This is a genomic window from Microbispora corallina, from assembly GCF_016863035.1.
Classification (GTDB): Bacteria; Actinomycetota; Actinomycetes; order Streptosporangiales; family Streptosporangiaceae; genus Microbispora; species Microbispora corallina.
Genome location: NZ_BOOC01000005.1, coordinates 391758 through 448205, shown reverse-complemented (window position 1 = coordinate 448205; position 56448 = coordinate 391758). Strand labels below are relative to the sequence as shown.

The 56448-nt window shown below is 72.5% G+C and carries 52 protein-coding genes and 1 pseudogene (2 of these 53 running past the window's edge); 31 read left to right on the top strand and 22 right to left on the bottom strand.

Annotated elements, in window-relative coordinates; genetic code table 11:
- A protein-coding gene (locus Mco01_RS10050; protein WP_036325247.1) for a Crp/Fnr family transcriptional regulator crosses the window boundary here: on the bottom strand, positions 1-479 show its 5' portion. It extends 202 nt beyond the left edge of the window; 479 of the gene's 681 nt are visible here — the first part of the coding sequence; it begins with the start codon at positions 477-479; its stop codon lies beyond the left edge, outside the window.
- 332 nt (positions 480-811) lie between these two features.
- Between Mco01_RS10050 and nth the strand changes: the two genes are divergently transcribed.
- Positions 812-1552, top strand: a complete 741-nt coding sequence (gene nth, locus Mco01_RS10045; RefSeq protein WP_204056583.1) for an endonuclease III — start codon at positions 812-814, stop codon at positions 1550-1552.
- Positions 1553-1623: 71 nt separating this feature from the next.
- Positions 1624-2271, top strand: coding sequence for an NUDIX hydrolase (locus Mco01_RS10040; RefSeq protein WP_204056582.1), 648 nt, complete (start codon positions 1624-1626; stop codon positions 2269-2271).
- Here the strand turns inward: Mco01_RS10040 and Mco01_RS10035 are convergent.
- Positions 2218-2991, bottom strand: coding sequence for a HEAT repeat domain-containing protein (locus tag Mco01_RS10035; RefSeq protein WP_204056581.1), 774 nt, complete (start codon positions 2989-2991; stop codon positions 2218-2220). The two genes, Mco01_RS10040 and Mco01_RS10035, sit on opposite strands and share 54 nt — an antisense overlap.
- A 70-nt stretch (positions 2992-3061) precedes the next feature.
- Between Mco01_RS10035 and Mco01_RS10030 the strand changes: the two genes are divergently transcribed.
- Positions 3062-4246 (top strand): MarP family serine protease, encoded by a 1185-nt coding sequence (locus Mco01_RS10030; protein ID WP_204056580.1) that lies wholly within the window; start codon positions 3062-3064, stop codon positions 4244-4246.
- An 18-nt stretch (positions 4247-4264) separates the two neighbouring features.
- On the opposite strand, the gene Mco01_RS10025 is transcribed toward Mco01_RS10030, so the two are convergent.
- The 4 genes from Mco01_RS10025 to acs form a co-directional block, all read right to left on the bottom strand.
- Positions 4265-4744, bottom strand: coding sequence for a DUF309 domain-containing protein (locus Mco01_RS10025; protein WP_204056579.1), 480 nt, complete (start codon positions 4742-4744; stop codon positions 4265-4267).
- A 293-nt stretch (positions 4745-5037) separates the two neighbouring features.
- Positions 5038-5958, bottom strand: a complete 921-nt coding sequence (locus Mco01_RS10020) for an alpha/beta fold hydrolase (protein ID WP_036325251.1) — start codon at positions 5956-5958, stop codon at positions 5038-5040.
- Positions 5948-6442 (bottom strand): phage holin family protein, encoded by a 495-nt coding sequence (locus Mco01_RS10015; protein ID WP_204056578.1) that lies wholly within the window; start codon positions 6440-6442, stop codon positions 5948-5950. The genes Mco01_RS10020 and Mco01_RS10015 overlap by 11 nt, the downstream gene beginning before the upstream one ends.
- A 217-nt stretch (positions 6443-6659) precedes the next feature.
- The gene (gene acs / locus Mco01_RS10010) at positions 6660-8636 is read right to left on the bottom strand and encodes an acetate--CoA ligase (protein ID WP_204056577.1); all 1977 of its coding nucleotides are present in this window, start codon (positions 8634-8636) and stop codon (positions 6660-6662) included.
- 261 nt (positions 8637-8897) lie between these two features.
- Between acs and Mco01_RS10005 the strand changes: the two genes are divergently transcribed.
- The 8 genes and pseudogenes from Mco01_RS10005 to Mco01_RS09970 all read left to right on the top strand — a co-directional run bounded on the left by Mco01_RS10005 (position 8898) and on the right by Mco01_RS09970 (position 18340).
- Complete coding sequence (locus tag Mco01_RS10005) at positions 8898-9671, top strand: Fic family protein (RefSeq protein ID WP_204056576.1); 774 nt, start codon at positions 8898-8900, stop codon at positions 9669-9671.
- Positions 9672-10410: 739 nt separating this feature from the next.
- On the top strand, positions 10411-11451 hold the full coding sequence (gene ssd, locus Mco01_RS10000) for a septum site-determining protein Ssd (RefSeq protein WP_204056575.1): 1041 nt from the start codon (positions 10411-10413) through the stop codon (positions 11449-11451).
- Between the two features lie 70 nt (positions 11452-11521).
- Positions 11522-12749, top strand: a pseudogene (locus Mco01_RS09995) (TadA family conjugal transfer-associated ATPase).
- Entirely contained in the window at positions 12749-13480 is a 732-nt protein-coding gene (locus Mco01_RS09990) for a type II secretion system F family protein (protein ID WP_204056574.1), read from the top strand. Before Mco01_RS09995 ends, Mco01_RS09990 begins: the two are co-directional and overlap by 1 nt.
- An 82-nt stretch (positions 13481-13562) precedes the next feature.
- Positions 13563-14306: a type II secretion system F family protein gene (locus Mco01_RS09985; RefSeq protein ID WP_239103471.1), complete on the top strand. Its 744-nt coding sequence runs from the start codon at positions 13563-13565 to the stop codon at positions 14304-14306.
- Positions 14307-14541: 235 nt separating this feature from the next.
- Complete coding sequence (locus Mco01_RS40070; protein ID WP_307825567.1) at positions 14542-15069, top strand: DUF4244 domain-containing protein; 528 nt, start codon at positions 14542-14544, stop codon at positions 15067-15069.
- A gap of 185 nt (positions 15070-15254) precedes the next feature.
- Positions 15255-16199 carry an Rv3654c family TadE-like protein gene (locus Mco01_RS09975; protein ID WP_204056573.1) on the top strand — a complete coding sequence of 315 codons (945 nt, stop codon included), beginning with the start codon at positions 15255-15257 and terminating at the stop codon, positions 16197-16199.
- A gap of 311 nt (positions 16200-16510) precedes the next feature.
- Positions 16511-18340 carry a fibronectin type III domain-containing protein gene (locus Mco01_RS09970; protein WP_204056572.1) on the top strand — a complete coding sequence of 610 codons (1830 nt, stop codon included), beginning with the start codon at positions 16511-16513 and terminating at the stop codon, positions 18338-18340.
- Positions 18341-18694: 354 nt separating this feature from the next.
- Here the strand turns inward: Mco01_RS09970 and Mco01_RS09965 are convergent, their stop codons facing one another.
- Complete coding sequence (locus Mco01_RS09965; RefSeq protein WP_239103470.1) at positions 18695-21391, bottom strand: DEAD/DEAH box helicase; 2697 nt, start codon at positions 21389-21391, stop codon at positions 18695-18697.
- A 147-nt stretch (positions 21392-21538) separates the two neighbouring features.
- On the opposite strand from Mco01_RS09965, the gene Mco01_RS09960 reads away from it, so the two are divergent.
- The 5 genes from Mco01_RS09960 to Mco01_RS09940 all read left to right on the top strand — a co-directional run bounded on the left by Mco01_RS09960 (position 21539) and on the right by Mco01_RS09940 (position 28149).
- A complete protein-coding gene (locus Mco01_RS09960; protein ID WP_030506779.1) occupies positions 21539-21889 on the top strand; it encodes an STAS domain-containing protein in 351 nt (116 codons plus the stop codon).
- Between the two features lie 19 nt (positions 21890-21908).
- On the top strand, positions 21909-22337 hold the full coding sequence (locus tag Mco01_RS09955; RefSeq protein ID WP_204056570.1) for an ATP-binding protein: 429 nt from the start codon (positions 21909-21911) through the stop codon (positions 22335-22337).
- A gap of 666 nt (positions 22338-23003) precedes the next feature.
- Entirely contained in the window at positions 23004-25331 is a 2328-nt protein-coding gene (locus tag Mco01_RS09950; RefSeq protein WP_204056569.1) for a sodium-translocating pyrophosphatase, read from the top strand.
- 210 nt (positions 25332-25541) lie between these two features.
- Positions 25542-26009, top strand: a complete 468-nt coding sequence (locus tag Mco01_RS09945) for a SixA phosphatase family protein (RefSeq protein ID WP_204056568.1) — start codon at positions 25542-25544, stop codon at positions 26007-26009.
- A 52-nt stretch (positions 26010-26061) separates the two neighbouring features.
- Positions 26062-28149 (top strand): FUSC family protein, encoded by a 2088-nt coding sequence (locus Mco01_RS09940; protein WP_204056567.1) that lies wholly within the window; start codon positions 26062-26064, stop codon positions 28147-28149.
- Between the two features lie 26 nt (positions 28150-28175).
- On the opposite strand, the gene serB is transcribed toward Mco01_RS09940, so the two are convergent.
- Positions 28176-29399, bottom strand: coding sequence for a phosphoserine phosphatase SerB (serB, locus tag Mco01_RS09935; RefSeq protein WP_204056566.1), 1224 nt, complete (start codon positions 29397-29399; stop codon positions 28176-28178).
- Between the two features lie 176 nt (positions 29400-29575).
- On the opposite strand from serB, the gene Mco01_RS09930 reads away from it, so the two are divergent.
- The 3 genes from Mco01_RS09930 (at position 29576) to Mco01_RS09920 (ending at position 32334) form a co-directional block, all read left to right on the top strand.
- Positions 29576-30292, top strand: coding sequence for a GNAT family N-acetyltransferase (locus Mco01_RS09930; protein ID WP_204056565.1), 717 nt, complete (start codon positions 29576-29578; stop codon positions 30290-30292).
- Positions 30289-31191, top strand: a complete 903-nt coding sequence (locus tag Mco01_RS09925) for a lysophospholipid acyltransferase family protein (RefSeq protein WP_204056564.1) — start codon at positions 30289-30291, stop codon at positions 31189-31191. The genes Mco01_RS09930 and Mco01_RS09925 overlap by 4 nt, the downstream gene beginning before the upstream one ends.
- Positions 31192-31296: 105 nt before the next feature.
- Entirely contained in the window at positions 31297-32334 is a 1038-nt protein-coding gene (locus Mco01_RS09920; RefSeq protein ID WP_239103469.1) for a LacI family DNA-binding transcriptional regulator, read from the top strand.
- 137 nt (positions 32335-32471) lie between these two features.
- Here the strand turns inward: Mco01_RS09920 and Mco01_RS09915 are convergent, their stop codons facing one another.
- The 4 genes from Mco01_RS09915 to Mco01_RS09900 all read right to left on the bottom strand — a co-directional run bounded on the left by Mco01_RS09915 (position 32472) and on the right by Mco01_RS09900 (position 35563).
- Complete coding sequence (locus Mco01_RS09915) at positions 32472-33026, bottom strand: DUF11 domain-containing protein (RefSeq protein WP_204056563.1); 555 nt, start codon at positions 33024-33026, stop codon at positions 32472-32474.
- 126 nt (positions 33027-33152) lie between these two features.
- Positions 33153-33698 (bottom strand): hypothetical protein, encoded by a 546-nt coding sequence (locus Mco01_RS09910; protein ID WP_204056562.1) that lies wholly within the window; start codon positions 33696-33698, stop codon positions 33153-33155.
- A gap of 48 nt (positions 33699-33746) precedes the next feature.
- Positions 33747-34904 (bottom strand): S-adenosylmethionine:tRNA ribosyltransferase-isomerase, encoded by a 1158-nt coding sequence (locus Mco01_RS09905; protein WP_204056561.1) that lies wholly within the window; start codon positions 34902-34904, stop codon positions 33747-33749.
- On the bottom strand, positions 34901-35563 hold the full coding sequence (locus tag Mco01_RS09900) for an SDR family NAD(P)-dependent oxidoreductase (protein WP_239103468.1): 663 nt from the start codon (positions 35561-35563) through the stop codon (positions 34901-34903). Before Mco01_RS09900 ends, Mco01_RS09905 begins: the two co-directional genes overlap by 4 nt.
- 148 nt (positions 35564-35711) lie before the next feature.
- On the opposite strand from Mco01_RS09900, the gene Mco01_RS09895 reads away from it, so the two are divergent.
- The 4 genes from Mco01_RS09895 to Mco01_RS09880 are packed head-to-tail and all read left to right on the top strand — an operon-like array spanning position 35712 to position 38967.
- On the top strand, positions 35712-36857 hold the full coding sequence (locus Mco01_RS09895) for a GAF domain-containing sensor histidine kinase (protein ID WP_239103467.1): 1146 nt from the start codon (positions 35712-35714) through the stop codon (positions 36855-36857).
- Positions 36854-37477, top strand: coding sequence for a response regulator (locus tag Mco01_RS09890; RefSeq protein WP_036325266.1), 624 nt, complete (start codon positions 36854-36856; stop codon positions 37475-37477). Before Mco01_RS09895 ends, Mco01_RS09890 begins: the two co-directional genes overlap by 4 nt.
- A gap of 41 nt (positions 37478-37518) precedes the next feature.
- Positions 37519-37974: a MarR family winged helix-turn-helix transcriptional regulator gene (locus Mco01_RS09885; protein ID WP_239103466.1), complete on the top strand. Its 456-nt coding sequence runs from the start codon at positions 37519-37521 to the stop codon at positions 37972-37974.
- A 45-nt stretch (positions 37975-38019) separates the two neighbouring features.
- Positions 38020-38967 carry an LLM class flavin-dependent oxidoreductase gene (locus tag Mco01_RS09880; protein WP_307825566.1) on the top strand — a complete coding sequence of 316 codons (948 nt, stop codon included), beginning with the start codon at positions 38020-38022 and terminating at the stop codon, positions 38965-38967.
- A gap of 18 nt (positions 38968-38985) precedes the next feature.
- Here Mco01_RS09880 and Mco01_RS09875 read toward each other — a convergent pair whose 3' ends face one another.
- Positions 38986-39708, bottom strand: a complete 723-nt coding sequence (locus Mco01_RS09875) for an Rv1486c family protein (protein ID WP_239103464.1) — start codon at positions 39706-39708, stop codon at positions 38986-38988.
- A 66-nt stretch (positions 39709-39774) separates the two neighbouring features.
- On the opposite strand from Mco01_RS09875, the gene Mco01_RS09870 reads away from it, so the two are divergent.
- From Mco01_RS09870 to Mco01_RS09860, 3 genes are all read left to right on the top strand, one after another.
- A complete protein-coding gene (locus tag Mco01_RS09870; protein WP_036325269.1) occupies positions 39775-40563 on the top strand; it encodes an ABC transporter ATP-binding protein in 789 nt (262 codons plus the stop codon).
- Positions 40564-40633: 70 nt separating this feature from the next.
- Positions 40634-41383, top strand: coding sequence for a sulfite exporter TauE/SafE family protein (locus Mco01_RS09865; protein ID WP_204056557.1), 750 nt, complete (start codon positions 40634-40636; stop codon positions 41381-41383).
- Between the two features lie 18 nt (positions 41384-41401).
- Positions 41402-41635 (top strand): DUF8836 family protein, encoded by a 234-nt coding sequence (locus Mco01_RS09860; RefSeq protein ID WP_036325271.1) that lies wholly within the window; start codon positions 41402-41404, stop codon positions 41633-41635.
- 45 nt (positions 41636-41680) lie between these two features.
- Here Mco01_RS09860 and Mco01_RS09855 read toward each other — a convergent pair whose 3' ends face one another.
- The 4 genes from Mco01_RS09855 to Mco01_RS09840 form a co-directional block, all read right to left on the bottom strand.
- Complete coding sequence (locus Mco01_RS09855; RefSeq protein WP_232326524.1) at positions 41681-42547, bottom strand: Rieske (2Fe-2S) protein; 867 nt, start codon at positions 42545-42547, stop codon at positions 41681-41683.
- A gap of 122 nt (positions 42548-42669) precedes the next feature.
- On the bottom strand, positions 42670-43221 hold the full coding sequence (locus Mco01_RS09850) for an HD domain-containing protein (protein ID WP_204056622.1): 552 nt from the start codon (positions 43219-43221) through the stop codon (positions 42670-42672).
- A gap of 130 nt (positions 43222-43351) precedes the next feature.
- Entirely contained in the window at positions 43352-45517 is a 2166-nt protein-coding gene (locus tag Mco01_RS09845) for a molybdopterin-dependent oxidoreductase (protein ID WP_204056556.1), read from the bottom strand.
- A gap of 79 nt (positions 45518-45596) precedes the next feature.
- On the bottom strand, positions 45597-45803 hold the full coding sequence (locus tag Mco01_RS09840) for a hypothetical protein (protein ID WP_036325275.1): 207 nt from the start codon (positions 45801-45803) through the stop codon (positions 45597-45599).
- 279 nt (positions 45804-46082) lie between these two features.
- Here Mco01_RS09840 and Mco01_RS09835 point away from each other — a divergent pair, with 279 nt between their 5' ends.
- The gene (locus Mco01_RS09835) at positions 46083-46940 is read left to right on the top strand and encodes a helix-turn-helix domain-containing protein (protein WP_036325276.1); all 858 of its coding nucleotides are present in this window, start codon (positions 46083-46085) and stop codon (positions 46938-46940) included.
- Positions 46941-47001: 61 nt separating this feature from the next.
- Positions 47002-47208 (top strand): DUF397 domain-containing protein, encoded by a 207-nt coding sequence (locus Mco01_RS09830; RefSeq protein WP_036325277.1) that lies wholly within the window; start codon positions 47002-47004, stop codon positions 47206-47208.
- A gap of 68 nt (positions 47209-47276) precedes the next feature.
- On the opposite strand, the gene Mco01_RS09825 is transcribed toward Mco01_RS09830, so the two are convergent.
- Together Mco01_RS09825 and Mco01_RS09820 are read right to left on the bottom strand one after the other, a co-directional pair.
- The gene (locus Mco01_RS09825; RefSeq protein WP_204056555.1) at positions 47277-48725 is read right to left on the bottom strand and encodes a catalase; all 1449 of its coding nucleotides are present in this window, start codon (positions 48723-48725) and stop codon (positions 47277-47279) included.
- Positions 48722-49222 (bottom strand): Fur family transcriptional regulator, encoded by a 501-nt coding sequence (locus Mco01_RS09820; protein WP_204056554.1) that lies wholly within the window; start codon positions 49220-49222, stop codon positions 48722-48724. Before Mco01_RS09820 ends, Mco01_RS09825 begins: the two co-directional genes overlap by 4 nt.
- 143 nt (positions 49223-49365) lie before the next feature.
- Here Mco01_RS09820 and Mco01_RS09815 point away from each other — a divergent pair, with 143 nt between their 5' ends.
- Complete coding sequence (locus tag Mco01_RS09815; protein ID WP_239103463.1) at positions 49366-50448, top strand: CapA family protein; 1083 nt, start codon at positions 49366-49368, stop codon at positions 50446-50448.
- Positions 50449-50562: 114 nt separating this feature from the next.
- Positions 50563-51285, top strand: a complete 723-nt coding sequence (locus Mco01_RS09810; protein WP_239103462.1) for a TetR/AcrR family transcriptional regulator — start codon at positions 50563-50565, stop codon at positions 51283-51285.
- Here Mco01_RS09810 and Mco01_RS09805 read toward each other — a convergent pair.
- Positions 51278-51664, bottom strand: coding sequence for a hypothetical protein (locus Mco01_RS09805; RefSeq protein WP_204056552.1), 387 nt, complete (start codon positions 51662-51664; stop codon positions 51278-51280). The two genes, Mco01_RS09810 and Mco01_RS09805, sit on opposite strands and share 8 nt — an antisense overlap.
- A gap of 173 nt (positions 51665-51837) precedes the next feature.
- On the opposite strand from Mco01_RS09805, the gene Mco01_RS09800 reads away from it, so the two are divergent.
- A complete protein-coding gene (locus tag Mco01_RS09800; RefSeq protein ID WP_204056551.1) occupies positions 51838-52374 on the top strand; it encodes a YfgM family protein in 537 nt (178 codons plus the stop codon).
- A 474-nt stretch (positions 52375-52848) separates the two neighbouring features.
- On the opposite strand, the gene Mco01_RS09795 is transcribed toward Mco01_RS09800, so the two are convergent.
- Complete coding sequence (locus Mco01_RS09795; RefSeq protein ID WP_204056550.1) at positions 52849-54024, bottom strand: hypothetical protein; 1176 nt, start codon at positions 54022-54024, stop codon at positions 52849-52851.
- 97 nt (positions 54025-54121) lie between these two features.
- Positions 54122-56448, bottom strand: the 3' portion of a protein-coding gene (clpB, locus tag Mco01_RS09790; RefSeq protein WP_204056549.1) for an ATP-dependent chaperone ClpB. 265 nt of this gene lie beyond the right edge of the window; the window shows 2327 of its 2592 coding nt (coding positions 266-2592); its start codon lies beyond the right edge, outside the window; its stop codon occupies positions 54122-54124.

Here is a 56448-nt window from a genome sequence, read left to right as displayed (position 1 = left end):
GCCAGGTCGAGCAGCTGCTTGGCCACGCGGCCCGGCACGTCGGTGAAGACCAGGTCCGCCAGCACGTCGTTAGTGCGGCGCAGCCGCTGGGCCAGCGCGCGCAACAGGTGGAGGGCGACCTCCGGGCGTCCGGTCAGCCACGGCCGCAGGTCGTCGTGGCCGAGCCCGGCCAGCCGCACGTCGGTCAGCGCGATCGCGGACGCCGTACGGGGGCGCGGGTCGAACAACGAGAGCTCGCCGAACATCTCGCCGGGGCCGAGCACGCTGAGCAGGTTCTCCCGGCCGTCGGGCGCGGTCCGGGCCAGCTTGATCTTGCCTTCGAGCACCACGTAGAGCCGGTCGCCCGTCTCGTTCTCACTGAAGAGGGTGCGGCCCTTGGGGAGCTCGACCTCGGTGATGCTGGTTCGCAGGGCCGCGGCGCTCTCGCGGTCGAGCGCGGAGAACAGGGGCGCCTTACTCAGTACGTCTTCGGTGCTCACGGTGCCTCCCTCATGGTCGCGCTCGGTCGCCGGCTCCGTGCAGCCATTGTGACCCACGCCATCCTCGGAGCCTCACGCGGTCTCGTCGGATGCGGGTCCCGGCTGGCGCCCGTCGGCCGTGCCCGGCGGATCTCCACAATTCTGGCGAAAACCTATCCGAGCCCTTTCACGGACCCGACCCGGAGTCGCCGGTCATGGGATCCCCCGGCCGAATTGTACGGACAAAAAGGTCGATCCGTGGACGTCATCGCATTTCACGGAGTATCGGGCAGGAGACCATATCCCCACCGGTTCGGCGGGATGCAGCCCATGCGAGGCCCTACGCTTGCGGCATGGCGACGAACACGGCTGCACCCGGGCCGGCCCGTCGGCGCGCGCCGGAGACCCGCCTGGGTCTGGTCCGGCGGGCGCGGCGGATCAACCGGATCCTCGCCGAGACCTACCCCGACGCCCACTGCGAGCTCGACTTCGGCAACCCGCTGGAGTTGCTCGTCGCCACGATCCTGTCGGCGCAGTGCACCGACAAGCGCGTGAACATGGTCACGCCGGTGCTGTTCGCGAAGTACCGCACGGCCGCCGACTACGCCGCCGCCGACCGCGCCGAGCTGGAAGAGATCATCAAGTCCACCGGGTTCTTCCGGGCGAAGGCCAACAGCATCATGGGAATGGCGCAGGCCCTATGCGAGCGGCACAAGGGTGAGGTGCCGGGCAGGCTGGGCGACCTCGTCAAGCTGCCCGGCGTCGGGCGCAAGACGGCCAACGTCGTGCTCGGCAACGCCTTCGACGTCCCCGGCATCACGGTCGACACCCACTTCCAGCGGCTGACGAAGCGGTTCGGATGGACCACCGAGACCGACCCGGTGAAGATCGAGCACGAGGTCGGCGAGCTCATCCCGAAGTCCGAGTGGACGATGCTCTCCCACCGCCTGATCTGGCACGGCCGCCGCATCTGCCACGCCCGCAGGCCCGCCTGCGGCGTGTGCCCGCTCGCCGCCCTCTGCCCGTCGTACGGCACCGGGCCCACCGACCCGGACGAGGCCGCCAAGCTGGTCAGGCCGGGCCCGTTCTCCTGATCGGGAAGCCCCCGCGTGTTCCCGTGGTTGTACGGCACGCGTGACCGCCGTTTTACGCATGGAGGTGGACGTTGGCTCCCGCCTGGTTGACGGAGCTGGCGGCGAAGGCCGCCCACAGCCCGGTGCCGACGGCCCTGCGCCCTCCCGCGGACGGCACCGGCCGTCAGGCGGCGGTGCTCCTGCTGTTCGGCGAAGGGCCGGAGGGCCCCGACATCCTGCTGATCCAGCGCAGCTCGAAGGGCCGGGTGCACGCCGGCCAGCCCGCGTTCCCCGGCGGAGGGGTCGACCCCGACGACGCCGGCCCGGTGGCGGCGGCGCTGCGCGAGGCCAAGGAGGAGACCGGGCTCGACCCGAGCGGCGTCGAGGTTGTCGGCACGATGCCGGAGCTGTACGTCTGGCGCAGCGACAACCGGGTGACCCCCGTGCTCGCCTGGTGGCACACGCCGTGCGCGGTCCACGCCGCCTCGCCGGACGAGGTCGAGACGGTCGAGCGGATCCCGGTCGCCGAGCTGGTGGACCCGGCCAACCGGTTGCGGCTCCGGCACCCCCGGGGGATCGCCCCGTCCGTCGCGTTCCGCGTGCGCGGGCTGCTGGTGTGGGGGTTCACGGCCGGGGTGCTCGACGGCGTGCTGACGGCCGCCGGGTTCGAGCGGCCCTGGGACCGCTCACGAATCGAGGACCTGCCCCCCGAGGTCATCGATCTCGCCGCTCGCGGCTGAGCCGGTCGCCTCGACGCGCGACGGCCGATCGGAGGTCAGGCCGCTCAGAGACAGGCCGAGGGACGCCCAGTCGGCGACGTCCTCGTCCTCGTCGGCCGCGAGGCGGCGCAGGGCGGCCAGCCCGGACGGGTCGGGCGGGCGCCCGAGGACGTGGGGGAGCGCGTAGGCCACGCCGTACCGGACGGTGGGATGCTCGTGCGCGGCCAGCTCGATGACCGACGGCAGGGCCCGCCGGTCGCGCAGGTGGCCGAAGGCGATCAGCACCGAGTAGAGCACCCGGGGATCGTCCTCGCTGGCCGCCAGGTAGCGGAGCACGGGCAGCGTACGGTCGGCGAAGGGGCGGTCGCGGCCCAGCTCGCCGAGGATGTCGGCGCCCAGGATGCGCTCCGCGGCCGCGTCGCTCGCGCACAGCCGCCGGGCCACCATGAACGTCTCCAGGTCGCCGCGCCCCTGCAGCGTGGTGATCGCCTGCCACCGGCGCGGCCCGTCGGGGTCCGTGTCGGCCAGGGCGGCGGCGATCAGCTCGCCGGCCGGCCGGCCGTCCGGCCCGCGCTCGTCATCACCCGCCGAGTGACCGGCGGTCGTGTGCCCGGCCGCGACCTGCTCGGCCGGTGCGTTCTCGGCCGCCGCGTGCTCGGCCGCCGTGCGGCCGCTCGCGGGTGCGTCCCCGTCCGCGCCGGCGCCGTCCGCGGCTCCGGACGGCCCTTCCGATACCCCCATGACGTCACGATATCGACGAGACCTGGGAGACGCGCGCACGACAGATGGCGTGGCTGGATACGGTTGAATCGTGCGCGGCGATCTCTTGGATCTCATTCTGATCGGTCTGGTCGTGGCGTTCGCCGTGTCCGGATACCGGCAGGGCTTCATCATCGGGGCCTTCAGCTTCATCGGATTCGTCGGCGGAGCCGTCCTGGGCATGTTCGTGGCCCCGCCGATCGCGGGCGCGATCGTCAGCGGCGACACGGAGAGGGCGCTGTTAGCCATCGTGATCGTCTTCCTGGCGGCCACGGTCGGGCAGTTCGCGTCCTCCACGATCGGGGCCGTGGTGCGCAGCCACGTGACCTGGGAGCCCGCGCGGATGGTCGACGCCCTGGGCGGCTCGGTCGCCAGCGGCCTGTCCGTCCTGCTCATCGCGTGGCTGCTCGGCTCGCTGATCGTCTCCATGAGCTTCGCCGTGCTCAAGGAGCAGGTCGACGGCTCCGTCGTGTGGCAGACGGTCGACGAGGCCATCCCCAACGGCGTCCGGTCGTTGCAGAAGCCGTTCAGGGACTTCGTCGACTCCTCCGAATGGCCCCAGGTCATCACGTCCATCGGCGGCCAGAACGTCGCGCCGCCCGACGAGGGCGTGCTGACCGGCAGCCCCGGGCTCACCCGGGCCCGCAAGGCCATCGTCAAGGTGCAGGGAACCGCACCGAGCTGCCGCAAGCGCATCGAGGGGACGGGCTTCGTCTACGCCGAGCACCGGGTGATGACGAACGCCCACGTCGTCGCCGGCGTCACCGAGGGCCTGCGGGTGACCGACTCCGACGGCGCGCAGCACGACGCCCGCGTCGTGCTCTACAACCCCGACCGCGACATCGCCGTCCTGTTCGTGCCCGACCTGCCGGCCGGCGCGCTGCGCTTCGACTTCACGGCCAAGAAGGGCGACAGCGCGATCATCGCCGGCTACCCCAAGGGGCACGGCTTCACCCCGCTCGCCGCGCGGATCCGGGTCAAGCAGCCGGCCGAGTCGTACGACATCTACAACCAGCGCAAGGTCAACCGCGAGGTCTACGCGGTCCGCGGGAAGGTGCAGCCCGGCAACTCAGGCGGCCCGCTGCTCAGCCCCGACGGCAGGGTCTACGGGGTGATCTTCGCCGCGGCGACCGACCAGCCGGAGACGGGCTACGCCCTGACCGCGGAGGAGGTCCTGCCGGACGCCGACGACGGCAGCGGCGCCGTGGCCCGGGTGAACACCCAGGAGTGCGACTGACGGGCTCCCCCGGGGCGCTCAGCCCTCGTGCAGGTGCTCCAGGACGGTCGTGATGGCGTCCGACGCGTCCACCTCGCCCGCGTCGATGTCCGCCGTGAGCCGGTCGGTCGCCAGGGCCAGGGCCCGCAGGTCCAGCCCGTACGGCTGTCGCGAGCCGTACGCGCCGAGGCGGGCGGAGCCGCGGGTCAGCAGGGCGGCCGCGCCGGGGAGGTTGCCGCGCTGCACGTGGGTGAGGCCGACGCAGATCTGGGCGAGGCCCTGCCACAGCTCGCGCTCGTCCGACGGGCCGGTCTTCCACCGTGCCTCGAGCACCTCGTGCGCGTGGAACGGCCGTTCGGCGGCGAGCAGCCCCCTGGCCTCGTCGAGCGCCTGCCGCGCCCCCGGCGCGTAGTCGTCCGGGACCCGCGGGACGCCGGCGGCGCCGCGCGGCAGCGGCCTGCCGTACTCGTCCCGGGGACGCGCGTTGCGGGGACGGCCCGCTTCGTCACGGTCACGCATGATCTCTCCGTTGTGGGAGTCCTCTCCCGCCAGGGGAGGTGCGACCGGTGCCGGTCCGGCACGGGCGGCCGCGGATGCTCACGATCGAGTGGAGGATCTCCGGGGAAGACCCTCCGGCGTCGCCGGCGGAGTCGGGGCACTCCAGGGCACATTCTTACAAGGTTTCACGAGATCACGCCGACGGTTCGCCCAGGTGGGCGGTTCCGCCGCGCGACCCGGACGGCGACGGTCAGGTGGCCGGCGGCCGGGTGAGGCCTGCGAGCGGGCCGGCGGACCGACCGCCGTGCCGCGCGTCAGCGGTCCGGCTCGGGGTCGGCCAGCCACGCGATCAGCTCGGCGTCGAACTGCTCGGGCCGCTCCTCGTGCGGGAAGTGCCCGGCGCCCTCGATCAGCCGCCAGCGGTACGGCGCCGCCACGAACCGGCTCGACCCCTGCGCCGTACGGGGGAGCACGCACGGGTCGAGCGCGCCGTGGAGCTGCAGGGTGGGGGCCTCGATCTCGGCCCGCATCTGCCGGGCGTAGCGGAGGCCGTCCGGCCGGAGCTGCGAGCGGGCGAACCACCGGTAGTACTCCAGGGCGGAGTGCGCCACCGCCGGGATGCGCAGCGCGTCCTGGTAGGTGCGGGTCAGGCCCTCGGACGGCCACGCCGGCCCGGCCCAGCGCTCGATCAGCCGTCCGGCGAGGGCGCCGCCCCGCGCGGTCAGCCGCCGTTCCGGCAGCAGCGGGACCTGGAACCCCAGGGCGTACCGGCTCGCTTTGAGCTGGCCGAAGGGGTCGGTGTACAGCGCGGCTCGCAGACGGAGCGGGTGCGGCGCGGACACCGCCACCAGCCGGCGGACCACCTTGGGATCGACCACGCTCATGGTCCAGGCGAGCAGGCCGCCCCAGTCGTGCCCGACCACGACGGCGCCTGTCTCGCCCAGCGCGCGGACGAGCCCGGCGGCGTCGGCCGCCAGTGTGGGCAGGTCGTAGCCCCGTGGCGGCTTGTCGCTCGCGCCGTACCCTCGGAGGTCGGCGGCGACGGCCCGGTAGCCCGCCTCGGCGAGCGACACGAGCTGGTGACGCCAGGTCCACCAGAACTGCGGGAACCCGTGGAGCAGCAGCACGAGCGGGCCCTCGCCGGCCTCCACCACGTGGAACCGGGTGCCCCCGGCGTGGACGGCCCGGTGGGTCCACGGCCCTTCGACCTGGACCAGGCTCTCGTCAGGTGGCATCGATCACGGACTCCCGATGGGACCCCACCTGACCGGCCGTCGGACCGGTGTACGGCGGGGGCGCGGGCGGGCCGGGGCGGCGCGCGGGCGCGGGCGCCTCCTCGGCGAGCTCCTCCTCCTCGGGACCCTTGAGGCTCTTGAGGCTGCGCACGGTGCGCTTCATGCCGGTCAGGCCCTTGAGGCGCCGGTAGCCGACGAAGACCAGCACCGCGGCCATCAGGAGGTAGAACACGGTCACGATGGCGAACGCCAGCCAGGCGGACAGCCCGAGGGCCACGAGGCCGTACGCGATGGCGAACGAGGCCAGGATCAGGCACAGGTGCCCGATGAAGGCGGCCGCGCCGAACAGCCCGGCGGCCGTGCCGACCCTCTTCGCGTCGAACTTCAGCTCGGCCTTGGCCAGCTCGATCTCCGAGCGGACGAGGGTCGAGATGTGATGGCTCGCCTGGGCGACCAGCGCGCCGAGCGATTCGTCCTCGGGCATCAGGGATCTCCTATCTGCGACTATCAAACATCATCTCGTGCCGGCGCGCGCACGCGCACGTGATGCCTCTCGCACCTCGCGGAGCGCTCTGTTCCCCGGCGTCGTCGCCGCCTGGGGAATCTGCCCGCCGCGGCCCGGATTATGACGGCCTGCCCCATAAGCACAGGGCGTGGACGCCGGGTTCGGCGTCCACGCCCTGATGCCGGGGCGGCGACCGTCAGTCGTCGCTCTTTGCGCTGGGGAGCTTCTCGGCGATCAGGTTCATGACGGAGCTGTCGGTGAGCGTGGTGACGTCGCCGAGCGACCGGTTCTCCGCCACGTCGCGCAGGAGGCGGCGCATGATCTTGCCGGAGCGGGTCTTGGGCAGCTCGGGGACCACCATGATCTGACGCGGCTTGGCGATCGGGCCGAGCGTCTTGGCGACGTGGGCCCGCAGCTCGGCCCCGATGTCGTCGCTCTCCTCGGCCCCGCCGCGCAGGATCACGAACGACACGATCGCCTGGCCGGTGACCGGGTCGGTCGCGCCGACGACGGCGGCCTCGGCCACCTTCGGGTGGCTGACCAGCGCGCTCTCGACCTCGGTCGTGGAGATGTTGTGCCCGGAGACCAGCATGACGTCGTCGACCCGGCCCAGCAGCCACAGGTCGCCGTCCTCGTCGCGCTTGGCGCCGTCGCCGGGGAAGTACATCCCCTCGAAGCGCGACCAGTAGGTGTCGATGTACCGCTGGTCGTCGCCCCAGATCGTGCGGAGCATGGACGGCCAGGGCTCCCGGATCACGAGGAAGCCGCCCCCGCCGTTCGGCACCGACTTCGCCTGGTCGTCGACCACGTCGGCGACGATGCCCGGCAGCGGCTGCATGGCGGCGCCGGGCTTGGCGGCCGTGACGCCGGGGAGCGGGCTGATCATGATGCCGCCGGTCTCGGTCTGCCACCACGTGTCCACCACCGGGCAGCGGTTGGCGCCGATGTGCTCGCGGTACCAGACGTACGCCTCGGGGTTGATGGGCTCGCCGACCGAGCCGAGCACGCGCAGGGACGACATGTCGAACTTGGCCGGGATGTCGTCGCCCCACTTCATGAACGTCCGGATGGCCGTCGGGGCGGTGTAGAGGATCGTGACCTTGTACTTCTGCACGATCTCCCAGAAGCGGCCCCGGTGCGGGGTGTCGGGGGTGCCCTCGTAGATGACGCTGGTCGCGCCGTTGGCCAGCGGGCCGTACACGATGTAGGAGTGCCCGGTCACCCAGCCGATGTCGGCGGTGCACCAGTAGATGTCGGTCTCCGGCTTGAGGTCGAAGACCGCGTGGTGGGTCCAGGCGACCTGGGTCAGGTAACCGCCGGTGGTGTGCAGGATGCCCTTGGGCCTGCCGGTCGTGCCACTGGTGTAGAGGATGTACAGGGGGTCCTCGGCGTCGTGGGGCACCGGCTCGTGCTCGGCCGGCTGGCGGTCGACCAGGTCGTGCCACCAGACGTCCTTGTCGCCGAACGCCACGTCCTGCCCGGTCCGGCGGACCACCAGCACGTGCTCGACGCCCGGGCACTCGGCCACGGCCTCGTCGACCGTCGGCTTGAGCGCGCTCGGCGCGCCCCGGCGGTAGCCGCCGTCCGCGGTGATCACGACCTTCGCGTCGGCGTCGTCGATGCGGCTCTTCAGGGCCGTCGCGGAGAACCCGCCGAACACCACCGAGTGGATGGCCCCGATCCGGGCGCAGGCCAGCAGCGCGATCGGCAGCTCTGGGATCATGGGCATGTAGACGGCGACCCGGTCGCCCTTGCGCACGCCCAGCTCCTCGAGCGCGTTGGCCGCCTTCGCGACCTCCTTCGCCAGGTCGGCGTAGGTGATCGTACGGCTGTCGCCCTCGGGCTCGCCCTCCCAGTAGTAGGCGACCTTGTCGCCCCGGCCCTCCTCGACGTGGCGGTCGACGCAGTTGTACGCGACGTTCAACCGGCCGCCGACGAACCACTTCGCGAACGGCGCCTTCCACTCCAGCGTGGTGTCCCAGCGCCGCGCCCAGGTGAGCCGCTCCGCCGCGCGCTCCCAGAACGCGAGCCTGTCCTGCGCGGCCTCCTCGTAGGCGTCGGCCGTGACGTTGGCGTTCGCCGCGAGGTCGGCCGGCGGGTCGAACCGCCGCGTCTCGCTCAGCAGGTTCGACAGCGTCTCCTGCGATTCCTGACCGGGGGTATCGGTGGCCACTGCGTGCTCCTTACAGCGTCTTCTGCTTCTCTTACGTTCGGCCGCCTCGGCCAAGCTGGGGTATGTCGTTCCCACTTCACCAGGCCAGGGCCGTCAAGTACAAGTAATCGAGGGCCCTCCCTCACGTCGCGCCACAGGACCTCGTTATCAGAGATGCCTGGGGAATTTGTGGTGATATGAGGGGATGTGGGTGCTGAGGTGCGCCCAACGGCCGCACCTTCTCGCCGAACGACGTGCTACCCGCCGGTAAGGTCGGTGCCTGTGAACGACCCGCTCGCCGCCGTCGCGGAGCTGCCAGGAGTCCCGGAGGCGGTTCAGGAGGCCAGGGAGGCCGTCGACCGCCTCTATCGCCACCGGGTGCTGCGGCGGCGCAGCCCCGAGGTGTCGGCGGAGTCCGCCCTGCGCGGGGCCCGCGCGTCTGCCGCGCTCGAGGGCGTCCAGGTGGCCCTGGAGCCGCTGCGGCGCGGCGAGGCGACCGATCCCGTCGTGCAGGGCGCGCTGCGGGCGTCCGCCGAGCTGGGACGCCTCGGGCCGACGTGGCGATCGGCGCCCCGGCAGGTCCTCGCCCGGCTCCACGCGCTCGCCGCGGCCGGGCTCACGGCCGACCCCGGCCGTCCCAGGACCGGGGACACCTCCGTGGACCCGCTCGGACTCGGGCCCGCCCCCGGCGCGGCGGAGACGGCCGCCCGGATGGCGGCCCTGGCCGACATCGTGTCGGCGACGAACGCGCCGGCCCTCGTGCTGGGCGCGATCGTCCACGCGGAGCTCGCCGTGCTGCGGCCGTTCGGCGTCGCGGACGGCCTGGTGGCCAGGGCGTCGGAACGGCTCACGCTGGTGGAGCTGGGCCTGGACCCCAAGTCGCTCACCGTGGTCGAGGTGGGGCACGCCGACCTCGGCGAGGCGTACGCCGAGGGGCTCAGGTCGTACCTGAAGGGGACGGCGGAGGGCGTCGGCGCCTGGGTGCGGCACTGCGCCGAAGCGGTCGTGCTGGGCGCCCGCGAGAGCACCGCCGTCTGCGAGGCCCTGTCGCGCTGACCGGTGTCGGCGGTCACCGGTCTCATAACAAAGCGGACGGCGTCCCTGGTATGGAACGCCGTCGCCTGGTACGTCTCACCGGGTTACCAAGCGTGCACCTCGAATTTGTCGGAGCGGGTCAAGCCCGTCTCGACACGCCTCCCGCGGCTGGTCGCGCGTGGGTGCCCGGTGGCCGTACGCGGACTCAAAGAGTCCGTAACCCCTTTCTACGTCCGATTCCCGGGGTTGGAAACCCCTTGGAGCAAGACCTTTACCAGGGACGATGGAGTACCCGATACGCCCTGTTTTGTTCCCATCGCCGCTAATTACGGCCGGTCTGTCGGGCGGCGTCGATCGAGCCGGTTGTCACGGGGAGTGAGAGGCCGCGGTACCCGTTGCGACGGCGCATGTCCACATGTAAAACTGACTCAGAGAAAAAAACTTACTCAGATTGGGGATGGCGCTCGACGAACCTCTCGTCGATCAGGCAGCATACGGTGTGTCTCCCCAGGAGGGACGACCGTGGAGAGGGCGGAAGTTTACAGAGCCCTTGCCACGCCCCTACTCGGTGAATAAAGCTTTCCTCCAAACGGGACCGGCTCTACCCCCCCAGAGCCGGACCACTCGGCGACCCCCGCTCTCCCCCCCGGCGGGGGTCGCCCTTTTTCTTGGTGCGCCCTGTCCACAGAACCTGGTTCGGCAGGACGGGCCCGGCCCGCGATCTCGCACGGTGGTCTCCCACGACGACAGGGAGACACCGATGCACCGCCCCTTGGCCATCACCGACGATCAGGACCTGCTCGACGACCTGCTCCGCATCGCCGCCGCGGCGGGCGTCGAGATCGACGTCGCCCACGTGGCGGCCCACGCCCGGCCGTACTGGGGACGCGCCCCGCTGGTCGTGGTCGGCGGCGATCTCGCGGACGACCTGGCGGCGACCGGCCCACCGCCCCGGCAGAACGTCGTCATCGTCACCCGGACGGCCGGCGACCCGGACATGTGGCGCCGGTGCGTGGCGATCGGAGCCCAGGCCGTCCTCGAACTGCCGGACGCCGAGCGCGTCCTCGTGGAGGAACTCGGGGAGGCCGCCGAGCCCGCGACCCGTGCGGGCACGGTCGTGTGCGTCGTCGGCGGCAGGGGAGGCGCCGGCGCCACGGTGCTGTCGGCGTCCCTGGCCCTGACCGCGTCCCGCCGGGGGCTGCGGACGCTGCTGGTCGACGCCGACCCGCTGGGCGGCGGCATCGACGTCGTCCTGGGCCAGGAGCAGGCGCTCGGGGCGCGCTGGCCCGACATCGTCGGCCGGGAGGGCAGGGTGAGCTTCTCGGCCCTGCACGAGGCGCTGCCGACGTTCGGCGAGCTCACCGTGCTGTCGTGGCATCGGGGGCGTCCGGCGGCGATCCCGCGCGAGGCGATGCGGGCCGTCCTCGACGCCGCCCGCCGCGGATGCGACCTGGTGGTCGTCGACCTGCCGCGGCACGTGGACGAGGGGGAGTCCGAGGCCCTGGCGCGGGCGAGCGCCACCCTGGTCGTCGTGCCGGCGGATCTGCGGGGAGCCCTGGCCGCCGCCCAGACGGTCGCCGTCCTGCGCCGGCACACGGGAGACCTGCGGGCGGTGCTCCGCACGGGCACCGTCGACCCTGACGTGGTCTCCACCTCTCTCGACGTCCCGTGCGCGGGAGTCGTGCCCGACGTGCGCAACCTCGTGGAGACGCTCGACCGGGGCGATCCGCCGCCTCTAGGCCGCACGCCCTTCGGCCGGTTCTGCTCCGGCCTCCTCGCGACCCTGGTCGACACCCCATGACCCGCCCCAGCCCCCCTCACCCCGATCGCCACCGTCCTGGACGTTCGAGAGAGGCGTCGTGACCAGGGCCGTGTCTGCCGCGGAGATCCCGGGGGTCCCGCCGGAGCTGGTCGAGGCCGTACGGGTGCGGCTGTCGCGGGCCGGCGCCCCGCCGACCGCCGCGCAGGTCGCGGCCGCCCTGCGCGCCGAGCGCGCCGTGCTGGGCGACGCCGAGGTGCTGGCCGTCGCGCGGACCCTGCGCGCCCACCTGATCGGGGCCGGGCCGCTCGAATCGCTGCTGGCCGAGCCGGGCGTCACGGACGTCCTCGTGAACGGGCCGCGAGACGTGTGGGTCGACGACGGCCGCGGCCTGCGCCGCACCGGCGTGACCTTCGCGGGCGACGACGACGTGCGGCGCCTGGCCCAGCGCCTCGCGGCGGCCGCCGGTCGCCGCCTCGACGACGCCAGTCCCTACGTGGACGCCCGGTTGGCGGGCGGGGTGCGGCTGCACGCCGTGCTGCCCCCGGTCGCGCCTGAGGGCACGTGCCTGTCCCTGCGCCTGCCGCCGCGCCGTACGTTCACGATCGAGGAGCTCGTCCCGGCGGCCGGCGCGACGGTGCTGCACGCGATCATGGCGGCGCGTCTGGCGTTCCTCGTCACGGGAGGCACGGGCACGGGCAAGACGACCCTCCTGTCCGCGATGCTCTCCCGGGCCGATCCGGGCGAGCGCCTGCTGCTCGTGGAGGACTCGGCGGAGCTGCATCCCACCCCACGTCGTACGCCTGGAGGCCCGTCCGCCCAACCTCGAAGGCGCGGGCGGGGTCACCCTGCGTGATCTCGTACGTCAGGCGCTTCGCATGCGCCCGGACCGCGTCGTCGTGGGCGAGGTGCGCGGCTCCGAGGTCGTCGACCTCCTGGCCGCGCTCAACACGGGGCACGAGGGCGGCTGCGGCACCCTGCACGCCAACAACGCGGCCGACGTGCCGGCGCGGCTCGAGGCCCTCGCGTGCGCGGCCGGGCTCTCCCGGGAGGCCGTCCACAGTCAGATCGCCGCCGCCCTCGACGTGGTCGTCCATCTCGTACGGGAGCCCGGCGGCGGTCCCCGGCGCGTGTCGGAGATCTGCCTGCTCGACCGTCTATCCTCCGGGCTCGTCACAGCCGTGCCGGCGCTGGCCTTCGACGCCCGCGGCACGGTCGCTCGCGGACCCGCCGCCGACGCGCTGGCCTCCCGATGCCCGGGGACCGCCATGGCCTTCGCACCCGCGCCGTCCGCCGATGTGGCGTCCGACGCCTCGGGATTTTGCCGGGGAGGGGTGTGATGGTCCTGATCGCCGTACTGGCCGCGGCGACGGCCGGCTGGGTCGCCGTGGGTCCGGACGCCGTCACTGCCCGGCTCATCCTCCTCACGCGCACGTCCCGCACGGGACCCCTCCGCGGCCTGTGGACGGCGGCGCTGCGCAGGCGGAGGCCGGCGGCGGACGCCGCCGCCTGGCGGCAGATCTCGATCGAGCTGTGCCAGAGCCTCGCTGCCGAACTCGCCGCGGGCCGGACGCCCGGTGACGCCCTCGCACGAGCCGTGGCCTCGGCCGACCCGCACGACCCGGCCGTGCTGCCACCGGTGGCCGCGGCCGCGCGCGACGGCGGCGACGTCGCGGCCGCGCTGCGGAGGGCCGCCCCGGCCCGGGGTGGTGAGGGGCTGCTGCGGCTGGCGGCCTGCTGGCGGGTGGGCGTCACCGCCGGCGCCGGACTGACCGCCCTGGTCGAACGCCTGAGCGCGTCCCTGCGCGAGGCCGAGGCCCACCGCCAGGAGGTGGCGGCGCAGCTCGCCGGGCCTCGTGCGACGGCGCGGATGCTCGCCGTCCTGCCCGTGCTCGGGCTGCTCATGGGCGCCGGCCTCGGGATGAGCCCCCTGGCCTTCCTGCTGGGCGGGCCCGCCGGGCTGGCCTGCCTGGCTGTGGGGCTTGGACTCGACGCCGCCGGGGTCTGGTGGACCGGACGCCTGGTCGCCCGCGCGGAGCAGACGCCGGAGTCGAGAGGGCGGGTCTCGTGATGGCTTTGGCGTTCGGCGTCCGGTGGGTGGGATGCGTGGTCGCCTGCGCGGAGGAGACGCCGGGGTCGGGAGGGCGGTTCTCGTGATCGCTCTCGCGGCCGGGATCATGTTCGCGGTCAGCCTGTGGATCTGGCCGGCCAGGCGCTCACCGGTGGATCGCCTCCGCGCCCTGGCGTCCGAGCAGGGCGGCGGCACGGGTACCACGACCGGGGAGCCTCGCCGGCCCGATCGGAGAGTCGGCGCGTTGGTCGCTGCGCCGGTGGCTTTCGTGGGGTTCCTCCTGGTGGGCGGAGCCCCCGGCCTCCTCACGGGAGCCCTGCTGGCGGCGGGTGCGCTCGTGGTCGTCCACAGGCGTGAACCGCCCGAGGCCCGACGTCGTCGAGAGCGGATGGCGGCAGATCTTCCGTTCGCCGCCGATCTGATGGTCGCGTGTCTTCGGGCGGGCCGCCCGCTCGGCGGGGCTGTGGAGACCGCCGCGCAGGCCATCGGGGGTCCGCTGGGCGATCGCCTGGAGTGGGTGGGCGCCCAGATCCGGCTCGGCGCCGATCCGGAGGCGGCCTGGGCCGCGCTCACCGGCGATGTGTCGCTGGCCCCGCTCTCCCGCACGATGATCAGAGCCGCTCAGAGCGGCGCACCGGTCGCCGACGTCCTCACCCGGCTCGCCGACGACGCCCGGCAGACGGCCAGGGCGTCGGCGTCCGCGGCCGCCCGTCGCGTCGGCGTCCAGGCCGTGGCGCCTCTCGGGCTCTGCTTCCTTCCGGCCTTCGTGCTCCTGGGCATCGTCCCGGTGGTCGCCGGTCTGGCCACGCAGATCCTGCTGCCGTGATCCACCTGTGGACACCCGTTATTCACAGCTGGGGACGACGCTGTCCACAGCTGTGGAAATCCGTGAGGTGCAGAAGCGGACGTAGCCGCCTTTCCCGGCTCAGCCGTTCGTGCCTCTGGCGCTCCTTCCCCTCGCTTGTCCACAGAACTGGATTCGCCTCCCTGAAGGTTCGGCCCGAACACGCAGTCTGTGGTCGGCACGGGCGGACGGTCCGCCCCGACCTGCAGGAGGACCTATGAGCCACACGACGGCCGAGCAGCTGTCGCAGCCCATCCTGGCGCTGACGGAGGGCGTGGGGCGCGCCCGGCACCGCAAGCCCGGCCTCCTGGCCCGGCTCCGGCGATCCCTGGGCCTCACCCGAGCCGCACGCGGCGTCCGCAGGACGAGCCGCCATCGATCGGCGGCTGCCTCGGCGGTCGCCGGCCTGTGGATGACCGTCGGGCGCCCCCTTCCTCTCGGCGCCTGTGTCGTGTCCATGTCGGCCGGGGTGCGGGCCCGGGCGGCGCGGATGGGAATCCGAGAGCTGGTCGCCGCTTGCCGGGAGTTGGTCACCACGACACGCGCGCAGGCTCGATCCGCGGGAGTGCAGTGGACTCTGCTCCTGCGAGGCAGGGCCGAGGCGGGGATGTCGACAGCGGAGTACGCCGTGGGCACGATCGCCGCCTGCGGCTTCGCGGCTTTGTTGTGGAAGGTCGTGACGAGCGCCGAGGTGCGTTCGATGCTCGCCGCGCTCATCCAGAAGGCCCTCAAGCTGGCGGGCTGAGGACGATGACCCGGAGCGACGACCTGGAGAGGACGGACGGCCGACGTCGGTCGGAACGGCGGCACGGGCCAGATCGCGAAACGTACGGGGCGCTGCGCCCGGCCGGGCGCCATGCCCGCGCCGCGATCGCCGCCGGAGACCCTCCCGCGAGGGCGCTGCCAGAAGGACGGCCGGAGCGAGGGTCGGTGACGGCGGAGACGGCGGTGGCGCTACCGGCTCTCGTGGTCGTCCTGGCGGCCGCGCTATGGGCGGTGACTGTTGTCGGTGCGCATCTGCAGTGCGTGGACGCGGCTCGGGCAGGAGCCCGGGCCGCGGCCCGCGGAGAGGCGGTGGACGCGGTGCGGGCCGCGGTGTCCCGGGCGGCCCCGCCGGGTGCACGAGTCGAGGTCGTGCTCGGAGCGGTCACGACCAGGGTGGAGGTCGTCGCCTCCGTCCAGCCCTTGTGGCGGGGCATGGTGCCGCCCACGCGGGTGGAGGCGTTCGCCGTCGCCGCCACCGAGCCCGGCGTCATCGTCGAAGGCGGTGCGAGCGGTCCCTCTACTCAGGCAGCCTCCGGAAGTCTGCCCTCGGTCCCACCCGCAGACCCGCTCCCCGCGCCGGGGCCTGCTTCCGGCGTTCTCCGCAAGGAGCGGTCGGCGGCGAATTCCGACAGGCGGGGTGACCGGGCGGTGTCACCTCCCGCAGGGGCGGCGGGCGTCGTCGCGTTCCTGCCCGCCACGGGCCTCCTGACGTGGGGATCGCGACGTCGTCCGCGGCGCGGGGCTCTCCCCCGCCCGCAGGACCCCGATCGAGGGGCGGCCACGATCTGGATGGTCGCGCTCATGGCGATGATCTGGATGTCTGCCATGGTCGTCGTCCAGGTGGGTGTGGCCCGGGTCGCTCGGCATCAGGCGCAGAACGCCGCCGACCTCTCCGCCCTCGCAGCGGCCTCCTGGGCCATCGCCAGGCCGGAGAAGGCATGCGAGCACGCCGCCGACATCGCCGCGGCTAACGGCGCCGAGGTCGTCTCCTGCGCTGTGTCGGGCGGCGTCGCCGACGTCTCCACGACGGTGCCGTTCACCGCCCCGACGCTGGGGAGGCGCGTCGCGACGGCCCTCGCGAGGGCGGGACCGGTCGGGGCCGAGAGCTGATCGCCCCAACCGCATCTCGTGACGAGGCGCCCCGCAACGGTACGGCAGCAGCCGCTGAGCAGCGCGGCTTGGACGTGGGGCGAAGAGCGCGAGTGGGGAGCAGGGCCTCCAATGCGTATGGAGCCGTACTTCTGGGACTGCTGTGGCGCTAACGTCGGACCGGGTCAGAAGGTGAAGTGTCGCAATAGAATCACGACTTCTTGGACATCACGTCCAAGAGGTGACGTCTGGAATAAGGTTCCGCTTACCCTCCGTCGCCGACCGCATGCGGGGAGGCGGGGTGGCCGGCGTTGTCGACGAAGGGGTGCGTCGTGACCAGTGTCCGCAGGTTGGCCGCCGCGGCGGTGCTCATGCCGCTGGCGGTGGTGTCCGCGCTGATCTTGAGCGTGGCCCCCGCGAGCGCGGCCGACGGCGAGATCCTCTCCCCGGCCGACGGCCAGACGATCCGGACACCGGGGCCCGTGGCGATCTCCGCCAAGACCGACTGGTACCAGGTCAGCATGGCCCTGTACGTAGAGGGCCCATCGGTGTCCCGTCAGAAGATCGGCTCCGGTGGGGCGAACCAGACGATCAGCGGCTCCTTCGACCCTGGTGAGGCTCCGAACGGCACCTTCACGGTCACCCTGTACGGGGAGATCACGAACAAGACCTACAAGACGTCGACGTTCGTCCTGAGCCGGCCTCCGCAGACGCCGTCGGGCGTCGAGGCACGGCTCAAGAACGCGTCCACTGTTGTTGTCACCTGGGCGAAGGGCGCCGAGCCCGACCTGAGGTCGTATGAGATCTCTTCGAGGAAGACCGGCGCCTCAGGATCGGTGTCGGCCGACGAGGCCTGTTCGGGTTCCACCTGCCAGGCGAGCGTCGCGGTGCCGGCGAAGGCGGCGGGCCAGAAGGTGGACCTGGCCGTGCGGGCGTTCCGTTCCGACGGTCAAGGGGGCGTCATCGGGTCGCCCGGAGCCGCCACTGCCTCTGTGAGCATCCCCGCGCCCAAGCCGTCGGCGACCGCGTCCCAGAAGCCCGCGTCGGAGAAGTCGCAGGCGGCGAGCAAGACCGGCGACAGGCGCCTGCCCACGACCACGCTGCCGAACCCGCTGCCCAGCGTCCCCAAGGGGCACGGGAACACCAAGCTGAAGCTGCCCGACGTGAACGGCACCGGTGACCCGGCCGGCCCGGAGGTCGCCCCCGCCAAGAGCGACGCCCCCGACGTCTCGGCTCAGTCGTCCTTCGCGCCCCTGGGTGGCCTGAGCTACGGGATCTACGCGGCCATCGCCGTGGTCCTGCTCCTCATCGGAGCTCACCTGGGCGCGCTCGTACGCCGTAGGAGCGGTTCGGGGGCCGGCCCCGCTCGTCCGATGGCCACGACGGGGCCCATCGGTCCCTCCCCGACGGCCGGGACGACCACGGGAGCCTCCGCGCGGACCAAGTCGTCCGCCACGCGCCGCCCGACCGTGATCCTCGCCAGTTCGAAGCCGCGTGCCGCCGGCGACACGGGCCCGGGCACCGGCACCGCTGCCGGGGATCGGGGAGCCCGGGACGGTCTCCCGGAGCCGGCGGACGCCCCGGCAGGGGCCGACGACGCCACCGCGGTCACCGGTCCTGGAGGAACGGGTTCGGAGACGGCGGCATCCGGAGCCGGAGGGATCTCTACCGGGTCGGGGCAGGCCATCGGACCGGACGACCGGAACGGCTCGTCCCCCACAGATGGCGGCTCTACCGGAAAGCTCGATGGACCGGCTCCGGCCGACTCCACGGGCTCCTCGGGACCGCGTCTCCCCGCGGACATCCTGTCCGACGACGCGGCCGAACCCGGCGCTCCCGGTCGTGTCCCGGCCTCGGAGTCCGCTGCCGCCTCTGTGCCTGCCTCCGCCTCCACGCGGGGCTCGGACACGGCGGCGCTCGAGGCCGGTGCGGCCGGTGCGGCCGAGGACGGGTCGGCATCCTTCACCTCGGTCAGCGCCGCGTCCACGGCCCCTCAGCCGCGGCTGGACGACGACCTCATGCCTCACCGACGTCCTGGTGGGAACGACCTCCCACGGCCTCGGCTCGACGACGGCCTCTGGGACCGTCCCAGGCAGCCGCAGCACGACGTCTGGACGGAGGAGGACGACGACGCCGTTCCCAGCGGCACCCGCGATCTCTGACCCACGGCACAACCGGCGACACCGGACGGCCCGGCGCGCCCGAGCCTGATCGTTCGCTCACCCGCGCCCCGGGCCAGGCGCGCGGGCCACGCGCCCTGGGCGCCCCAGCGCGCTTAGGCGTCCCGGGCCAGGCGCGCCGTCGCGGCCGCCCCGGGCCAGGCGTGCGGGCCAGACTGCCCGCGGGCGTCCCAAACGCCCCGGCGTCCAGGGCGCCCCAAGGCGCTTGGGCGCCCCGGGCCGGGCGCCCGGGCCAGGCCGCCCTCGCCAGGCGTTCCGAGCGTCCCAATGTGCCCAGGTGCCCGCGCGTCACGCCGGTCACGTCCTCCACGCCGCGGTGCGATCGCGGGATGGATTTCAGCGGGGCAGGAGCACGTCGAGGAGGCGGATTGCTCCCGCCTTGTCGAGCGGTTCGTTGCCGTTGCCGCACTTGGGCGACTGGATGCAGGACGGGCAGCCCCGTTCGCACTCACAGGAGGCGATGGCCTCCCGGGTCGCGGTGAGCCACTCCGTGGCCCTGGCGTACCCGCGTTCGGCGAAGCCGGCCCCGCCGTCGTGGCCGTCGTACACGAAGACCGTGAGCAGGCCCGTGTCGGGGTGGAGTTCGGTCGACACGCCGCCGATGTCCCAGCGGTCGCAGGTCGCGAACAGCGGCAGCAGGCCGATCGAGGCGTGCTCGGCGGCGTGGGCGGAGCCGCCGAGGTCGACGGTCCCGCCTCCGGAGTCGGACACCAGGGGCACGAGGGCGTCGGCGGGGAGCGTCCACCAGACGGCGCGCGTGCAGAGCGTCCGGGGCGGCAGGTCGAGCGGCTCCTCACCGAGGATCTCACCGCTCTGCGTGCGCCGCTTCAGGTAGGAGACGACCTGCCGGGTGACCTCCACCGACCCGAAGTGCAGTTCGCCCGGCCCGAACGGCCGTGACCGGGACGACTCCATCACCCTGATGTCGGTCACGTCGCGGGCGAAGGTCGAGTAGTCGGGACTGGCCGCCGTCACCAGCGCGACCCCCGCCTCGAGGTCGAGCACGTCGACGACGAACGTCTCGCCCTGATGCAGGTAGACGGCTCCGGCGTGGACGGACGTATGGGCCGACGACTCGTCCACGGTGCCCAGCAGGCGTCCGGTCGACGCCTCGACGACCTGTACGGGCGCCCCGCCCGTCCCCCGGATGTCGGCGAGATCGGCGGCCCGCTCCTTGCTGGTCCAGAACCACCCGGAGGCCCGCTTGCGGAGCAGCCCGCGCTCCACGAGGTCGTCCAGAGCGGCGGGCGCGGCCGGGCCGAAGATCTCCAGATCGTCCTCGGTCAGCGGGATCTCCGCCGCGGCGGCGCACAGATGGGGCGCGAGCACGTAGGGGTTGTCCGGGTCGAGCACGATCGTCTCGACAGGCTGGCCGAACACCGCCTCGGGGTGGTGGACGATGTAGGTGTCCAGCGGGTCGTCGCGGGCGATCAGCACGGCCAGCGCGTCCTGCCCCGCCCGGCCGGCCCGGCCCGCCTGCTGCCACAGCGACGCCCGGGTCCCCGGCCAGCCCGCGATGAGGACGGCGTCGAGGCCCGAGACGTCCACGCCGAGTTCGAGCGCGTTCGTGGTGGCCAGGCCGGTCAGCTCGCCCGACCGCAGGGCCTTCTCCAGCATGCGCCGATCGTCGGCCAGGTAGCCGGCGCGGTACGCCGCGACCCGGTCGGCCAGCCGTCCCGGTCCGAGAAGGTCGCGCCCGCCGTCACCGGGGTCGTGCCCGCCCTCCTCCGTACGGGAGAGATCCCTTCCGTCGACGCCTCCGTCCAACGGGAGGTCCAACGGGAGGTCCGCTGCCATGTCTGCCGCGACGTCTGCCGCGAGGTCCCCTCGGCCCCCGCCGTCCGGCCCGCCGTGTCCGTGCAGGTGGGCCGGGCCGTCCGGGGACTGGGGGTCCTCGTGTTCCCGGCCGGACCCGGGCCCGGCGTCGGCTTGTCCACCGAAGACGTCGCCGAGGAGACGCGGGGGAGCGCCGTGCTCGCCGTGTTCGTCGAGGTCCTCGAACGCCGAGGCCGGCTGGCCGTGGGGACCGGCGCGGAGGAGGTCCTCGACCTCCTCGAGATTGCGGCGGGCGGTAAGAGCGACGGTCTCGGCCGCTCGGCGAGAGCGAACGAAGGCGAGGGTCCGGACGTCCTCGATCACGAGGTCGGCCAGCAGATCCGCGGCCTCCGCCGTGGCCGTACGGCGGACGGGGGCCCCTCCCTCGCCCCGCAGATCGGTCAGAGGGGGCTCCCACAGGGCGAAGGTGGTCGAACCCCGGGGAGAGGCGTCCCGGGTCACCTCGGCCATCTCAAGGCCGGTCAGGCGCATCGCCGCGACCGCGGGGTCGCTGGCGGTGGCCGACGCGAGCAGGAACACGGGCTCGGAGCCGTACTTCGCGCACACCCGGCGGAGCCGCCGCAGGATCTGGGCCACGTGCGACCCGAAGACACCGCGGTACCCATGGCACTCGTCCACCACCACCAGCCGCAGGCGCCGCCAGAAGGAGGACCAGGAGGCGTGCCTCGGCAGGATGGACCGATGCAACATATCCGGATTTGTTAGGACATAATTGGCATTCTGGCGTATCCAGCGGCGCTCCTCGGCCGGGGTGTCGCCGTCGAAGGTCGCCGCCCGGATCTGGGTCAGGTGCAGCCGGCGCAGGGCTCTGAGCTGGTCGGCGGCGAGAGCCTTCGTGGGGGTGAGGTAGAGGACGGACCCGCCCTGGAAGATCTCCGTCGCGGCCGGAAGCAGGTAGGCCAGGGATTTTCCAGACGCGGTGCCTGTGGCAATGATCACGTTTTGGCCACGCCGGACAAGCTCGGCCGCCTCGAGCTGATGTTGCCAAAGGCCCGATATGCCCTGGTTCTCCAGCCGGGAGAGCAGGAGCTCCGGGGCCCAATCCGGCCACTGGGCTTGACCCGCCTGACGTGCTGGAACATGCTCCACATGGGTGACCCGCCGCTGGCGTGCGGGAACCGCGAGCAGGCGGGCGAGGAGGGTGCCTGTTCGATGCGAGGACGAAGAAGTCGGAGTCACTGGTTTCCAGTTTGGCATCTGCGGGGAGAGTCGCCCGGAGTCGTGATTTCGTATAGACACGGAGTCGCAGCGTGGTTGAATGCCGCGCGTCAGGGTCGTCGTTCTGGGACTACCAGGATGCTCGATCCGCATGGAGACCTACGCAAGTAAGGCGCTGGAGGATCTGTGGATCTGAAGTTGGACCACCATTCCGAGGACAATCTCACCATCGTCGATGTCGAGGGTGAGATCGACGTCTACACCGCGCCCAGACTGCGTGAGCTGCTGATCGACCTGGTCAACAAGGGCAACTTCCACCTGCTCGTGAACATGGAGAAGGTGGACTTCCTGGACTCGACTGGCCTTGGTGTGCTGGTCGGCGGCCTCAAGCGGGTGCGGGCGCATGACGGTTCCCTGGAGCTCGTCTGCACACAGGAGCGGATTCTGAAGATTTTCCGCATCACCGGTCTGACGAAGGTCTTCGGGATCTACGCCTCGGTCGAGGAGGCCAAGGAAGCCCACGGCCGGGACAAGTGACGGCCGAGGAACAAGCACCATGGCCACCGTCGAGCTGACGTTCAGCGCTCTGCCCGCCCACGTGCGCACCGCACGGCTGGTCGCCACGGCGATCGCCCGGCGCACCGGCGTCGCGGAGGCGCTCCTGGACGAGGTGCGGCTCGCCGTCGGAGAGGCGTGCTCACGGGCTGTGGAGGCGCACCGCCTCCACTGCCCGGGGGAGCCGGTACGCATCGAGTTACGCGACGACGCGGGGCGTTTCGAGGTCACCGTGACCGACGTCGCCCCGAGCGAGGACATGCGTCCGCACGTCCTGGAGGCCGACGGCAGCGCCATGCCGGAGATGGCCGGTCTCGGCATCGCGGTCATCGCCGGGCTCGCCGACGACGTCGAGGTGTCGCCCGGGCCCAAGGGCATGCGCATCCGCATGAGCTGGCCCGCGTCCCCGCACGGCATCGCCGCCGTCTGATCCGCCGGCCGGAAGCCTCCGGTCGCGTAGAGCGTCCCCCGGTCGAGCCGTCCCCCGGCCGGGAAGCTTTCTCCTGCCGGGCTTCCGCCCCGCCCCCTTCCGTACGGCCTCCGGCCCGGCGTCGCGCCCTCATGGCCCATGCTCGGAACCTCGTACGCCGGAGAACCCGCATTCGCCCGGAACGCCCGCGGGCCGAGTTCCGGCGCCCTCACGTCGCCCCTCCATGCGCTTCCCCATGCCCCCGCGCCGCCTCCGGCCTGCGCCGGTCGTTGACGCTGCGTGCCCGTGCGATCGCGCGTCCTCCCGACCCCGCAGGCAGACGGCGGACACGGGCATGCTCATCCGATCTTTGGGATGACCGAAACAATAGATACGGTTCTGCCGTAACAAGGACGACCACATCCGCCGTCATCCTGACTCACCTGGTCAAAGCGTCTCCACGCCGGAGCAAATGTTGCGCCATTACTGGACGACGGTTCGATTACGCGGGGCAGAGGCCTTCATATCCGTGGCCTTGCTGCGTAGACTCCCCGCACCGGCCAAGGTATTGCGGATGCAACCGGAAGCGGCATTGCCAACCGCCCGGGAGTGCGCCGCGGGGCCACCAGGATCGTCAGCAGCGCCGTCCGGGCAGGAACCGAATCCCCGTCTGGCCGAGGAGGACGGATGTCTGCCTACCAAGCCGCTGGCAACGACGCAGCGGTGGCTCTAACCGGGTCCCATCTCACTCTTGTCGTAGTCGTCGCCGTGGTGGCCCTGTTGGCCCTGGCCGTCGCCGGCGGACTCGTACGAGAGGTGCTCGCCGCAGGGCAGGGCACCGAACGAATGCAGAACATCGCACGTGCCGTGCAACAGGGCGCCGCCGCTTATCTCACGCGGCAGTTCCGGACGCTGGCCGTGTTCGTCATCATCATTCCCTTCCTGCTTCTGCTGTTGCCCGCCGATTCGACCGGAGAAAGGGTCGGCCGTTCGGTCTTCTTCGTGGTCGGAGCGCTGTTCTCGGCGCTGACGGGCTTCACGGGCATGTGGCTGGCCGTACGCGGGAACGTCCGCGTCGCGGCGGCCGCCCGGGAGTCGGGCGAGAAGACCGCGATGCGGATCGCGTTCCGCACGGGCGGCGTGGCCGGCATGTTCACGGTGGGCCTCGGCCTGCTGGGCGCCGCGCTCGTCGTGATCATCTTCAAGGGCGACGCGCCGAACGTCCTGGAGGGCTTCGGCTTCGGCGCCGCACTGCTCGCCATGTTCATGCGAGTCGGCGGCGGCATCTTCACCAAGGCGGCCGACGTCGGCGCCGACCTGGTGGGCAAGGTCGAGCAGGGCATCCCCGAGGACGACCCGCGCAACGCGGCCACCATCGCCGACAACGTCGGCGACAACGTCGGCGACTGCGCCGGCATGGCGGCCGACCTGTTCGAGTCGTACGCCGTCACGCTCGTCGCGAGCCTGATCCTGGGCAAGGCCGCCTTCGGCACCGAAGGCCTGGTCTTCCCGCTGATCGTCCCGATGATCGGCGTGATCACCGCGGTGATCGGCATCTTCACCACCGCGCCGCGCAGCGGCGACCGGTCGGGCATGGCGGCCATCAACCGCGGCTTCTTCATCTCCGCCGCCATCTCCGCTGTGCTCGTGGCCGTCGCCGCGTTCGCGTACCTGCCGTCGAGCTTCGGCGCCCTCAGCGGGGTCAGCGCGCAGATCGCGTCGCTCTCGGGCGACCCGCGCCTGATCGCGATCGGCGCCGTGCTCATCGGCCTGGTCCTGGCCAGCGCGATCCAGATCCTCACCGGCTACTTCACCGAGACGAACCGCCGTCCGGTGAAGGAGATCGGCGAGAGCTCGCTCACCGGCCCGGCCACCGTCATCCTGTCCGGCATCTCGGTGGGCCTGGAGTCCGCGGTCTACTCGGCGCTGCTGATCGGCGCCGCGGTGTACGGCGCGTTCCTGCTGGGCTTCGGCAACGTCACGATCGCCCTGTTCGCGGTCGCACTCGCCGGCACCGGCCTGCTGACCACGGTCGGCGTGATCGTGTCCATGGACACCTTCGGCCCGGTCTCCGACAACGCCCAGGGCATCGCCGAGATGTCCGGCGACGTCGAGGGCGAGGGCGCGCGCGTCCTCACCTCGCTCGACGCCGTGGGCAACACGACGAAGGCCATCACGAAGGGCATCGCGATCGCGACGGCCGTGCTCGCCGCGACCGCGCTGTTCGGCTCGTTCCGGACGGCGGTCGAAGGCGAGCTGGCCAAGGCCACACAGGGTGTGAAGGACGCGCTGGGCTCGTTCGCCAACTTCAGCCTCTCGGTGGACTCCCCGAACGCCCTGGTCGGCCTCATCGTCGGCGCGGCCGTGGTGTTCCTGTTCTCCGGGCTGGCGATCAGCGCCGTCGGCCGGGCCGCCGGCCGGGTCGTCTACGAGGTGCGCGAGCAGTTCCGGACCAAGCCCGGGATCATGGACGGCAGCGAGCTGCCCGACTACAGCCGGGTGGTCGACATCTGCACCCGCGACTCGCTGCGCGAGCTGGCCACGCCCGGCCTGCTCGCCGTGCTGACGCCGATCGCGGTCGGCTTCGCGCTCGGGTACGCGCCGCTCGGCGCCTACCTGGCCGGCGCCATCGCGGCCGGCACGCTCATGGCGGTGTTCCTCGCCAACTCCGGCGGCGCCTGGGACAACGCCAAGAAGCTGGTCGAGGACGGCCACCACGGCGGCAAGGGCTCCGAGGCCCACGCCGCCACGGTGATCGGCGACACCGTCGGCGACCCGTTCAAGGACACCGCCGGTCCCGCGATCAACCCGCTGATCAAGGTGATGAACCTGGTCGCGCTGCTGATCGCGCCGGCCGTCGTGACCTACGCCGACAACGTGGGCGTGCGCATCGGCGCGACCGTCGTCGCGGTGGGGGTCGTCGTGGCCGCCGTGGTCGTCTCCAAGCGCAGGACGACGAGCATCGCGCCCTCGGAGAACCACGAGGAGCGCGCCTCGGAGCCGGTCGCGCACTGATCGTGTCCGTCGCGCCCCGGCACCCGCCGGGGCGCGCGGCCGTCCGGAGAATCAGCCGTACGGAAGGTCCCCCGCTCCGAAGCGGGGGACCTTCTTCATACACTGAGGCGCTATGGACAAGCCGAACGGCGGGCGGACACTGGCCCTGATCCTGCTGGCCATGGCCGCGATGTTCGCCGTCATCATCGGCCTCGCCGTGTGGGCCGCCGGATGAGCCCCTCCACGCGCACCCTCGTCGTCGTACGGCACGCCAAGGCCGGGCACGAGCCGGGGCTGTCCGACCCGGAGCGGCCGCTGACGGGCCGCGGGGAGCGCGACGCCCGTGAGGCCGGCGAGCACATCCGGCCGCTGCGCCCCGCCCTGGTCATCGCCTCGCCCTCGGTCCGCACCCGGCGCACCGCCGAGCTGCTCGGCCTCGACGCACCCGTCGAGATCGAGCGGGACATCTACGAGGCCTTCCCCGACGACCTGCTCGACCTGCTCCGCCGTACCGATCCGGGCGTGGGGTCGCTCGTGCTCGTGGGCCACAACCCGGGCGTCCACGAGCTGGTGGCGTCCCTCACCGGGGAGCGGGTCGACGGCTTCCCGCCCGGCGCGTTCGCCGTGATCGAGCTCGCCGGCCCGTGGGAGGAGGCGGGCGCCGGCTCCGGCCGCCTGGTCCGTACGTATCACCCCTGATTCCGGGTAGGGGGACGCCCTGCGCCTGAGAGACATCACCTCCGCCGGGGCGTTGAGGCTGGACGATCCCCGCCTCGCGCTCGGCTTCGGGCTGTCCGGAGCCGCCTGCCTCGTGATCCCCCTGCTCGTCGGGATGCTCACCGGCCATCCGGCGGGCGGGGCGACCGTGGGCCTCGGCGCGTGGCTGGTGGCGGCCCGGGCCAACGCCGACCCGGCCGGGGTCAGGACGACGTACCTGCTGGGCGTGGTCGTCTCCGTGGGCGTCGGCACGTCGCTGGGCGTCCTGCTGGCCGGCCACAGCTGGGTCATGGTGGTGGTCGCCTCGGTCCTCGCCGGCATCGGCGGGCTGATCCGCCCGGTGGGCGTCACCCCGGCGCTGACGCTGCTGCTCACGGCTTCGAACGCGCTGCCCCTCGACCCGGTCCCGCACACGGCTCTCCAGCTTCTCGGGGGCCTGCTGTCGAGCGTCATGCTCACGCTGCCGTGGCCGTGGCGGCGGACCCGGCCGCTGGTCACCACGCTGTCGGAGGCGGCCGACAGGCTGGCCGACCTGGTCGAGGCCGCGGCCGACCCGGACCTCGCTCCCGAGGAGTGGGACCGGCTGCGGCGCCGGGCCGTGGGCGCCCTGAACGAGGTGCGCACGGCCCGCACGCGCCGCCGCTGGCAGCGCTCGGCGGCGGCGGACGAGGTCGCGACCGCGCTGCGCCGGGTGTTCCACGAGATCGTGGCCCTGCGCGGGCTCATGGTCACGCTGCACCGCCGCGCCCCCGAGGCGTGCGGCGCGATCGGCCTGCGCGACCTGGTGGACTCCATCGCCCGCGCCCTGCGCGCGTACCTGGCGCAGTGCCCGCCGGCCGGGCAGGAGCGGATAGTGGACTTCGCGCGGCGGGTCGACGCCCTGCGCGAGGAGGCCGGCGGCGGGGAACGGTCGATGGTCGTGCTCGTCCTGCTCCGCCAGATCGCCCACGCCTCCGGCCGCGTCCGGGAGGCCCTGGAGGGCTCGCAGGAGGCCGCCCGGCTGCTGTGCTCGCGCGGGCTGACCCTGCCGCCCCTGCCCCCGCTGCCGGGCACCGAGGCCGCCTCGGGCGTGGGATTCGACAACCCCAGAGTGCGGCACGCCCTGCGCGTCCTGCTCGGCACGGCCTTCGCCTCGCTGGTGATCGTGCTCTACCGCCCGGCCTTCCCGCACTGGCTGGTCATCGCGGTGCTGGTCACCATCCAGCCGACGTACGGCGAGACCCGGGCCAAGGTGTGGGCCCGGGTCGGGGGCAGCACGGCCGGCGGCGTCGTGTCGGCCGTGATCCTGCACATGGCCCCGGGGCACTGGCCGCTGCTGGTGCTGATCGGGGTGTCGGCGGCGCTGGCGTTCGGGCTGGCCTCGACCCACCACGCCTACTGGGCGACGTTCATGACGATGTGCGTGCTGCTGCTGCTCGACTTCCAGGTGCCGCAGACGGCCGGCGTCGCCGAGTCGCGGGTGGTGCTGACGATCCTCGGCGGGCTCATCGCGATCGCCTGCACGCGCCTGCTGTGGCCGAGGGGCGAGACCGTGCGCCTGGCAGACCGGACGGCCCGGCTGCTCACGTCGCACGCCGCGGCGGCCCGGGCGCTGGCCCAGCTCAGCCGGGGGAAGACCACGGCGGCCAGGGCCGAGGAGAAGATCAGCAAGGCCGGCGTGGACGCCGACATGCTGTCGGGTTCGCTGCGCTCCGTGGCCCAGGAGCCCGGCGGGGCGGCCCACGGCGACCTGGAGCGCGCCGTGGACGCGGCCCAGCGGGTGCGCGACGACCTGCTCACGCTGACGTCGGTGCTGCGGGACGAGCCGGCCCGGAGCGGGCCGGTGGCCGACGTGCTCGACGCCGTAGGGGAGCGCCTGGAGGCCGCCGGTGAGGCCGTCGAGGGCGGGGAGCCGTTCGACGTCACGGGCGAGGTGGACCGTCACCTCGCCGACGACACGGCGTGGCTGGGGGAGCTGGCCGAGCGGCACCTGGCGGACCTGGACGACGACCGGGGCGGCACCCGGACGAAGGTGCGCCGGTCGCTGCTCCAGACGGCCGCCGTGGACCAGGCGCTGCGCTCGCTGCACGACCACGCCCTGGAGTTGGCCCGCGCTGCCACGACCGCCTTCGGCCGCACCTGACCCGCACCCGACCCGCGGCGGGCCGGTCAGCGGGCGGCGGGCGGGACGCCGTCCTCGGCGTCGGCGGCCTCGACCTCCTCGCGGGAGATGCCGAGCAGGTAGAGGATCGAGTCGAGGTACGGCACGTTGAGCGCGGTGTCGGCGGCCTGCCGAACGACGGGCTTGGCGTTGAACGCGATGCCCAGCCCGGCGAGGGCCAGCATGTCAAGGTCGTTGGCGCCGTCGCCGATCGCCACGGTCTGGCTGAGCGGGATGCCCGCCTGGGCCGCGAAGCGCTCCAGCGCCCGGGCCTTGCCCGGCCGGTCGACGATCTCCCCGATCACCCGGCCGGTGAGGCGGCCGTCGACCACCTCCAGCGTGTTGGCCGCCGAGTAGTCGATCCCGAGGTCGGCCACGAGGGCGTCGGTGATCTGGGTGAAGCCGCCGCTCACGATGGCGAAGCGGTAGTCGAGCCGCTTCAGCGTCCGTACGAGGGTGCGGGCGCCGGGGGTGAGCACGACCTCCTTGGTGACCTTCTCGAAGACCTCCTCCGACAGGCCCCGCAGCAGCGCCACCCGCCTGACCAGCGACTCGGCGAAGTCGAGCTCGCCGCGCATGGCCTCGTCGGTCACCCGGGCCACCTCGTCGAGGCAGCCGCCGTGCCGGGCCAGCAGCTCGATGACCTCGTTCTGGATCAGCGTCGAGTCGACGTCCATCACGATCAGCCGCTTGGCCCTGCGGTGCAGGCCGCTGCGCTGGACGGCGACGTCCACCTGCTGCGCGGCCGCCTCGGCGGCAAGCTCGGCGCGCATGGCCTGGGGGTCGGCCCCGGAGACGGCCATCTCGATGCATGTGACCGGGTAGCTCGACAGGCGCTCGATGCGGTCGATGTTGGCGCCGCTCGCCGCGACCCGGCCGGCGATGCCGGCCATGGCCGCCGGCGTCAGGGGCGAGCCGAGGACGGTGACGTGCAGCCGCCCGCGCCGCCGTTTCTCCTTGGAGACCGTGCCCGTGGCGATCTCGAGGTCCATGTCCAGGTCGGCCGCCACCTGCTCGACGGCCGTCCACAGGCCGCCGATGGTGCCGCCGGTGCCGGTGGGCGGCCCGCCCGCGTACGCGACGAGCACGCCGAGGGTCAGCCTGCCCCGGATGACGACCTGCTCCACGTCGGCGACGGTCACGGGGAACCCCGACAACACGGTGAACAGCCGTGAGGTGACCCCCGGCCGATCCGGACCGGTCAGCGTGATCAGGAGCGTGCGCTGGTTCACGTTGTTTGAGGTTACTGGGCGATGCGTCACGCACGTGCATGAGGTTCACGATGCGGACGCCTGCGTGCCCCCGATGTGAGGGGGAGCGGTCATTTCGCCATGTCGTCATGGTCAGCAGCCGCGGAAGCAGGCCCGCCTGCCGTCGGCGATACCTCCACGAGGAAGGACGCGTGGTCATGACGATTTCCCTTGACACCGGCCGGTACACGGTGGGCCTGGCCGAGAGCGCCGCCGACGTCCGCGCCGCCCAGCGACTCCGCCACCAGGTGTTCGCCGAGGAGATGGGCGCTCGGCTCGACTCCCCGGTGAACGGTTACGACATCGACGGCCTCGACGCGTACTGCGACCACCTGCTGGTGCGGGAAGGCGACGCGGTGGTGGGCACCTACCGCCTGCTGCCGCCGGGACGGGCCGACCGGCTGTACTCCGAGGGCGAGTTCCACCTGGGCGCGCTGGACGGGCTGCGCGGCGGCATGGTCGAGGCGGGACGCACGTGCGTCCACCGGGACCACCGGCGTGGGGCGGTCGTCGGCCTCATGTGGGCCGGAATCGCCCAGTACATGCTGGACGGCGGGTACGCCTGGCTCGGCGGCTGCTGCTCGGTCCCCCTCGACGACGGAGGCGCCGTCGCCGCCGGCGTGGTGGACCGGGTGCCCCTGGGCCCCGAGGAGTACCGCGTCACCCCGCGCGTGCCGTGGAAGGACGCGGGCGTGCGGCGGCCCGACCGGTTCGTGCTGCCGTCGCTGCTGCGCGGCTACCTGCGGCTCGGCTCCTGGGTGTGCGGGGCGCCGGCGCACGACGCCGACTTCGGCACCGCCGACTTCTTCGTCCTGCTCTCCGTGGCCAACGTCGACGCCCGCTACCTGCGGCACTTCCTCGGAGGAATGGTGTGAACACCCTCGTCCACCTTCCACTCGCCCCGTCGGCCTGGACGCCGACGTCGCCGTGCACGCCCGAGGAGTGCCTGCGGGAGCCCTCGGCCACGGCCGGCCCGGTCCGCCGTACGGCGCGCATCGTGGGGGCCGTCCTGGTGATCCTGCTCGGCGTGCCGCTCGCGCTCGGCGCCCGCCGGTTCGACGCGGCGAGGCGGGCCCGGCTCACCATGGTCTGGTCGCGGCTGCTGCTGCGGGCCCTCGGGATCCGGATCGAGACCCATCGCGGGTTCGCGTTCGTGAGCGGTTCCGTGGAGGTGCGCACCGAGCCCGCCGAGACCGGTCCCGCGCTGCTCGTGTGCAACCACGTGTCGTGGCTCGACCCGCTGGTCGTCGCCGCCAGCATCCCCTGCCGCCCGCTGGCCAAGAGCGAGATCGCCCAGTGGCCGCTGATCCGCACGCTGGCCGCCGGCGGCGGCGCCATGTTCATCGACCGGGACCGCCTCGGGGGCCTTCCCGAGGTCGTCGCCGGCATGGCCGCCGCGCTGCGCGCGGGGGAAAACGTCGCCGCCTTCCCCGAGGGCACCACGTGGTGCGGACGGGAGATGGGCCCGTTCCGCCCGGCCGTCTTCCAGGCCGCCCTGGACGCGGGGGTCCCCGTGCGGCCGCTGGCGCTGCGGTTCGTGCAGGGCGGCGCCCTGGCCACCGGGGCCGGCTATGTGGGCGACGACACGCTCCTGGCGTCCATCCTGCGCGTGGTGTCCATCAGGGGCCTGGTGGCCGAGGTCACGGTCTTCCCCGGCGTACGGCTCCCGCGCCCCAGGCGCCGGTGCGAGGCGCGCAAGGCGCTCGCCAGGGTCACCGAGGCGCAGGTGCGGACCGCCCTGGTGGGCGGCGAGCGCGAGCCCGTGGCGGCGTAGCCGTGCCGGCCCGGCCCCCGCGTCCGGCCGCCCGTGGAACCGCCCGTAGGGCGGGGTGCCGGACCGGCGCTGGTGACCCACCCGGACGGCACCTAGACTGACGCCGTGATCTCGACCGGTTCGGACGCCGGCGGCGATTCCACCGAGCGGACGGGGCTGACCGTCGCCAGGATCGCCCGCCTGGCCGGGGTGTCGGCGCCGACGGTGTCCCGGGTGATCAACGGGCAGGCCGGGGTGGCCCTGAGCACCCGGCAGCGGGTCGAGGCCGTCCTGCGCGAGCACGGGTACCGGCGGGACAACCCGGCGCCCGCCGCCATCATCGAACTGGTCTTCCACGCCCTGGAGAGCCTCTGGGCCCTGGAGATCATCCGTGGCGTGGAGCAGGTCGCGCGGGAGCACGAGCTCGCCGTGGTGCTCACCGAGATGCAGGGGCGGCTCACCCCCGGCAAGGCGTGGACCGAGCAGGTCCTCGCCCGGCGGCCGACCGGCGTGATCGCGGTCTTCTCCGAGCTGACCGGGCACCAGCAGAGCCAGCTCGCCACGCGCGGCATCCCCCTGGTCGTGCTCGACCCGACCGGGGAGCCGCTGCACCTGACGCCCTCGGTGGGCGCCACCAACTGGAGCGGCGGGATGGCCGCCACCCGGCATCTCCTGGAGCTGGGGCACCGCCGCATCGCCATGCTGAGCGGACCGGTCGAGTGGCCCTGCTGCCGGGCGCGGCTCGACGGCTACCGGGCCGCCATGGACGCGGCGGGCGTTCCCGTGGACCCCGACCTGGTGAAGGTCAGCACGCTGTACGTCGAGGGCGGCCTGCGCGACGGAGCCGCCCTGCTGGGCCTGCCCGACCCCCCGACGGCGGTCTTCACGGCCAACGACCTGCAGGCGTTCGGGGTGTACGAGGCCGCCCGGCGGGCCGGGGTGCGCATCCCCGAGGACCTCAGCGTCGTCGGGTTCGACGACCTGTCGTTCACCGCCTGGGCCGGGCCGCCGATGACGACCGTGCGGCAGCCGCTCGTGCAGATGGGGGCGGCCGCGGCCCGGATGGTGGTCGCCCTGGCCCGTCAGGAGCCCCTCGAACAGCACCGCGTGGAGCTCGCCACCACCCTCGTCGTACGGGAGAGCACCGCCCCTCCCCGCGGTTAGAGGACGGCCGCCGGCGCGAAAGTTTCAGCGCGGCCGCCTCGTTCACGCTGAACGGCGCCCGCCGCGCCGCCGGCAGACCCCCGGAAACGGGAAACGCCCGCCTGGTCCGCCAGGCGGGCGTCCGCGTCGCGAGGACGCTACTTGGTGATACGGGTCGTGGCGGCCTTGCTGTAGAACCAGCTCTTGTACCCGAGCGCCTTCAGGGCGCGGCGGTCGAGGTCCTCGGCGCCGGTCGGCACGTCGAACACGATGGCGCCGAGCCGAGCGCTGGCCTTGCCGGTGTAGCCCTTCTTGAACTGGACCGTGATGTCCACGAAGTCGGAGTCGTCGACCTCGAGGATGTACGGGTTCCAGCAGATGATCGAGCGGCCGGACCAGTCGCACTGCGTGCCCTTGGAGCCGGTGTACCAGACCTTCTTGACGCCCTTGGGCAGCGTGCCGCCCAGCCAGTAGTAGTTCGCGTCGTACGGCCCGCTGTTGACCACGTCGAGCTTGTACGTGATCTTACGGTTGACCTTCGCCTTGGTCGGGTAGCGCAGCTTGACCTTGAACACGGAGTACGGGTCGTCCGCCTTGGTGGTCGCGGACTTCACCGTCGCCGGCGCGGCAGAGGCCGGGGCGGCGGCGAAGAACGTGGCGCCCGCGAGCGGAGCGACCAGCGCGAGGCCGGCCAGCTTGGAGAGGTGGCGCATGAGAACAGGTCTCCCTGAGGACGAGGGGGAAACGGTTAAACCCCCGTTAATTCGTGGGATTTTTTACCACTTCTGTACCTCACAGGGAAAGATCTTTTTTATGAAGATCTCATGCAGGTCTACATATCATCTATAGATTGTGCTCTTCGTCTTGATCCAGTTGATGTCGTCGCCGAACTCGCTCAGCAGCTCGCGCGGATCGGTGTCCAGCGAGGTGTCGGTGACGACGCCGCCGATGTATCCGTAGAGCTTGCCGCGGGCCGAGCCGCTGACCCAGGCCTTCGCCCAGACCGTGTACGTGTGGGCCCTGCTCAGGCCGGGGAAGACGCACAGCGCCCGGGTCTGCTCTCGCGAGCAGCGCTCGTGGTAGTTGGAGCCCTTCGGGACATAGATCCGGACTTTCGAGACGCCCTTCGGGAACTTGGTCGCCAGGAAGATCTCGTGTGTCTTGCTCTTGGTGTTGTTGACCAGCCGGACCTTGAAGGAGACCACGCGTCCGGCGCGCACGCGGTACGGGTAGTTCACCAGGATCCGGACGGGGGCGGAGGCCGCCTTGGCGGCGGTCGACGACGTGGTGGAGGCGGAGGCCGCGGCGGCCGGGCCGGCGGTAAGGGCGGCCGCGGTGAGCGGAACCGCCAGAAGCGTCGTTAACTTGACGATGAGGGTTCGCATGCGGGCAAGCCTTGACGATCGACATCACGGTTGGATCACGCCGGACGGTCAGACGATGAGGTGCGCATCCCCGAACTCGTGCCACAGATAGCCCTCGTCGAGCGCGACCTGGTACGAGAGGGCGACGAGCCCCGGACCGCCCACGGCCGACAACATCATCAGATGGGTCGAGCGCGGCTCATGGAGCCCCGTGATGAGCCCGTCGACCGCCCGGACTCCCACCTCGGGCGTGACGATGTGCGAGGTCCACCCCGAGGCCGCCCTGACCACCGCGCCGTCGGCGCCGTCCGTGCCGCTCGCGCCATCGACACCGCCCGTGCCGGCCGTCCCGTCGGCGCCGGCGGGTTCGACGCCGTCCGTGGGCCGGGGAGCGTCGAGGGCGGCCGTCTCCAGGGCCCGCACCACGGTCGTCCCGACCGCGACGACCCTGCCGCCGCCCGCGCGGGTGAGGTTCACCAGCCGGGCCGTCGACGCCGGCACCGAGAACCACTCCGGGTACGGCGGCTCGTCCTTCTCCGGCGAGGCGACCCCGGTGTGCAGGGTGACCGGCGCGATCGCGATCCCCCGGCTCACCAGCTCCGCGACCAGCCGCGCTGTGAAGGGCCGGCCGGCGCTCGGCATCTCCGCGCTGCCCGGTTCCACTCCGAAGACCGTCTGGTAGGCCGAGATCGGCCAGTCGCGGGGGACGTAGCCGTACCGGATGGGGACGCCGTGCTCGGCCAGGTACTCCGGCACGTCGCGGTCGAGCACGGCCCGCCACATCCGGGGCGTGACCTGGCCGGCCAGCCGGAGCGTGGCCCCGCCGGGCAGCGGCAGCCACTCGCCGGGCGCGGCGCCGGAGTAGGGCTCGGTCGCCGTCGCCGTCCGGCGCCGCAGCTCGACCAGCCACTCGCCCGACGGGAGCCGGCCCGAGAAGTGCACGGCCAGCCGGTCGAGCCGTACGGCGGCCGGCAGCGTGGCCGAGTTGTTGACCACGAGCAGGTCGCCGGGGGACAGCAGCGCGGGCAGGTCATGGAAGGTGTGGTGGGTGATCTCGCCGGTGCCCCGGCGGGAGACCATGAGCCGCACCCCGTCGCGCCGCAGTCCCCGCGCCTCCGGCGGCTGCCGCGCCTCCAGTGCCTCCGGCAGCGCGAAGTCGAGCGAGCCCGGAGCGGTGGTGGATGGTGTTCCGCGTGGTCCGGGGGTCGTGGAGAGGCCGGCGGTCATCCCAGCTCTCCCCGGGTGAACCGGCCGCTCTCCGGGCGCGAGGCGACCAGCCGGAGCAGCGCGGCCGCGACGCTCTCCGGCGGCGGGGCGGCGCCGGCCTCCTGCTCGCCGACCGCGGCGGCCAGCATGCTGGTGTTCATCTCGCCCGGGTCGACCCACCAGACGGCGACGTCGGGCTCCTCGGCGGCCAGCACGTTCGAGATCTGGTCGAGCGCGGCCTTCGTCGCGCCGTACCCGCCCCACCCCTCGTACGCCTCCACGGCGGCGTCCGACGAGACGTTCAGGATCGCGCCGCGGCGCTTGCGCAGGGCGGGCAGGGTGGCCTGGACGAGTCCGAGCGGGGCGACGACGTTGGTCTCGACCAGGGCCCGCAGCGCGTCGAGCGGGTAGTCGGCCAGGCGCGGCATCGGCGTCGGGCCGAGCCCGCTCGCGTTGTTGACGAGGAGGTCCAGCTCCGGCGCGGCCTCGGCGAGCCGGGCGACGTGGGCCGGGTCGGCGACGTCCCCGGCGATCGCCCGGGCGTCCAGGTCGAAGGCCGCGGAGAAGAGGTCCTCCTCGCCCCTCGCCGTGAGCAGCAGCGACCAGCCGTCGGCGGCGAGCGCCCTGGCGAGGGCCAGCCCCAGCCCCCGCGACGCTCCGGTGATGAGTGCCTGTTTCATGCGGCTCACGCTAGGAACGCGCCCCGGCGCGCACATCGGGCCGCCGACCGGGCGTGGGCTCGGCAGTTGGCCCTAGGTCCACCGGCCGAGACCCTTCCGGTCTCCCGCCGGACCGCGAGGGGCGCGGCGACGACCTAGTCTGTGGGGCGTGTCCCAGGTGAGCGAGGTCGCCGGCGCGCGCGACCGCGACGAGGTGCTGCACGCGGTCAGCTCCGCCGTGCTGGCGGTCACCCGGCATCTGTCGGTCCGCGAGGTGCTGCAGGTGATCGTCCGGTCGGCCGGGCGGCTGCTCGACGCCCGCTACGCGGCTCTCGGGGTGCCCGACGACGACGGCTCGTTCGCCGAGTTCGTCGCCGAGGGCATCTCCAGTGAGCAGTGGGCGGCCATCGGGCCGACCCCGCGCCAGCACGGGATGCTCGGCGCAATGCTGCGGGACGCGGCGCCCGTGCGGCTCCCCGACATCCGCAAGGACCCCAGGTTCGAGTGGTGGCCCCGGGCCCATCCTGTGCTCAAGGACTTCCTCGGCGTGCCGATCATGGACGGCGACCAGGTCCTCGGCATCATCTTCCTGTCCAACAAGAGGACGCCCGGCGGATTCACCCAGGCCGACCAGGAGCTGCTGACGCTGTTCGCGGCGCACGCGGCCATCGCGCTCACCAACGCCCGGCTGTACGAGCGGGGCCGCGAGCTCACGGTGATCGAGGAACGGACGCGGATGGCCCGCGAGCTCCACGACGCCGTCAGCCAGAAGCTGTTCTCGCTGCGGCTGACCGCCCAGGCCGCCGCGGCGCTCGCCCGCCGGGATCCGGACCGCGCCATACGGGAGATCGAGCGGGTCGAACGGCTGGCCGGCGAGGCGCTCGCCGAGCTGCGCGCCGTGATCGTCGAACTGCGGCCGCCCGAGCTCGACCGGCACGGCCTGGTGGAGTGCGTGCGCAAGCATGCACAGCTGCTGGACCGGCTGCACCCGGCCGAGGTCGTCTTCGCCTTCGAGGGCGAGCCGCCCGGGGATCTCCCGCCCGAGATCGAGGTCGCCGTGCTCCGGGTCGCCCAGGAGGCGCTGCACAACGCCCTGCGTCACGCCTCGGCGTCCCGCGTCGCCGTACGGCTCACGCACCGGGGACCGGCGCTCACGCTGGAGGTGGCCGACGACGGCGCCGGCTTCGACGAGGCGGGCGTCCACGGCCTCGGCCTGCCGTCCATGCGCGACCGGGCCCAGGGGGTCGGCGGCTCCCTGACCGTCGTCTCCGCCCTGGGGAAGGGCACGACCGTCCGCCTCGAGGTGCCCGCGTGATCCGGGTGCTGCTCGCCGACGACCATCCCGTGGTGCGGCGGGGCCTGCGGACGTTCCTGGAGATCCAGGACGACATCGCCGTCGTGGGGGAGGCCGGCGACGGCGCGGAGGCGGTCGAGCTGACCCGGTCCCTCGCCCCCGACGTCCTGCTGCTCGACCTGAAGATGCCCGTGCTCGACGGCCTCGCCGCGCTCGCCGAGATCGGCGGCCGGGACGTCCGGGTGATCGTGCTGACCTCGGCCGCCGACGCGGGCGACGTGGTCCCGGCGATGCGCGCGGGCGCGGCGGGTTTCCTCTACAAGGACGTGGACCCGGAGGCGCTGGTGCGGGCCATCCGGGCGGTCCACGGCGGCCAGGTGCTGCTCGCGCCCGAGGCGGCCGAGGCCGTCCTGGCCGCTCCCGCGCCGCCATCCGCGGACGCGCCGGTCGCGGGCCTGACCGACCGGGAGCGCGAGGTTCTCCGGCTGATCGCGGCCGGCCGCTCCAACCGGGAGATCGCCCGCGAGCTCGTCGTCGCCGAGAAGACCGTGAAGACCCACGTCTCCAACGTCCTGATGAAGCTCGGCGTCCAGGACCGCACCCAGGCCGCCCTCTACGCCGTACGCCACGACCTGGCCTGACGAAATGATAGTTCGTCTCACGAATTGGTTACCCTGGATCTGTGAGTGAGAGCCAGATCGGGACGGTGGCCGCACTGGTGCGGTCCACGTTCCTGGTGAACGCCGTGTACGCGAATTCCGCCCGCGGGCACGGCCTCACCCAGCAGCAGGGCCAGTTGTTGTGCGTCCTGATGGCGCAGCCCTATGGCATGAGCGAACTGGGCGCGATGCTCGGCCTGGCCAAGGCGAGCCTGACCGGTCTGGTGGACCGCAGCGAGCGCAACGGGCTGGTGCGACGCACACCCGACCCCGAGGACCTCCGGGCGGTGCGGGTGTCCCTCACCAGGCAGGGCGTCAAGCTGGCCGGTGAGTTCTACAGCGAGACCTGCCGCCGCGTCGAGGAGCTGACCTCGGGGCTGACGCCGTCGGAGCGCGACACGCTCGCCGCCCTGCTCGGCCGTGTCGTGACGGACAACAAGGTCCCCACCGTCTTCCAGGAGCCGGACGCCATGCGCTGAAGCCTGGCAGGGCGTTGTAGTTCGTACCACGAACCAATATGGTTCGTGGTACGAACTAAGCTCCTTGGGTGGAAAGGCAGAACAGTGCCGGCACATGACGTCGTCTTCGGGTTCGGTGCGCACTCCGGCATCGACGACATACCAGAGTTGTTGCGCATGGCTCAGCAGGCCGACCGGGACGGGCTCGACATCTTCACCTTGTCGGACCATCCCTACCTTGGCGGACGTGTGGACGCCTACGCCGCGCTCGGCTTCATCCTCGGCCGTACGCGGAACATCACCGGTCTCGCCAACGTCACCAATCTGCCGACCCGGCCCGCTCCCCTGCTGGCCAGGCTGGTGACGTCGTTGTCGGCGCTGTCGGGCGGCCGGATCGTGCTCGGCATGGGCGCGGGCGGGCTGTGGGATCGCATCGCCGACCTGGGGGTGCCGCGGCTGACGTCAGGCGACGCCGTGGACGCATTCGAGGAGGCGATCGTCCTGGTCAAGCTGCTGTCGGGCGGCGGCCCACCGGTCACCTACGAGGGCAGGCACTACAAGGTGAACCAGATCGAGCCGGCCCCGGTGCCCGCGCCGCCCGTGTGGACCGGATCGGTCGGCCGCAGATCCCTGGCTGCCACCGGCCGGGTGGCCGACGGCTGGATCCCCGGCCACGCGGCCGACTGGCTCAGCGATCGATACCGCACGTCGCGGCCGGTCGTCGACGAGGCGGCGGCTTCCGCCGGCCGCGATCCGCGGGAGATCCGCACGGTCTTCAACTTCCCCGGGCGCATCACCGACCGGCCGCTGCCCGCCACCCGCGACTCCGACGGCCGCTGGATCGGCGGTTCCGCCGCCCAGTGGGTCGAGGAACTGACCGGAGCCGTGCTGGAACACGGCGCGTCGGGCTTCACGCTCTTCTCCGCCGGCCACGGCGCCCCCGACCCCACCCTCCTGGCCCGCTGGGCCCAGGAGGTCGTGCCCGCCGTCCGCGAGGCGGTCGCCAAGCGGTGAGCCCGGTCCGGGTGCGCGTCAGACCTGGGATTCGACGATCGCGTGGTGGGCCGCGACACGGGCCCGCCGTACGGCGCGGTCGAGGTCGCGCAGCGCCTGGCCCCGGACGGAGACCTGGCCGGAGGTGAGGCCCCGCTCGTCGGCGAGGCGCAGGGCGAGGGCGAGACGGGAGGCGAGGGCGCCCACGCGATGGGCCCGCCCCGGGTAGCCGGGGGCGAGCGTGTCCTCCCCGTCGCCGATGGAGGGGAAGCCCTGGGCCGGACCGTCCACGTTCGTCAGCGCGTCGGTCGCCGCGCGCATGGCGGCGGCGAGGTCCCGCTCGGCCTCGGCCAGCGACGGGACGTCGGGCGGCGTGGGGGACGCCTCCGCCGCCGTCCACAGGATGCCGCTGTACGACGAGCCCCGCCGGTCGACGGCCGGCAGCAGCCCGGCGCACCGCCCGGGCAGGACGGCGACGGCGGCCTGCCCGGCGTCGATGGCGGCGCCGTTGAACGCGGGGGGACCGGTCAGCCCGAGCGGGTCGCCGGGCACCGGCAGGGACAGCCGGAAGGCGGACAGGCCCTCGCGCCGCAGGTCCATCAGGAAGACCCGCAGTGTGATCTCGGCCACGCCGTCCGTCACCACTTGGGGGCCCGCGTCGCGCTCCACGCGGTCGAGGGCGTCGTCGAGTCCGACGTGCCCGGCCAGCCAGGCGTTGCCCCAGGCGACGAGCGTGGCGGAGATCGGTGAATCAGTGCGCACCCGATCCACGATATGTGCTCGGGCTGCCATAGTTTTATCTCAGCGAACCACGGGAGGGGGACCACGATGGGCGGTCAGGTGCTACTGCTTCAGGATGTGGCCGTCCGCAGGGACGGCGCCGTCCTGCTGCGCGGCATCGACTGGAGCGTCCGCGAAGACGAGCGGTGGGTCGTCATCGGTCCCAACGGCGCGGGGAAGACGACGCTGCTGCAGGTGGCCGCCTCGCTGCTCTACCCGTCCGAGGGTGTCGTGGAGATCCTGGGGGAGCGGCTCGGCCAGACGGACGTGTTCGACCTGCGGCCCAGGATCGGGCTGGCGAGCGCCGCCCTCGCCGAGCGCATCCCGCCGGACGAGAAGGTCATCGACCTCGTGCTCACCGCGTCGTACGCCATCCTCGGCCGGTGGACCGAGGAGTACGACTCGCACGACGTGACGCGGGCCGTGGAGCTGATCGACCAGCTCGGGTGCGCCCACCTGATCCGGCGGCGGTTCGCCACGCTGTCGGAGGGCGAGCGCAAGCGGGTGCAGATCGCCCGTGCCCTGATGCCCGACCCCGAGCTGCTGCTCCTCGACGAGCCCGCGGCCGGTCTCGACGTCGCCGGCCGGGAGGACCTCGTCCGCCGCCTGGGCGCGCTCGCCCAGGACCCGAAGTCGCCCACGATGGTGCTGGTCACCCACCACGTCGAGGAGATCCCGGCCGGGTTCACCCACGTGCTGATGCTGCGCCACGGGTCGGTCGTCGCCCAGGGGCCGGTCGACTCGGTGATGACCCCGGAGAACCTCTCCCAGACCTTCGGTGTCCCCCTCGTCCTCGACCGCGGCCAGCAGGGCCGCTGGTACGCCCGTCCCGCGTGAGGGCGGTGCCGGACGGCTCGGCGCGTCCCTCTAGCATCGGGCGACAGCCGTACCGGAGGGGTGACGACAAGTGACGCCGTTGGAGGCGGCCGCGGTGTTCGCGGCCGGGGTGGGCGCCGGGGCCATCAACGCGGTCGTGGGCTCCGGATCGCTCATCACGTTCCCGACCCTGCTGGCGATCGGCCTTCCCCCGATCACGGCGAACGTCTCCAACAACATCGGCCTCGTCCCCGGCGGCGTGACCGGGGTGCTCGGCTACCGCCCGGAGCTGCGCGGCCAGCGCGACCGCCTGCTCCGCCTCGGCCTCGCGTCGGTCGCCGGCTCCCTCATCGGCGGTGTGCTGCTGCTGCGCCTGCCCGCCGACGCGTTCAACGTGATCGTGCCGGTGCTCATCGGGATCGCCTGCGTCCTGGTCGTGGTGCAGCCCCGGCTCAACTCCTGGCTCGCCGTACGGCGCCGGCCGCACGCGCACGGCGGCCCGTGGCTGTGGCTGGGGGTGCTGCTTGCCGGCGTCTACGGCGGCTACTTCGGAGCGGCCCAGGGCATCGTGCTCATCGGCCTGCTCGGCAGCTTCCTCGATGAGGACATCCAGCGGGTGAACGCGGCCAAGAACCTGCTGTCGCTGCTGGTCAACGCGACCGCCGCGATCCTCTTCACGTTGATCGCGCCGGTGGACTGGACGGCGGCGCCGATGGTCGCCCTCGGCTCGGCGGCCGGAGGGTTCCTCGGCGCCCGGGTGGGCCGCCGGCTGCCCGCTCCGCTCCTGCGCGGGTTCATCGTCGCGGTCGGGATCGTGGCGATTGTGAAGCTGCTGTCCTGAAAGGGTATGTGTCCCCTTATGAAGGGCGACCGGGTGGAGATCGTCATCGACGCGGGCGGCACGCCCCGCACCTACGAAGTGGTGGCGACCCGCGCGGGACGCCGCATCGAGATCACTACCGGGCGGGGGGTGGTGGAGGTCACCGAGGTGACCCGGAACGGAACCCCCGTGCGGACCGCCCGGTTCATGTCCAACCGGATCCTCGCCCTGGTCGAGCATCCGGCCGACGACCGGGGCCCGGACGAGGGGTGACCCCGTCCACGACACCGGACGCCTGGGATCGGGACGCCGCGGGGGTCAGTCGGCCGGGCGCACCTGGACGACGCCGTCGTGCCGCAGCCGCGTCTGGAAGGCGGGCTGACGGGCGGTGGCGGGGCCGTGGACGACCGAGCCGTCCGCGACGCGGAACACGCTGCCGTGCCACGGGCACACGACGCAGGTCTCGCCGTCCTCCGCCGTGACCCTGCCCTGGTGCAGCGGGCCGGCCAGATGGGAGCAGCTGTCGGCGAGCACGCTCACCCCGTCGCCGAGGCGGAGCACGAACAGGTCGATGTACCCCAGGCGCCGCCGGACCGGCCGGCCGTTCGGCAGGTCCTTCAGCGCGCACAGGTCGTGCCATCCCAGAGGGACCAGATGGCTGACCGACTCGGCGTGGTTGGCCCCGGCCGCCTGACGGTAGGCCATGTGGCCGCCGAGGTAGCCGCCCGCGCTCGCCGCGCCGAGCCCGGCGTACGCGAGCGCCCGGCCGGCGCGCTCACGACCCGCCAGCCGCATGAGCAGCGAGCCCGTGTACAGGGCGGCCGCGGCGGCGTTGGTCAGCGCGTGCACGACGCCCACCCGCTGCTGCTCGCGGTGGAGGGTCGACCAGTCGGTGATACCGGCCGCCGCGGTCGGCAGCGCGCTCCCGAGCCCTGCCGTGATGAGGGTGCGGGCGGCGCGCGGGTCGGCCTTCGTGGCGTCCAGGACGGCCGTGGACAGCCAGCAGCCGAACGTCACCATCGCCATCGCGGGATGCAACGGGTGCCCGATGGGCACCCCGTGCAGGAAGTCGCGTAACTTTCCCGGACCGAGCTTGCGACGCACGGTCTTCGTGAGAGCCCCGATCGGCTTGTCGAACGCGGTGCTGCGCTCCAGCCCGTCGAGGAGGTCCGGCGATGGAATCATCCGTGGCAGCCGGCCCGTGCGTCGCGACCTGGTGGTCTCTTCCATCTCTCGCCCCCTAACACAGAGCCCGTACCCATGCGGCACGCCCATGAACATCGGCGCGGCGAGGCGGGGGCGGGCCCTCAGGGCGCGAGGTGCCCCCGGGCGACCGACGACTCGACGAGCCCGACCGCGTACGCGCCGAGCTCCGGGGAGCCCTCGCTGATGATCTGCACCTTCTCCAGCACCTGCCGCGCGGTCACCTTGTACAGCGCCCAGGTGCCGCCGTCGTTGTGGTGGTTGACGACGATGGGGGCGAGCCGGTCGAGGGCCTTGGCGAAGCGCGCCTCGGGCGTGGTGCGCTCCTCGAACTCGTCCCACAGCGCGCGCAGCCGCTTGGCCTGGTCCTCCGGGAGCAGCCCGAAGATCCGGTCGGCCGCCGCCTGCTCCAGCGCGCTCTGACGCTCGACCGCCCGCTGGTCGTAGATGAACGTGTCCCCGGCGTCGATCTCCACGATGTCGTGGACGAGCAGCATGGCGATGACCCGGTCGAGATCGACGCCCGGCGGCGCGTGCTCCGCCATGACCATGGCCATCATGCCGATGTGCCAGGAGTGCTCGGCGTCGTTCTCCCGGCGGGAGCCGTCGATCAGCGTGTTGCGCCGGATGACGCGCTTCAGCTTGTCGATCTCCATGGCGAACGTGATCTGGGCCTGGAGCCGTTCCTGGGAGAGCGCGGTCGTCACCTGCGCAAGCCTAACCGCTCACGATCAAAGCGCGCCCGATGACCCGGTCCCCGCGTGCCGCGCACCGCTCCGGCGGCGGTCACGAGGCCGCGATCGTCACCGGGACGCCGTTGAAGACCGCGTTGCCGGACAGCGCGTCGACCACGGTCTCGTCGGTCAGGACGTTGACGTTGACCCCGGCGTTCCGCGCGGCCACGGCCTGCGGGCTGCCCTCGTGCCCCCAGCCGTGCGGCAGGCTCACGACGCCCGGCATGATCGTCTCGGTGGGTTCGAGCGGGACGGACAGCTCACCCGCCGCCGAGCGGACCACCGCCGTGCCGTCCAGCCCGAGCCGGGCCACGTCGGCCGGGTTGATCTGCAGCGTGCAGCGGTTGGTGCCGCCGACGAGCGGGCCGACGTTGTGCAGCCAGCTGTTGTTCGAGCGCAGGTGCCGCCTGCCGATGAGCACGAACTCCGGGGCCGGCCTGCCGAGGCTCGCCCGGAGCCGGGCCAGGTCGTCGAGGATGGGCCGCGGGGCCAGCTCCACCACCCCGGAGGCCGTACGCAGGTTGCCCGGGATGCGGGGCTCCAGCGGCCCGAGGTCGAGCCCGTGGGGGGCGTCCAGCAGCGTGCGGAGCGAGAGCTTGCCGCCGTTCCACTCGCCGTACGGGCCGAGGCGCAGCATGGCGTCGAGCCGCCTCTCGGCGCCGTCGGCCCCGGTGAGGGCCGCCCGCAACTCGGCGGGGTCGCGGCCATGCAGTGGGCCCTCGGCGTCGACCGCCGCCCGGAGCATCTGGCCGAGGACGAGCTCGTCGAGCGCGGCGGGGTCCGCGTCGGCCCCCTGTCCCGCGGCGATCATGGCGAGCCGGGCGAGGATCTCGGCCTCCGACGGCCGGCCGTCCAACGGGAGGGCCGGGGGCGAGTAGCGGGCGTAGTTGCGCACCGCGAACTGGAGCAGCGCGAAGTCGTAGTGGCCCGACCGCAGCACCCGGGGCGGCGGCAGGACGACGTCGGCGTGCCGCGTCGTCTCGTTCAGGTAGGGGTCGACGCTGACCATGAACTCGAGCCCGGCGAGCGCCCGGCCAAGCCGCGCGCCGTTCGGCGCGGACAGCACCGGATTGCCCGCCACCGTGACCAGCGCCCTGATCCGGCCCTCGCCGGGCGTCTCGATCTCGTCGGCCAGGGTCGCGACCGGCAGCTCGCCGTTCGTCTCCGGCAGGCCGCGCACCCGGCTGTGCCAGCGCCCCGTCCGGTACGGCCTGCGCCGCCCCGGCGCCTCGGTCGCGGGCCGCGCGAACATCGCGCCGCCGGGCCGGTCGAGGTTCCCGGTCAGCGCGTTGACCACCTCCACGAGCCACTGGGCGATCGTGCCGAACTCGGCCGTGCAGGTGCCGATGCGGGCGTAGACGGCGGCGGACGGCGCGGCGGCCAGCTCCCTGGCCAGCCGTACGACGACGTCGGCCGGCACCCCGCAGGCGGCGGCGCAGGCCTCCGGGGTGAGGTCGCGCAGCGCCCCGGCCACCTCGGCCAGGCCGTTCGCGGGGACCCGGACCGTCACGAGGTCCTCGGCGATCAGCGTGTGCGCGATCCCGGCGAGCAGGTACGCGTCGGTCCCCGGGCGGACGAAGACGTGCTCGTCGGCCAGCGCGGCCGTGCGGGTGCGGCGCGGGTCGACGACCACGAGCCGGCCGCCGCGCCCGCGCAGCGCCTTGAGCCGGCCGGGGAAGTCGGGGGCCGTGCACAGCGAGCCGTTCGACTCCAGCGGGTTGGCCCCCAGCATGAGGAGGTAGGAGGTGCGGTCGAGGTCGGGCACCGGGATCGCCATCGGGTCGCCGAACATCAGGCCGGACGCGACGTGCTTGGGCATCTGGTCGGCCGTGCTGGCGGAGAAGACGTTGCGGGTGCCGAGCGCCCGCACGAGCGGGGAGCCGTACTGGGCGCCGGCCATGGTGTGGGCGTTCGGGTTGCCGAGGTAGACGGCCCGCGCCGGGCCGGGGACGCGCGCGAGGCCCTCCTCGACCGCGGCGAACGCCTCCTCCCAGGAGACCTCGCGCCACTCGCCGCCCTTGCGGACCAGCGGCGCGGAGAGGCGGTCGGGGTCCTCGTCGAGACGGCCGAGCGAGGCCCCCTTCGGGCAGATGTAGCCCCTGCTGAACGGGTCGTCCCGGTCTCCGCGGACCTCGGCGACCCGTCCCGAGTCGTCGAGGGTGATCCGCAGGCCGCAGACGGCCTCGCACAACGGGCAGGTCCGGTGCACGGTCTCCACGTACGGCCTCCTGACGCTCGGTCTGCTCGCCGAACTCATCTTGTCCCGCGGAGGCCGGGCCGGGAAGCCCCGGGCCGGGTCAGGCGGAGAACAGGCGGCCGACCTCTTCGAGCTCCTGCACGAGGTCGAAGCGCGGGTCGCGGTACTGGCGGGCGCCGAAACCCGTGCGGTTCACCGTCCACTTGAGCTGGCGGGCCCATCGGTCCTGGTCGGCGCACAGGGCCAGGTCCGCCATGGTCATCCGGGTCCTGAAGAGGGACAGCCAGTTCGTACCGTAGGGATGCAAGGAAACTCCTTCTTTCGGCGGAGTCCACATGGGGCAGGTCCGCGGAGCGACGCGCCGCATCCCCACCGGCGCCTCCCCGACCTCCGGGAGTCCTCCCCGGCTCGATCGTGACCCAGGAGCGATATCCCTGCAATACTTGCCGAAAGGAAATCCGCAACAATCTTGCGTGTATGCGGCGAATCTTGCCGTGCAAGTTGCACGGGGGCCGGCGAGGTAGCCTTCCGGAAAGGGCGTCCCATCTCGTACGCCCTCGTGGCGCGGCGAAGGAGGTCCGCCGGGATGCCGGACCATGGCAGCCCAACCGTCCGCCGGAGGCGGCTGGGACAGGAGCTCCGAAGGTTACGCGAGCGCGCCGACCTGACCGGCGACCAGGTGGCCGCGCGTCTGGGCTGGTCCGCGGCGAAGGTGAGCCGCATCGAGACCGCGCGGACGTCGCCACGCAGGGCCGACGTGGAGGCCCTTCTCTTGATCTACATGGTAGATTCCAGCCAGCGCCACGAGCTGCTCGCCCTGCACCGGGACGCCGCGCGCAGGGGCTGGTGGGAGGAGTATCGGGACTCCCTCCCCAAGGAATACACGACGTTCCTGGGGTTGGAGGCCGAGGCCACGGCGGCACGCAACTGGGAACCCCAAGTTGTGCCGGGCCTGTTCCAGACCGAGGCGTACGTCCGAGCCATGATGGAGAGCGGTCAGCGGAGCACGCTGGAGGCGCCAGGCAACGTCCGGAGCCGGATCGAGGTCCGGATGGCGCGCCAGGAGGCCGTCCTCGAGGCGGAGAGCCCGCTGAACCTGTCGGTCGTCATGGAGGAGTCCGTCCTGCTGCGCCGCTTCGGTGACGACGAGGTGATGCGCGAGCAGATCGGGCGCCTGGTCGAGGCGACGGAGCTGCCCCATGTGACGATCCGGGTCCTGCCTCTGGAGGCGGAGCATCCGATCAACACCGGGGCGTTCTGCCACCTCAAGGTGCCGGAGTTCCATGACGTCGTGTACCTGGAGGCTCTCCTGGGCGGGCGTCTTGTCGAGGACGAGACCATCGTCTACCGCTACGAGGTCGCCTTCGACTACCTGGAGACCAAGGCGCTCGACGCCGAGGCCTCCCGGCACCTCATCGAGAAGAGTTCCAGTCGATGGCGATGAGCCCATAGCCGCCCCGCGGTCACCCGGAAGGGACGAACCGCGGGGGAAAGAGACCGAATAGATGAACGCAACTGACCTGCCCGGCGTCTCCTGGTGGAAGAGCAGCCGCAGCGCCAACAACTGCGCCTGCGTCGAGATCGCCGTCCTGCCCGGAGGCGACGTCGGCGTTCGGGACAGCAAGAACCAGGACGGTCCCGTCCTCGTCTTCACCCCACAGGAGTGGGACGCGTTCATCGGCGGCGTCAAGGACGGCGAGTTCGACGTCTGAGCGCTCCCGGACATGGCTACGGCTTGCGCCGCCGGGGCTGCGCAAGCCGTAGCACGGGGGAACGGGGGTCAGGAGAGACCGAGGCCCTGGGCGACGCCCTGGCCGAGGTCCTTGTGCACGTTGGTCCAGTAGTCGACCACGCGCTTCCTCATGCCGGCCGTCACCTCGGGAGCCGAGGCGTGGCCGACGATGTTGCCCACCAGGTGTTCCCGGTCGGTCTCGGACAGCACGTTCTCCCACAGGGCCCGCGGCTGGACGAAGTCGTCGTCCTCGCGGTGCCGCGCGTACGCGCTGCGGATGATCTCACCGGCGATCCGGTAGTTCTCGCCGGCGAAGAGCGAGGCGTCGGCCGCCGGGCCGCCGGCGCTGTTCGGCGCGTACAGCGGGTCGGCCGGGTTCGCGAACGTCATCGCGCCGTCCTTGTTGTAGCTGTGGACGGGCGACTTCGGCCGGTTCACCGGCAGCTGGAGGTAGTTCGGGCCGATGCGGTGGCGGTGGGTGTCCGGGTAGGAGAACAGCCGGCCCTGCAGCATCTTGTCCGGCGAGGCCCCGATGCCCGGCACCAGGTTGGCCGGTTCGAACGCGGCCTGCTCGACCTCGGCGAAGTAGTTCTCCGGGTTGCGGTTGAGGACGAACCTGCCGATCGTGATCTCGGGGTAGTCGCCGTGCGGCCACACCTTCGTCAGGTCGAACGGGTTGAAGCGGTAGTCGGCCGCCTCCTCGAACGGCATGATCTGCACGTTGACCGTCCACGAGGGGTGGTCGCCGTTCCTGATCGCCGTGTTCAGGTCGCGGAGGTGGTGGTCGGCGTCCTGCGCGACGACCGCCGCCGCCTCGGCGTCGGTGAAGTTCTCGATGCCCTGGTCGGTCTTGAAGTGGTACTTCACCCAGAACTTCTCCCCGGCCGCGTTGTACCAGAGGAACGTGTGCGAGCCGAAGCCGTGCATGTGCCGCCAGCTCTTCGGCGTGCCGCGGTCGGTCATCAGGAACGTCACCTGGTGGGCCGACTCCGGCGACAGCGTCCAGAAGTCCCACTGCATGTTGTGGTCGCGCAGGTTGGTGTCCGCGCGGCGCTTCTGGGAGTGGATGAAGTCGGAGAACTTCTGCGGGTCGCGGATGAAGAAGATCGGTGTGTTGTTGCCGACGAGGTCGTAGTTGCCCTCATCGGTGTAGAACTTGATCGCGAAGCCGCGGGGGTCGCGCTGGGTGTCCGCGCTGCCCAGCTCACCGGCGACCGTCGAGAACCGGAGGAAGAGGTCGGTCTCCTGGCCCTTCTGGAAGAGCTTCGCCTTGGTGAACTGGCTCACGTCCTCGGTGATCCGCAGCACGCCGTACGCGCCGCCGCCCTTGGCGTGGACCACGCGCTCGGGGACCCGCTCCCGGTTGAAGTGGGCCATCTTCTGGATCAGGTAGTGGTCCTGCAGCAGCAGGGGGCCGTTCGGGCCGACGGACAGCGAGAACTCGTCGCTCGGCGCGGGGATCCCGGCATCGGTGGTGGTGATCGGCCTGTCGGTCATGGGGCGGTCCTCCCGGGTTCCTCGTCGCGGGAAACGGATTCGGGCGCGGTCGCGGTGGAGTGGTGCTCGCCGGCCGTGAGACTCCGGTCGCCGGCGCGGCACTCGGGGCAGACGCCCCAGTAGATGACGTCCGCCTCGTCGACCAGGAACCCGGCGTCGGACACCGGGTCGAGGCAGGGGGCGTGCCCCACGGCACAGTCGACGTCCGTGACCCTCCCGCAGCGGCGGCAGACGAGGTGGTGGTGGTTGTCCCCCACCCGCGTCTCGTACCGCGTGGGGCTCCCCGCTGGCTCGATGCGGCGGAGCAGCCCGCCGCGGTGCAACGCGTTCAGCGAGTCGTAGACGGCTTGGAGGGAAACCTGGCCGACGCGTTCGCACACACCGTGGTGGATCGCGTCCACGTCGAGGTGGTCCCCGTCCCTGACGGTCTGCAAGATCGCCAGACGGGCCGCGGTCACCCGCAGTCCTGCCTGGCGGAGTCGGCTGGTGTCCTGCACACTGCCACGCTATCCGCTAAACCTGAATGATTCAAGTAAAGGAATCGTTCAGCCTGTGGGGACGGGGCATCCGGCTTCCGCGTTCCCCGCCTCCGGATGTCGGACTCCCCAGATCCGGGCGCGAGATGGCATGCTCAGGTGCCGTGAGACGTCCCCCGGCCCTGTCCCTCATCGCGGCCACCGTCGCCCTCCTCGCCGTCGGGTGCACCGCCGCCGAGGGAGAGCCGATCCCCTCGGCCTCCTCGCAGCAGCGGAACGAGGCGTCCCCCACGGCGTCCCCGAAGCCCGCGCGCAAGCCGTACACCATCTCGTTCGCGGGTGACGTGCACTTCGAGGGCGTGCTGCGCACCCGCCTCGACAGCGACCCGCGCACGGCCCTCGGGCCCATCGCGAGCGTCCTGCGCAGGTCGGACCTCACGGCCCTCAACCTGGAGACCGCCATCACCACCGGCGGCACCCCCGCGCCGGGCAAGCAGTTCACCTTCCGCGCCCCGCCGGCGGCGTTCACCGCGCTCAAGGCCGCCGGGGTCGACGTCGTGACCATGGCCAACAACCACGGCATGGACTACATGGAGGGCGGCCTGCGCGACACGCTCGCGGCGATCAGGAAGAGCCGCTTCCCGGTCGTCGGGATCGGCAAGGACGCCGCCGAGGCGTACCGGCCGTTCCGCGCGACCGTCAACGGCAACCGCGTCGCGGTCATCGGGGCCACCCAGGTGCTCGACTCGCAGTTCATCCAGTCCTGGACGGCCACCGACGACAAGGGCGGCCTCGCCTCCGCCAAGAACGAGCCGCGGCTCGTCCAGGCCGTGCGGCAGGCCCGCAAGACCTCGGACACGGTCATCGTCTTCCTCCACTGGGGCACCGAGCTCGTCAAGTGCCCCACCCCGGCGCAGCGGAGCCTGGCCGCCACGCTCGTGAAGGCCGGCGCCGACGTCGTGGTCGGGTCCCACGCCCACATCCTGCTGGGCGCCGGCTACTCGGGCCGGGCGTACGTCGCCTACGGCCTGGGCAACTTCGCCTTCTACAACTGGGGGCCGGACACCGGCACGACGGGCGTGCTCACGCTGACGATCAACGGCCGCCGTGTGCTCAAGGACCAGTGGACCCCCGCCCGCATCAGCGGCGGCGTCCCGATCCCGGCCACGGGCGCGGCCAAGGACCGGGCCCTGTCGGCGTTCGAGGGCCTGCGCGGCTGCACCGGCCTGTCCGGCGACCCGGCCTGACGAGCGGGCGGGGGGCTTCGGACCGGCCGGGTGGGGGAAAGGCCCGGCAAATAAGGCGAGTGCCCGGTAAGGCCTGACCGTACGCCCTCCAGCGGGCAAGATGGTGGTGTGTCCATGCGGCCGGTAAGTGAGCACATGACGGAACGCGAGCGGCCACCGGTGGAGGGGGACCCCGAGGCGTCCCCCTCGCCAGACCAGGGCGAGCCGCTGCGGCGGCGGCCCATCCAGCGGCGCAGCGCCCGCAGGGTCGAGCGGATGCTGGACGCCTGCGCCGAGCTGCTGGACGAGGGCGGCTACGAGAGCCTGTCCACCACCCGGGTCGCCGAGCGCGCCGGGGTCGCGATCGGCTCGGTCTACCAGTTCTTCCCGGACAAGCGCGCGCTGACCCAGGCCCTCACCCGGCGCAACGTCGAGCGGTTCGTGGCCAGGGTCGGGCGCCGCTTCATCTGTGAGGACTACAGCGGCTGGTGGGACGCGGTCGACGCCATCATCGACGAGTACGTCGAGATGCACCGGACCGTGCCCGGCTTCCGCTCGCTGCACTTCGGCGACGTGTTCGACCTCAACCTGCTCGACTCGGTGGCCGACAACAACACGGTCATCGCCGGACGACTCCGGGCGCTGCTGCTGGCCGAGTTCGGGCTCGTCGACAGCGAAGACCTGGATCGTGCCATCCTCGTCGCGGTCGAGGCGGGCGACGCGGTCCTGAAGCTCGCCTTCCGCCACGACCCGCGTGGCGCGCCCGAGATCGTGGCCGAGGCCAAGCAACTGGTCCGCGGCTACCTGTCCCGGCAGCTGCGCGGCGTCCAAAGGGATGGAGAGACCTCCGTCAGTTGAGCCGGCGCGGTGCGCCGGGCTCCGGCCCGGAGACCGTGTTCGGCACGGACAGCGAGGTGAACAGGGTGGGCGTGAGCACGCGTCCGGAGGTCGCGTTGTTCCACGGCCTCGTGTGCGTCCGCGGCGGGATGGTCAGCTCCCTGTCGTCGTCGAGCGCCGTCTCCGTGCCCGAGTGGCCGCGCCCGGAGGGGCCGCAGGGCACGGCGGCCGCCGGCTCCACGGTCAGCTCCATCATCTGCAGCTGGGCCTGCAGCCGGGCCAGCTCCTTGCGCGCCTGGTCGAGCGCCTGGAACTGCGCCGTCGCGTAACCGGCGACGCCCGGGACGAGGGCGGACAGCACAGCAGCGGAAGCCAGAGTCAGAATGACCCGCTTGGACATGGCGTATCGCTCCTCCGCCGAGCTGGGATTAGCACAGCGTGGGCAATATGCCCGGGTACCTGAGGAGAAAAGCGGTAAGTAGCCAAACGTGCACGAATTGTGGCATTGGTAATGCCTGCCGATGTCCCGGGGATGTCCTGCGAAAACACGCGGACGTCGGTAGCCTCGGCTCTGTGTCACATGTGACAAATGAGCAGCTGGACCGACTGCTCGAGCAGGCCCTGCTGCTCGACGACCACGGCGCCCTCGCCCGCCGGCTCGACGCGCTGGCAGGTGGATATGAATCCGGGGAGATGTCGCGGGCCGCGATCCTCGTGCTCGCGGCCGAGGAGTGGCGTCAGGCGGGGCAGCCCGCGACCGCTCTGGACCGTTTCCAGAGCGCGGTCGAGGACGGTGGCGAGGTGCCGGTCGATCCACGGGCCGGAATCGCCGACACGCTGTTCGAGCTCGACCGGCCGGAGGAGGCCCGGGACGTCGTCGCCGCCATCGAGGCGGACGGCTGGAACCCGGCCACCGCCCTCACCGTGGCGGAGACGCTGGCGGCCTATGGCGACCCGGACGGCGCCCTGGAGTGGGCCACCCGGGGCGTGCGCGCCTGCCCGCCCGGTTCGCCCATCAGGGACTCGCTGCTGCGCACCCGCTACCGCATCCGGGTCGACCTCGGGCTGCCCGAGGACGACCTCGACGCCCTGCTCGACATCTCCCGGTAGGGACACGACCCGGTTCCCGTCAGGGACACGAGTCGAGCCACTCCCGTAAGGGACACGACCCGGGGCCGCGACCCGGCGAGACGTTCCCGCATACGAAAAGGGGCCGTGGATCACGGCCCCTTTCGCTGCCGTCCCCGCGGCCGGTCCGGCCCCTCCAGCCTGCCCGACGCGTGCGGACGGGGGATGTACGACGAGGAAAGGGGCCGTGACAGCCCCGGCCCGGTTTCCTCCTATGGGCGAAGCGGGGCCGCTTCGCGCAGAGCAGTCCGCTTCGTGCAGAGCGGAGCCGCTTCGCGCAGAGCAGGGCCGCTATATGCAAAGCAGGGCCGCGACCCTCCGGCCGTCCGCGCTGGGCGGTGCGGCAGGGTCGCGACCCTGGGACCCGCCTCCGGCGGGCCGGTGGGGCGTGTGCCCCTTTTCTATCGGTCTCCGTTTCCGGACCGTGCGGGCTCCCAGCCGGAGCCCGCACCCCGGTCACGGCAGGATCGTCCTCCCGGCGTCGGCGAGGTCGCCCACGCCCGCCGCCTGGTCAAGGGCGGGAGCGGTGATGTCGGCGCTCTGCGGCTGGACCGCCGCCTTCGGATACACGCGGCCCTCACGCTCCGGACGGGAATCCTGCGCGCCGGTCTGGCCGGTCGCGGCGCCGTCCGCCTCGTGGCGGCGGTGGTGCTTGCGGTGCCTGTGGTGCCTGCGCTGGTGCGCCGCGGCGTCCTGCGGTGCGGTGGCCGCAGTGTCCTGGCCGGTCGCGCCCGGCTGCTGGACTGGCTGCTGGACTGGCTGCTGGACTGGGGGCGCCGCCTGGCTCACGTCGGCGGCGCCGTTCTGACCGGCCGCCTGGGCGCCCTGCTTGTGGTGACGGTGGCGGTGCAGCCTGCGCTGCTCGCGGCTCTGGTCGGAGCTGGAGGCCTGGAAGCTGCCGGAGCTCTGGTCCGCCGTATCCGTGGCGGCGCCGGCGGCGTCCTGCCGCGCCTTCCTGTCCTGCTCGGCGGGCGTGTTCTGCTGGTTGCCGTTCTGCTGGGCCTCCGGCTTGGGGTGGCGCCGGTGGGCCTTGGGGTGCGCCTCGCCGATCGGGTGGACCCGGGCGTCCGTGCGCGGACGGTCCAGCGGCGCGGTGAGCGGTGCGGCCATCGGAGCGGCCGCCGGCGCGCAGACCTCGTCGGAGGTGTCCGGGCGGGACGGCGCCGCGGCGAGGAGGGGCATCTTGGTCTGCGGGAGCGCGGCCTTCGACGGCACCTGGGAGGCGGCCCCGGAGACGGCGCCCGTGCTGGGGATCTTGGGAGGGGTGATGGCCGGCAGACCGGCCCGGGGAGCCGCGGACAGCGGTGCGGGAAGGGTCTTGGTCCCGGGCGCGGCCGGCAGGGCGGGCAGCCCCACCCGGGTGGGAAGGGCGCCGGAGACGGTCCTGCCCGGAAGCGACGGCCGGCCCTGGGCGGCCGCCGCACCGGCGGCGTCGGCGATGCTCAGCACGCCCGTGGCGGGGGCCAGATTGGCCAGCCCGCCCGGCACGTTCTGGTTCTGCGCCTCGCAGGCGCCGGCGGCGTTGGTCCCGTCCTCCGCCATGGCATGGCCCCCCGTGAGCCAGCTCACCCCGATGGTGACGGCCGCCAGCACGACGCACCGCCCTCGAATACTTCGTGACGTCCTGGACATCCACGTCCCCCTGATCGCGTACGTAGTCCGACGAACGCCGAACGTAGCGATCAGGGGGAAAGCCCGGGAGCGGCTTGCCGCAATGGTGGCGAAGACCTTACCGAGAGGCCCGGATGCTGAGCGTGTCCCCTGCTTCGTCAAAGTCGACGATTACCTCGTCGCCGTCGTGGACGGCACCGGACAGCAGCTCCTTGGCCAGCTTGTCGCCGATGGCCGACTGGATCAGCCGGCGCAGCGGGCGGGCGCCGTACAGCGGGTCGTAGCCGGTCAGCGCCAGCCAGTCGCGGGCGGCGGGGGTGACCGTCAGGCGCAGCCGCCGGTCGGACAGCCGCTGGGCGAGCCGGGACACCTGCAGGTCGACGATCTGCGACAGCTCCTCGGTCCCGAGCGCGTCGAACACGATGATGTCGTCGAGCCGGTTGAGGAACTCCGGCTTGAACGACGCGCGCACCGCGTTGAGCACGGCGTCGCGCTTGGCCTGGGTCTCCATCGTCGGGTCCACGAGGAACTGCGAGCCGATGTTGGAGGTCAGGATCAGGATCGTGTTGCGGAAGTCGACGGTGCGGCCCTGCCCGTCGGTCAGGCGGCCGTCGTCGAGCACCTGGAGCAGGATGTCGAAGACCTCGGGATGGGCCTTCTCGATCTCGTCGAGGAGCACGACCGTGTACGGCCGGCGGCGGACGGCCTCGGTGAGCTGGCCGCCCTCCTCGTATCCGACGTAGCCGGGCGGTGCGCCGACGAGCCGGGCGACGCTGTGCTTCTCGCCGTACTCGCTCATGTCGATGCGGGTCATCGCGCGCTCGTCGTCGAACAGGAACTCAGCGAGGGCCTTGGCCAGCTCGGTCTTGCCGACGCCCGTCGGGCCGAGGAACAGGAAGGAGCCGGTGGGCCGGTCGGGGTCGGAGATGCCGGCCCGCGCCCGTCGCACGGCGTCGGACACGGCCTGGACGGCGTCCTTCTGCCCGATCAGGCGCTTGCCCAGCTCGTCTTCCATGCGGAGCAGCTTGGCCGTCTCGCCCTCGAGCAGCCGCCCGGCGGGGATCCCGGTCCAGGACGAGATGACCTCGGCGATGTCGTCGGGGCCGACCTCCTCCTTGACCATCGGCTCGGACTCGGCCTCGGCCTTCTCGGCGGCCTTGGTCGCCTCCGCGAGCTCCTTTTCCAGCCGCGGCACGTCGCCGTACATCAGCCGGGACGCGGCCTCGAAGTCGCCGTCGCGCTGGGCCCGCTCGGCCGCGCCGCGCGCCTCGTCGAGCTGCTTCTTCAGCTCGCCGACCTTGTTGAGGCCGGCCTTCTCCCGCTCCCAGCGGCCGATGAGCGCGCTCAGCTCCTCCTGACGGTTGGCCAGCTCCTCGCGGAGCTTGGCCAGCCGCTGGCGGCTCGCCTCGTCGGTCTCCTTGGCCAGCGCGAGCTCCTCCATCTTGAGCCGGTCGACGTTGCGCTGGAGCTGGTCGATCTCCACGGGCCGCGAGTCGATCTCCATGCGCAGCCGGGACATCGACTCGTCGACCAGGTCGATCGCCTTGTCGGGGAGGAACCGGGCGGTGATGTAGCGGTCGGAGAGCGTCGCCGCGGCGACCAGGGCGCTGTCGGAGATCTGCACCTGGTGGTGCGCCTCGTAGCGGCCCTTCAGCCCGCGCAGGATCGCGATCGTGTCCTCGACCGTCGGCTCGCCGACGTAGACCTGCTGGAACCGCCGCTCGAGCGCGGGGTCCTTCTCGATGCGCTCGCGGTACTCGTCGAGCGTGGTGGCGCCGATCATGCGCAGCTCGCCGCGGGCCAGCATGGGCTTGAGCATGTTGCCGGCGTCCATCGCGCCCTCGGCCGCCCCGGCGCCGACCATCGTGTGCAGCTCGTCGATGAACGTGACGATCTGGCCGTTGCTCTCCTTGATCTCGTTGAGCACGGACTTGAGGCGCTCCTCGAACTCGCCGCGGTACTTGGCTCCGGCGACCATCGCGCCCAGGTCGAGCGCGACGAGGCGCTTGTTGCGCAGGCTCTCCGGCACGTCGCCCGCCACGATGCGCTGGGCGAGGCCCTCGACGACGGCCGTCTTGCCGACGCCGGGCTCGCCGATCAGCACGGGGTTGTTCTTGGTGCGGCGCGACAGCACCTGGACCACGCGGCGGATCTCGCCGTCCCGGCCGATGACCGGGTCGAGCTTGCCGGACCGGGCCCGCTCGGTGAGGTCGACGCCGTACTTCTCCAGCGCCTGGTAGGTGTCCTCGGGCGTCTCGCTCGTGACCCGGGCGTGCCCGCGGACCTTCTCGAACGCCTCCAGCAGGGCGTTGGGTGTGGCGCCCTCGGCCTTGAGCAGGTCGGCCACCTGGCCGCCGTCCGCGGCGAGCCCGACCAGCAGGTGCTCGGTCGAGACGTACTCGTCCTCGAGCTGCTTGGCGCGCTGGGCCGCCGTGTTGAGCACGG

What these genes read in the sequence shown, in the direction of transcription:
- Mco01_RS09860 (WP_036325271.1), top strand. Translation starts at nt 41,402, where the DNA reads ATGAAGGGCGACCGGGTGGAGATCGTCATCGACGCGGGCGGCACGCCC.
- Mco01_RS09930 (WP_204056565.1), top strand. Translation starts at nt 29,576, where the DNA reads ATGACGATTTCCCTTGACACCGGCCGGTACACGGTGGGCCTGGCCGAG.
- Mco01_RS09835 (WP_036325276.1), top strand. Translation starts at nt 46,083, where the DNA reads ATGCCGGACCATGGCAGCCCAACCGTCCGCCGGAGGCGGCTGGGACAG.
- Mco01_RS09990 (WP_204056574.1), top strand. Translation starts at nt 12,749, where the DNA reads ATGGTCCTGATCGCCGTACTGGCCGCGGCGACGGCCGGCTGGGTCGCC.
- Mco01_RS09805 (WP_204056552.1), bottom strand. Translation starts at nt 51,664, where the DNA reads ATGTCCAAGCGGGTCATTCTGACTCTGGCTTCCGCTGCTGTGCTGTCC.
- Mco01_RS09955 (WP_204056570.1), top strand. Translation starts at nt 21,909, where the DNA reads ATGGCCACCGTCGAGCTGACGTTCAGCGCTCTGCCCGCCCACGTGCGC.
- Mco01_RS09855 (WP_232326524.1), bottom strand. Translation starts at nt 42,547, where the DNA reads ATGATTCCATCGCCGGACCTCCTCGACGGGCTGGAGCGCAGCACCGCG.
- Mco01_RS09965 (WP_239103470.1), bottom strand. Translation starts at nt 21,391, where the DNA reads ATGCCAAACTGGAAACCAGTGACTCCGACTTCTTCGTCCTCGCATCGA.
- Mco01_RS09910 (WP_204056562.1), bottom strand. Translation starts at nt 33,698, where the DNA reads ATGCGAACCCTCATCGTCAAGTTAACGACGCTTCTGGCGGTTCCGCTC.
- Mco01_RS09870 (WP_036325269.1), top strand. Translation starts at nt 39,775, where the DNA reads ATGGGCGGTCAGGTGCTACTGCTTCAGGATGTGGCCGTCCGCAGGGAC.
- Mco01_RS09825 (WP_204056555.1), bottom strand. Translation starts at nt 48,725, where the DNA reads ATGACCGACAGGCCGATCACCACCACCGATGCCGGGATCCCCGCGCCG.
- nth (WP_204056583.1), top strand. Translation starts at nt 812, where the DNA reads ATGGCGACGAACACGGCTGCACCCGGGCCGGCCCGTCGGCGCGCGCCG.
- Mco01_RS09900 (WP_239103468.1), bottom strand. Translation starts at nt 35,563, where the DNA reads ATGAAACAGGCACTCATCACCGGAGCGTCGCGGGGGCTGGGGCTGGCC.
- Mco01_RS40070 (WP_307825567.1), top strand. Translation starts at nt 14,542, where the DNA reads ATGAGCCACACGACGGCCGAGCAGCTGTCGCAGCCCATCCTGGCGCTG.
- Mco01_RS10020 (WP_036325251.1), bottom strand. Translation starts at nt 5,958, where the DNA reads ATGCCACCTGACGAGAGCCTGGTCCAGGTCGAAGGGCCGTGGACCCAC.
- Mco01_RS09915 (WP_204056563.1), bottom strand. Translation starts at nt 33,026, where the DNA reads ATGCGCCACCTCTCCAAGCTGGCCGGCCTCGCGCTGGTCGCTCCGCTC.
- Mco01_RS10035 (WP_204056581.1), bottom strand. Translation starts at nt 2,991, where the DNA reads ATGGGGGTATCGGAAGGGCCGTCCGGAGCCGCGGACGGCGCCGGCGCG.
- Mco01_RS10015 (WP_204056578.1), bottom strand. Translation starts at nt 6,442, where the DNA reads ATGCCCGAGGACGAATCGCTCGGCGCGCTGGTCGCCCAGGCGAGCCAT.
- ssd (WP_204056575.1), top strand. Translation starts at nt 10,411, where the DNA reads ATGCACCGCCCCTTGGCCATCACCGACGATCAGGACCTGCTCGACGAC.
- Mco01_RS09795 (WP_204056550.1), bottom strand. Translation starts at nt 54,024, where the DNA reads ATGTCCAGGACGTCACGAAGTATTCGAGGGCGGTGCGTCGTGCTGGCG.
- Mco01_RS10025 (WP_204056579.1), bottom strand. Translation starts at nt 4,744, where the DNA reads ATGCGTGACCGTGACGAAGCGGGCCGTCCCCGCAACGCGCGTCCCCGG.
- Mco01_RS09950 (WP_204056569.1), top strand. Translation starts at nt 23,004, where the DNA reads ATGTCTGCCTACCAAGCCGCTGGCAACGACGCAGCGGTGGCTCTAACC.
- Mco01_RS09830 (WP_036325277.1), top strand. Translation starts at nt 47,002, where the DNA reads ATGAACGCAACTGACCTGCCCGGCGTCTCCTGGTGGAAGAGCAGCCGC.
- Mco01_RS09905 (WP_204056561.1), bottom strand. Translation starts at nt 34,904, where the DNA reads ATGACCGCCGGCCTCTCCACGACCCCCGGACCACGCGGAACACCATCC.
- Mco01_RS09810 (WP_239103462.1), top strand. Translation starts at nt 50,563, where the DNA reads ATGCGGCCGGTAAGTGAGCACATGACGGAACGCGAGCGGCCACCGGTG.
- Mco01_RS09850 (WP_204056622.1), bottom strand. Translation starts at nt 43,221, where the DNA reads ATGGAGATCGACAAGCTGAAGCGCGTCATCCGGCGCAACACGCTGATC.
- Mco01_RS09945 (WP_204056568.1), top strand. Translation starts at nt 25,542, where the DNA reads ATGAGCCCCTCCACGCGCACCCTCGTCGTCGTACGGCACGCCAAGGCC.